Raw genomic sequence first — 53,419 nt, forward strand, 5'->3', positions numbered from 1 at the left:
TCGGCTTTCCGCCCAGTCGCCGCCGGGATTGTCCCAATCCTCGCCCGCGCCCAGCGGCGCGTCCTGCGCGGCCAGCGGCGTGGCGGTCTGCGGTTCCGGCACGGCGGCAGCGGTGCAGGCGGAAAGGCCGATGGCGGCGGCGAATGCGAGAAGGCGGCTCATGCGGGCCATGCTCCCTGGTATTGTTCATAGACGGAGCGCAGCGTGCGCGGCTTCTTGCCGGTGATGCGCTCCACATCGTCGGAAATGACGTCGAAATAGCCTTCGCGAATGGCCTGGCCGAAAGTCACCATGCCCTCGCTAGCCCACGGGATCGGCGTTTCGGGCGTAAGGTCTTCCGCCTTGCGCACCGCGCCGATGGAATCGAAGTACCGGTACATCCCCTCGTCGTCGACGTGGATGACCTTGATCGACCTGCCCGCCATTTCCGATGCCAGCGCAAGGGCTTCGGGCACGGTGAATCGTTCGGGGCCGGTTACGTTATAGATCTTGTTCTCGTGACCTTCGTTCGTGAGCACGGCCACCGCGGTAGCAACGCAATCGTCGCGGCTGACGAAGGCGATCTTCCCCTCGCCGCAATTGTCAGGCTTCTCGCCCGATGCCAGCGAGGGCGCTACCATGGCCGTCGCGATGGCTTCGGAATACTGGCTGTTGCGCAGGATCGTGTAGTCGAGGCCGCTATCCTTGAGCAGCTGCTCCGTGGCGTAGTGATCGTGCTGCTCCACCGCCGGATGGTCGGGATTACCGCCATCGGTGACAGACGTGTAGACGATATGCTTCACGCCCGCCTTCTTCGCCGCATCGATCGCGTTGCCGTGCTGGCGCGGGCGCTGGCCGACAAGAGTGGTGGAGATCAGCAGCAGCTTGTCGCCGCCCGCCATCGCTTCCTCCAGTCCATCGGGACTGTCGAAATCGGCGGCGCGCACATCGGCGCCGCGCTCTGCCAGGTCGGCCAGCTTGTCGGCGCTGCGCGACAGCGCGATGACGTCCTCGCCCATGTCCAGAAGCTGCGAAGCGGCGGCATGGCCGAACTGGCCGGACGCCCCGGAAACGATGATCTTTGCCACTCAACTCTCCCATGGCAGTCGCTTTTCGTGAAGCGCGCTGCTTGCGCCCATCATAACGATTGTTACAATCAGCGCAACTGGAGGGAGATGACATGACGACTGTTTCGATCGAGGACCGGTTGGGCCTGCAAGACCTGATCGCGGCCTACAGCTGGGCGCTCGACACCGGCGATGCGGACGCTCTGGTGGAATGCTTCACCACCGATTGCGAGATGCGCGAGGAAGTGTTCGAGGACCCGGACATCTGGCAGGGTCACGACGGCATTCGCGGCCTGATGAGCCACTATGCCAATGCCCCCGGCTTCCCCGGCCGTCAGCATCACGTCACGCAGGTGCAATATTTCCCGCAAGAAGATGGCAGCGTGAAGATGCGCGGCTTCGCCTTCGTTACAGAGTGCCACGACGAGCCGCCCTACGAACTGCGCTTCTGCGGCTACTATGACGATCACGCGGTGAAAGGCGAGGACGGAAAGTGGCGCTTCCGGACCCGCGTGGTGCGGCTGTGGGACGGCAAGGTGCTGGAACGCTTCCCCGGCCACGGCGACTGGAAACCGCGCAAGCGGCCCGACAGCCTTATTATCCGCAACTAGCCGTCAGGCGCGGCGCATCAGCAACCAGGCCAGCGCGGTGGCCGCATCGCCGACCCGGCCCGCAATGGGCTCGGGCGCTGACGGATTGGCGACGAAACCGGCAAAGGCGCCGAGCCAATCTGCGCCCGCGCCCACGATCTGGCGGCTGAGCGGGTTCCAGTCCGGGTTGCATGTGAAGCCCGAACAGCCCTGGCGGTTGCCGCGCAGTTCGAGCGTCATCTCGTAGCCATCCTCTGCTGCCACTTCGGCAAACAACAGGGCATCGGCGCTGCGTGTGACACCGGCCAGCATCGGTGGGCGAGAGGCGAGAATTTCTCGCGCCAGCCTGATCCGGTCGCCCTCCACCGTGCGGGCACCCTGCCCGGCATCTCGCAGCAGGCTGGCGAAGCGCTGCCCGGCAGGGAGCTGCGCGTCGAAAACGCCCACGAGCCGAGGTGACTGCGCCCACGCGGCGTCCCCAATCGCCGCGATTGCAGGCACCGCCAAGGCACCTGCCATGACATTGCGACGCGTTACCTTCATGGTGTCACCTCGTGCGGACCAGCGGCCAGGTACTCGGCAATCGCCTGCAAATCCTCGTCGGAAAGCTCACCGCGCGGCACGGCGGGCATGTTGCCGATGCCATTGCGTGCGGCAACCACCACGTATGCCGCCGCGAGGTTGTCGCGCTCTTCCAGGATCGGCGTATCGACGCGCCGCGCCAGCAGGCCGGTGCCCATGCCGTTCGCGGTGTGGCACATGGCGCAGTATTCGACATAGAGCGCCTCTCCGCCTGTCGCACCGGGACGCTTCGCCATCGTCACGGGCTGCGGCATTGGCGGGGGCCCGGCCTGCGCGGCGGCGGCCTCTTCGGTCTCATCGTCGATTCCAGCCGCGCTCTGCGCAAGTGCCACGCCCGCGCTTCCGAGGAGCGCCGCCGCGCCCGCGATCACTGCCAGCCGCTTCATGCCGCGCCTCCATTGCGCCAGTGGCTGCCCCAGATACCGCTCTTGCCCGGCGCGATGATGCCATTGGGGTCGAGCGCGTCCTTCACGGCCTCGTTCATCCTCTTCATCGAGCCGCCGTTGAAGTCATAGGAATCGGCGACAAGGTCCATGTAATCGAGGTGCGTGCGGTATTCGCCGTAACCCTGCTCCTTCGCGTCTGCCACCAGCGTGCGGAAGAAGGGGTCGACCTTGGCCATCATTTCCGGATCATCCTTGTTGAAGATCATCGCGTTCACGTTGACCATGTGCCGCTCTCCGAAGGCGAAGCTGCCCTGGTAGTCCATGCCGTATTCCTGGTAGCGCGCGTATGTACGGCGGAACTGGGCCAGTGCCTTGTCGCCGTCCTGCTCGATGATGGGCGAGAAACCGATGTGCCCGCCGCGCCCGCCGTACCAGTTCACGTTCTGCATCGGGAAAGTCATCGGCGTGCCGGTCCAGCCGGTGTATTCCAGCGGTTCGCCCTTGCGCCATGACGTGGGCCGAATCGACATCGGCCCCGCGTTGCCCATCGCTTCTTCCAGCACCTTGTAGGCGGCTTTGTTCACCTCTTCGCGGCCGTAAAGGCGCAGGCTTACGCCCCACCAGCCGATGTTGAACTGGCGGCGGATGGCGTCGATCACGCTATCGGACAATGCCCCCGGCTCGTCCGTCCACTGGTCGCGCGTGGTGAGCACGGCGGCAGCGCGCATCCAGTTGCCGATGCTGGGCGACTGGGTCAGCAGTCGTTCACGCCGCAGCGGGGCGATGGTGTCGACCATCACCTTCAGGTCTTCGGGCCGGTCGAATTCGACGTCCATGCCCATCAGGCTTTCGGGTTCGGGCATGAGCCACATGCCCATCTTCGTCACGATGCCGAAGTTGGACTGCACGAACATCTGGTCCCACGCGGGGCCGAAGCCGTACTTGTAGGTCTGCCATGTCGGCGCGCCGGTGAAGGCGCCCATGCCGGTGCGCACCACTTCGCCGTTGGCCAGCACGACTTCGAGGCCGCAGATATTCTCGGTATGCTGGCCGTAGGGCGTGTAGCCCACGCCGCGGTCCAGCGCGTTGCCCATCACGCTGCCCCAGCTGTTGCCGGGGGTTGAAAGCCAGTAGGGCAGGTTGTGGCGCTGGATGTAGTCGTAGAGATCGTAGAAGCCCACGCCCGGCTCCAAGAGGACGGTGCCGTTCTCGGCATCGAACTCGATTCTTTTCATGCGCGACAGGTCCATCACCACGGAGCCTGCCATCACCGGCGCGGTGCCGCCGTAGCCGAGGTTCTTGCCGCGTGCGATGGGGAAGACCGGCAGACGGTATTCGTTGGCAATCGCCACCACCGCCTGGATTTCCTCCACCGTTTCGGGCGAGACGGCACCCGCGGGATGATGCAGCGCATCGTCCACGGCGAACTTGTCTTGGTAACTGCGCCTGTCCAGCGGCTCGAAAAAGACCTTGTCCGGCCCCAGCGCGCTTTCCAGCGCCCGGCGCACCTCGTCCAGCCGCATGGCCGACATTCCCGGTGGCAGCGGTGTATCCGCCATAATTAATCCGTCCCTCTCCCACGCGACTTGCATGCGCGACTTTAACGTTCGTTACTTTTCAGCTAGCACCGCTTCGAGTCAAGCTATGGGAGAGGGTCTTGGCCAATCGTGAGCAATTGTACGGCGTTCTCGACGCCTACCTGTCGGCATTGACACAGCGCGATCCGTCGCGCGCACCGATTGCGCCGAGCGTCTTCAATACCGAGAACAACGTGCAGATCGCAGTCGGCGACGGGCTGTGGAACACGATCACCGCAAGGCACGATTACGACCTGCGCTTTGCGGAAGCCTCTCGCGGGCAGGTAGCCGTGTTCACCGCGGTGGAGGAAACCGACGCGCTGAATCCCGCGTGCATCCGGCTGGAAGTGTCGGACGGGCAAATCACCGGGATCGAGACCGTGGTTGCCCGCAACAAGGACGAGGGCTTCCCCTTCGGCCCGCAGCATTTCGAACGCAAGCCGGTGATGGAAGCGCTGATCCCCGATGGCGCGCGTTCCACCCGCAAGGAACTGGTGCGCGTTGCCGACGGCTACTTCGAGACCATCGAGCGCAACGACGGCACGATCAACACGAAGTTCTGGCCCAGCTGCAACCGCGTGGAAAACGGGGTGCAGACCACCAACAACGCCGACTTTCCCCTGCCCGTCGCGCGCCTGGGCTGCGAGGAGCAGTTCGCGCTCGGCTGGTATCGCTACGACGATGACCTGCGCGCCCGCCGCTTCCCGCTGGTGGATACAGAGCGCGGCATCGTGCTGGCCTACGGCTTCATCGACCATTCGGGCCGCATCGGCGAATACACCCTGACGGACGGCACTACGGCAAAGAGCCCGGTGCGCCGCCCGCATAGCTACTACCTCGCCGAAGCCTTCCGCATTCGCGATGGCGCGATCGAACAGGTGGAGGCCGATTTCCTCACGGTGCCTTACCGCATGCCCTCCCCGTGGGACGGGCGGGACGAAGCGCTGGCTGGCGGCGGAGGCCTGCACCGTGTCGCCTGAAACCCGCGCCATGAATGGCCGCACCCTGCTCTCGCTCGTCCTGCTGGGCGGGGTGTTCGTGATGGAAGGCTTCGATATTGCCGCCATGGCCCTCGCCGTACCGCGCCTCACCGACATGGGACTGGATCCGGCAGGTTTCGGCTGGGTCTTCACCGCCCTGCTGGTGGGGCTTGGCGCGGGCGGCGCCCTGCTGGCACCGCTGGGGGACCGGTTCGGCCGCCGGATGCTGATCGTCGGCGGTTGCGTGATCACGGGCGCGGCCACGCTGGCCACGTCAACGGCCGGCAGCATCACCGAATTCCTCGTCTGGCGCTTCGTCACTGGGCTCGCGCTGGGGGCGTGCCTGCCCAACGTCAGCGCACTCTCGGCAGAGCTGGCACCCGATCGGCTGCGCGCCACGATCATGGCGGTTGTCTCTGCGGGCATCCCGTTGGGCATCGCCATCGCCGGGCTGACCGCGCCGGAGATCATCGACCTTGGCGGCTGGCAGGGCCTGTTCGTCGCACCGGGCGCAATGGCCGTTGCCCTTGCCGTGGCGCTCTGGCTGATCCTGTCGGGTGAGCGTCCCCCGGCAGAGGACGTGAAACCGGGAGAAAAGCGCGCGAAGCTGCCGCAGCTGGTGCTGTTCAGCGCGCCGTGGCTGTTTCCCTTCATGGTCTTCGCCACGATGCTCGCGCTCAACGCGCTCAACCTCTACCTGCTCAATTCCTGGCTGCCGACCGTGCTGCCGCAAGCGGGCATGACGCTGGACGATGCAGCCCGCGTCTCGGGCGTCGTCCAACTGGCCGGGCTTGCCATCGGCATCGGCGCCAGCCTGCTGCTGGACCGGTGGCACAAGGCGTGGACACTGGTGCTGCTGTTCGGCGCGATGGCCGTGTGCTTTGCCGGAGTCTTCGTCACCGCGCCCGATCCCGTGATGTGGACGGTCCTCCTTTGTGTGGGTGTAGGCGGCGCGAGCGCGGGCGGCATGGTGCTGCCGGGTCTGTGCGCCTACCTCTTCCCCGCGCGCCTTCTATCCAGCGCAGTGGGCATGGGCGTGCTGGTGGCAAGGCTGGGAGCCTTTGCCGGGCCGCCGCTGGGCGGCTGGATGCTGGCAAACGAAATCCCGGCGCAGACCTTCCTCGGCGTTGCCGCCCTGCCCGCGCTTGCCTGCGTAGTGGTGGCCCTGCTGGTGCCCGCCGCGCTCAAGCGGCGGGAGGCCGTCGAGGCGAAGGCCGAGGCGGAGAAGGCGTTCGGCTAGGGCAGGAAGTCCAGTCCGCCGGTTCGCTCGGCGAAGCGCCAGCCGTCGCCCGTCAGCACCACGCGATCCTCGAAAGTGCCGATCAGCGGCGACTTGGGATCCTGCACCGGCAGTCCCTCTTCCGCTGCATCGCCCATGTAGAGCACGATCACGCTTTTCGCCCGCGCCTCGGTATCGCTCACCACGTCGACCAGGGCGTTCGCCATCACGTGCCGCTGCGCGCGCGGCGGGCGAGCGGTGAAGCTTGCGAGGATCGCCTCGCGCCCCACCACCGGATCGCCGCCGCTGGGGCGGCGGAACACGGCATCCTCGGTGTAAAGCGCGGCGCACCGCTCCCAGTCCTGCGCATCGTTGGCCCATACGTACTGGTGGATCAGGCGCGTCACATCGGCCTCGATCGCGCGGCGCTGTTCTTCGGTCATGGTCATTCCTTCGGCGCTATTCCTGGGGTTTCGTGCGTTCGAGGAACAGCGAATTGCCGTCCTCGTCCTCGGCATCGAGCCGTTCTATCAGGCGTTCGACGATATTCGCGAAACCTTCAAGCTCGCCCTTCTCAAGTTTACCGAACAGGTAATGCGCCACAGTTTCGGTCTGCGGCCGCATGATCTCGTAGAGCCGCTCACCCTCTTCCGACAGGCTGAGCCACTTGCGCCGCTTGTTGCTCTCGTCCCGCTCCACGATCACGCGGCCGTGCTTCTGCAACGTGGCGACGGCGCGGCTGATGCTCATAGCGTTCACGCCGGTCAGCTCGGCGACCTCGTGGCTGGCCGTGCGGCCCAGCGCACCGACGGTCATCAGCAGGCGGAATTCGTTGATGCTGATCTTGTAGCGATGGGATAGGTGGATGGAGAACGGCGCCATCAACCTGTTGGTTAGCTTCAGCAAACGGTGCAGCAGGACCACCTCGTCGGTTTCGCCCGAGTGAACGGACCCGCGCGGCCTCAGCGCCTCCCCGGTGTCCCCCGCCATCCTCACTCTCCCCGATTGACCGTTATCAATGAACTGGCCTTGCGCCAACCGTAACAAACGTTAGCGTTATCGCCAAGAATCATTGGGAGGGAACTGGTCATGGGCGCTTTTCCGCAGACCATTCATTTTATCGGTACGAATACACCCCGGCAACAGGAATACCGGCTGGAAAACCTTGAAGTTGAGGGCGAAATCCCCTCGGCGGTAGAAGGCACCTTCTTCCGCGCCGTGCCCGACAACGCGCACGAACCCATGTTCGAGAACGACATCGCCCTCAACCACGACGGCATGATCTCCGCCTTTTCGTTTAAAGGCGGCAAGGTCGACTTCGCCATCAGGTATGTCGAGACCGAGCGTTACCTTGCCGAGAAGGAAGCAGGCCGCGCCCTGTTCGGGCGATACCGCAATCCCTTCACCGACGATCCGAGCGTGAAGGGCAAGGACCGCACCGTCGCCAACACCACGCCGGTCTGGCACGGCGGCCGACTGTTCATGACGAAGGAAGACGGGCGCGGGTACGAGGTCAATCCGCATACGCTGGAGACCGAGGGACGGTGGGACTACGAAGGCAAGCTGAAAAGCGAGACCTTCACCGCCCATCCGCGCATCGACCCCGAAACCGGCGAGATGTTCTTCTTCGGCTACGAGGCGGGCGGGCTGTGCACGCTGGACGTTGCCTACTGCATTGCCGACAAGGACGGCAATCTCGTGAAGGAACAGTGGTTCGATCAGCCGTATTGCTCCACCATCCACGATTTCGTCATTACCGAGAACTACGCGATCTTCCCGATCTTCCCGACCCTGGCCGATCTCGACCGGATCAAGGAGGGCGGCGCACACTGGGCGCACCACCAGGACCTGCCGAGCTACCTCGGCATCATGCCGCGCTATGGCGATGTGTCGGAAATGAAATGGATCGAGGGCCCGATCGGCGTCTCCTGCTTCCACGAGGTGAATGCCTTCGAGGAGGGTGACACGGTGCATGTCGACCTGTGCCTGACCGACACCAACGCCTTCCAGTTCATGCGCGAGGCGGGCGGGATCGACATTCCACAGCAGGAAATCCAAGGCGCGCTCACGCGCTGGAGCGTGGACATGACCGCCGATACGCTGGCTATAGAAGAACGTCCGCTCGGCCCTCCGGGAGACCTGTGCCGGGTGGAAGACGCGGTGCAGGGCCGCCCCTACGACCGCGCGTGGTATCTCAGCATGAACCCCGATGCGAAAGGCCCGCCCATGCTCGGCGGCCCCGTCGGTGCGAATTTCAACGCGCTGCTGCGCATCAACCCGAACACCGGGCAGCTATCGATGATGGAGACGCCGCCGGGTGCCGCCATCAGCGAACCTGCACACGTGGTCGATCCCGCAGAAGGTCACGGCGGCTGGCTGCTCACCACGATCGACATTCCCAACGGCCCTCCCGGAGCGGGCGATCCGTCCGACTATTCCAGCGAACTGTGGATCGTGGAGGCGGATGCCATCGAGAAGGGCCCTGTCGCGAAGATCAGGACCGGCAAGGCGTTGCGCAGCCAGGTTCACGGGACCTGGGTAAGCCATGCCAAGCTGGACGCGAGCGTGCGCAAGGGCTGACAGGAACGGCGCGGTCTAGTTGCCGCGCCGAAAATCCTCGCCGTTATCAGTCTTCGCGCCGGCCCACGGTGACGCCGAAGATGTCGAGCCGCATCGGGTCGCCCAGGCCATTTTCGACGGTCGCCTCGAAGTCGGCCCCGATCTCCTCGGCATTGGGACCGTAGAGTGTGGGGAATATCTGCCCGTAGCCGGGCTTGCCGCCGACCGTTGCCGACATATTCGCTCTGGCGATAAAGCCGCTCCTGATCTCCGAGCCGAAGGTCCAGGTGCCCAGGTCGACCGGGCCTCCCTGCCCCACTTCGGTGCCGGTCAGAACCAGTTGCCCGTCATAGCTGCCGGCACCGAAATCGATGGTGAAAGCGGAGGTCCCGCCCACTTCGAATTGTGCGCGATCCGCACGGTTGGCACGGCCATAGACCACCCCGCCGTAACGCGCGGTGCCCGAAGTTGCCCGAATGATCTCCGGCATTGTCCGCAGGCCCCAGTGCACGAAGCGGTCCTCGCGTCGCAGGACGGTGGCGTTCGGGGTCGGACTCTCCTCGATGGCGGTCTGAGTATAGAAGCTGGCATAAGTCAGCGCGATTTCGGGATTGGCGTCGCCCAGCTTGTAAAGCGCCAACTCGTATTCGCCTTCCTCGTCGGAATAGGCATAGCGATCGAACTTGCCACTTGAGTCCGCGATCCGATCCTCTTCGGCAAGGACACGGTAGAAGTTGCCCGACACGCTGATGACGCCATTGCCATCGTAGGTGACTACACCTTCGCGCGAAATGTAGCCGATGTCTGCGAAATCTTCCGGGTCGTCGCTTCTGTAGCTGATGTGGCCTTCCACGCCCTCGCCGAAGGTGCGGCCTTCCGTCAGGGGATCGGTAAGGGTGATGTTCGAAATCCCGGCAGAGGTCGAGGCAAAGGTGCTGCGCTGTCCGGTGAACGAGCCGTTCAGCGTCGTGCCGTTGCTGTCCGTTGCTTCGAACGTGGCGCCCAGTTCGGCAGCGCCGGGTCCGAAGAAGCGGCCCGAAAGGGAACCGTCCAGGGTTGCAGTGCCGTCGTATGCCAGCGGTCCGCCGAAGGTGCCGTCGGCCTGCAGCTTGCCGGACGATTGCAGGTACAGCGCGCCTGCTGTCCCGCCAAAGGTCTGGAACTCGGTCTCGGTGACGGAGCTCATGAACTGGTAAACGCCCTGCTTGAAATCGACCTCGAAATCTCCGGTGCCCGATATCGTCAGCAGCTCTTCCCCTGGCTTGGCCAGAGCGCCGAAAATGTCGACCAGCCAGTGCGCGGAGCCGGTGGTCGGCATTTCGGCGGGATCGGTTTCGTCGCCGAACACGAAGGCAAAAAAGCGTGTGAACTGGCTGGAATTGTCCGTCGAATCGAGCTGCCAATACGCTTGCGCTACGTACTGGTTGTAATCGAGATCCGTGGCGAAGCTCGCCGAGATAAAAGGCACTGTATAGATCGACAGGAACTGCCTCCCGCTCGCGGTGTCGATCTGGTAGGCGGCCAGCCCGTCGCCGCTTTCCGGTGTCAGGTCGGCGGGGCCGAATTCCTGCTCCGTCGAACCGAAACGCAGCGTGTAGGTCTGTGCAGAAGCGTCGAAATCGATGGTGATATCCCTGCGCTCCACCGCGGTCTGGGCGACCTCGGCAGCGGCACGGGTCAGTTCCACATCGGAAAGTGTGGCGCTGGACGTGAAGGACGCATCATCATCAAGGACATTGGCTGCAAACCCTCCCGGATTGGGTCCAGTTGGAGGGGGCGTAGGAGTCGGCGTTGGTGCCGGAGTGGGCGTCGGCGTGGGAATCGGCGATGGCGATGGCGATGGGTTGCCGATTGGCGGCGGCGTGCTGGAAACCCCTCCTCCGCCTCCGCAAGCTGCCAATGCCGTGCATGCCGCCAGCATCGCCAGCCCGTTAAGTCTCGTCATTCCTAAACCCCTGTGACAATTCGGGAATATCCTTTCGGACATTTCATACCGCGTCAACCGGGATCGCCACATTCGGCGAAAGAGTTGCATGGCATGGCCGATGCGGCATAGGTTGCACCCAGAGGGGAGAGGCGCATGAGAAAACTCGTGCTGGCATTGGCCACGTGCGCGCTGGCGGCATCGCCGCTGGGCGCGCAGGACGCATCGTTCGAGGAACAGATGGCAGCGCGGTTCGAACCGCCACCCGAAGGCTGGGCCATGCCGCGCACGCAATGGGGCGATCCGGACCTGCGCGGCAAGTGGCCGGTCGATTACCTGGGCCGTACCCCGCGCGAACGCAGCCCCGCACTGGGGGAACGCGCCTTCCTGACGGACGAGGAATACGAGCGCGCCTTCGCCCGCGCGGACAGCGATCTCGACCGGTACGAGGAAGAGGACAAGGCAGGCCTGATGGCGATGGGCCACTGGGCCGAATTCGGCCACCCGCTGCGCCAGTCGAGCATGATCGTGGAGCCCGCCAACGGTCGCTACCCGCCGCTGACCGCTGAGGGGCAGGAGTGGAAAGCCAACGAGCGCACGAGCTGGAACACCGACGTGTTCGAGAACATGGACGATTTCGGCATCTTCGATCGCTGCCTGACGCGGGGAATGCCCGGTTCCATGCTGCCCGGCGCCTACAACGGCGGGATCGAGATTTTCCAGGCGCCCGGCCTTGTCGCGATCAGCCTTGAAATGATTCACGAAACGCGGCTCGTCTATCTCGACGGGCGCGAACCGCCAGCGTCCGACGTGCAGTATGACCTCGGCTACTCGGTCGGGCACTGGGAAGGCGATACACTGGTGATCGAAACCACCAATTTCCGCCCCGGCATGTCAATGGGTCCCGCGCCCAATTCCGACCAACTCCGCATCACCGAACACTTGACACTGATGAACGACAACCAGATCCGTTACGAGGCATGGGTGCGCGATCCGGTGGTGATGGAAGGCCACTACAAGATCGACCTGCCGTGGCTGCGGGAGGACGACTACGGCATGTACGAATATGCCTGCCACGAGGGCAACGTGCAGATCCGCGGTTACATCACCGCCACCAGCCCGCGCTTCGCCGAAGAGCGTGCGCAGGCATGGATCGAGCAGGGCGAGGAACCGAGCGAGGGGGTACCTGTCAGGTGAAGTGGCTCTATCACGCCAGCCGCGTGATCTTCGGCGGCTGGTGGGTCTATTCCGGCGCGATGCCGTTCATCGATCCCGGGTGGCAGCCGCTGGGGCAGGAGCAGGCTGCCATCGATTTCTCGCTGGCCATGATCGATTCGGGCCTGATGACCTGTGTGAAAGTGGCGGAGATCTTGCTTGGCTTGCTGATCCTCGCCAACCGACTGATGCCGCTCTGCGTGATCGCGATCGCGCCGATCAACTTCGTGATCGTCTACTGGAACTTCGTGCTGGACGAGGGCGTGATCGAATACGTCTTCGGCGCGCTGACCATCATCTTCAACGTGGTGCTGGCGTGACCGTGGCGGCACTATTTCGTGCCGCTTCTCGCCTGGAAAGGCTTGCCGGACTATTCGCTCGTTTCCGGAAGGAAACGTTAGCCAGCAGGCGAGCGGGGATGCCGAAACAATCCCCGTCCGCCGCTGGAATCGCCGTCCTTACTCGGCAGGCTCAGCCGCCGCTGCGGCGACGTCCTTCTTCGTCAGCGCGCCGGCCAGCTTCTCCGATACGATACCGAACACCGCACCGATGACGATGGATACCACGGTCGGCACGATCGCTTCCGTCGGTGCCATTCCGGCAAGCAGGATCGGCCCTGCAATCGACGCGAAACCGTAGACACTGGCAGGGATCGTCGCCAGAAACGGCACTGCACTGGCAAGGCAGATGACAAAGGCACCCAGACCCACGGCCACCGGTGCCGCAAGGTCGCCAAGTCCTGCCAGCGCGCCGCCCGCGAGAATCACGGCAACCATGCCGACAAGCGCACCGAAGCTCATGCCGACGATCGCCGTCGTCATGCCCTTTACGCCGCCGCCCGAATGGAAGTGGCAACCCCAGGCGATGAAACTGATCCACACGAGGCCGGGCAGGAAGCTCGCCAGTGGGACGCCGAAAAGCCAGGTGTCCAGAATGGCAAGCAGGCCCACTGAAAACGCGAGCGCGAGATATGCAGTCATGATTGTTCCCCTCTCCTTGGATACAGCCTCTTGTCGGGCTGCCCTTCGCGAAGACTATGTCAATTTGCGAAAGAGTCCATACGAGGGGGTATCGCCCTGTGGACTGGCGGGATCGGCGGACATCGGCAATCTGGCCGAAGCGGGAATCGCGGAGGCGGTCGAAAGCCGGGTTAATTGAGAGACTGGCTGGCGAGCAACAGCGCCCGCCCGCCGGGTTTTGCGTCGACGCGGTATTCCGCCTGTGCCTGCTGCGCAAATGCAGCGAACAGCCGCTCGCCGATGCCGGAGCCTTCCGTGCTGGCACAAGTGCCGATGCCGTTGTCCTCGATAGCCAGCGACCATTTGTCGCCGCTGCCATCGAATTTCACCGTGACCTTGCCATCCCGCCCGTCAGGGAAGGCGTATTTCGCGCAGTTCGTGAGCGCCTCGTTCGTGAACAGGCCGATGGCGACGGCCACCTCTCGCGGCATCGCGTAATCGGCCGTGCCGCTGTCGACCTCGACTCGCACGTTCTCCATGAATGCGCCGCGCGTCACCCGGTCGACGACGTCGACGAGGTAATCCTGCATCGTCACCATTGCCCCCTCGCCCTGCCTCAGGGCGAGGTTAGAGTAGGCCGAGGAGAACGAGTGGATACGCGCAATCGCGGTTTCCAGCGCGGCGGAAACCTCCGGCTGCTCCTCCCGCCGTTTCTGCATTTCCAGCAGGCTGGCGGCGAGGGCGAAGTTGTTCTTCGTGCGATGCTCGAGTTCCTGTTGCAGGATGACACGCCGCTCGATCTCCTGGTCGCGTTCTCCGATGGCGTTGGCGACCGCCCGGCGAAACGCCTCGGCGAGAACCAGCACGATCAGGACGGCTGCGGCGTTGATGACCACGCGCGACGCGTCTGTCTCGTTCTCGAAGCTCCATGCCCGTATCGGGGCAAGGGCAAAATACCACGCCCACAGGAAACTCGCGGCGTAGGCGGTGATGCCCGCCTGCCAGTGTCCGAACAAGGTAGCGATCAGCACCGTGGGATAGACCAGCGCGAACGGCCCCGAGGCTTCCGCCCACACGTCCAGCAACACGCGCATGCCCACCATGGCCAGCGCGCAGCCCAGACCGAACATAACCTTCATGAACAAGCCCAGGCGCTTGCTGTGAAATTGCCTGGCAACATCGAAGTTGGCGACGCGATGCATCGCGCATCTGCCTTTCCGGGGCGACGCGGAAGTGATCGCTCCAAGTCGGCAGGTATACCGCCTTTGGCACGTATTCGCGAATCAAATCAGGAGCGAATTCATAAAGTTGAGTGTTTTCAGTGCCTGCTCCTCAGGTCAGCGCGTAATACCGCAACCTGTTGCCGTCGCTACGGCGCTCTCCCACCCCAATGAAGACGTGCTTGGTCAGCCAGTCGTGCTTGCCCACGGCGCATTCGAAGGTGGGGTTGCCCCTCAGGTAATACTCCGGATGCGGCACCGGCTCACCATCGGCAAAGGCCCAGTCGCGCAGGCGCTGCATGGTGTCGGGCTGGCGGCCCCACAGGAAACCCTTGTTGTGCAGCAGGATGATCGTGCCGTCGTCCTCCTCCAGCAGGTAGCGCGCATCGAAAACGGCCACGTCGTCCGGCCGGAAGTAGGCATAGTCGCCGCCCGAACCGGGCACGGCGCGCCCTTTCAGGTGCGGCCCCTCGAACGTGCCGCCCTTCACCAGCACGGCGCTGCGCATGCCGCCGCTGGGATGCGGCGTGATGGTATAGACCTCGGGGAAGGTCAGCCGCACTTCCATGACGAATTCCATGCGCGGGTTGTCCAGTTCGCTGAACGGCGCGGCGAACGGGGTGGTGTCGTTGAAGTCGGTCATGTCTATCCCAGTTCTATCAGGCCGCCGTCGACGAACAGGTTCGCGCCGCTGATGAAGCTGGCATCGTCGCTGGCGAGGAACAGCACGGCCTTGGCCACTTCCTCGCTCTCGCCCATCCGCTTCATCGGGATGTTGGCGATCATCATGTCCTTCAGGCCCGCCACCTGCTCGTCCGTCATGCCGGGATTGCGATAGAGCAGCGGCGTGTCGATGGGGCCGGGGCTGACCACATTGACGCGGATGCCCTCTGCCACCAGTTCCTTGGCGAACACCTTCATTGCCATGAACAGCCCCGCCTTTGCGGCGGCATAGGCGCCGTTGCCCTCCAGCGCGCCGTGGGCACCGATGGAGCCAGTGACGACGACGGAGCCGCCCTTGCCCATGATCCGCACCGCCTTCTGCAAGGCGAACACGCAACCGCGAAGGTTGATCGAATGGGTATGGTCCCACGCCTCCTCGGTAATATCGCGCAGGGGCGCGAACCCGCCGACGCCGGCATTGATGTAAAGCACGTCTATCCGGCCATCGGCGTCCTCGATGGCTTTTACGACCTGCTCGGTCGCTGCCGGGTCGGAAATGTCGGATTGGTATCCGGTTGCGCCGGGGATGCTGGCGACCGCGCTATCGATGGTCGTCTGGTCCCGCCCCGTCAGATGCACCCTGCCACCTTCTGCTGCAAAGGCCTGCGCCGCAGCGAGACCCATGCCCGAGTTGCCGCCGAGGACCAGGACGATCTTGTCTTTGAATCTCATCGGCAGTTCCTCAGAATGGTGACAGCGGGTTGAGACGACCGGGATCGACGTCCTGCATCACGTCCCAGTGCTCTGCGATCTTGCCATTCTCCACGCGGAAGATGTCCATGACGGCGAAGCCCGGATCGCCCTCGTGACGGATCACGTGGTAGTGCAGCATCACGTGGTCGCCATCCACGAAAGAGCGGTGGAGGATCTGCTCCGCCTCGCCCGGCTGGCCCTTCGCCCAGTCGAGGAAGCGTTTCAGCGCATCGCGCCCCGGCTCCACGTTCTGGTGATGCTGGATGTAGTCCTCGGCGATGTATTCGTCGACGCGGCTGCTATCGAGCGGCAACAGCACGTTCTCGAACATCGCCACCACCAGCGCCAGGTTCGCCTCTTCATCGGGCGTTCGGCTCATTGTCTCTCTCCCCCGCTCATTCCGAGCTTCCTGCCTGGACGTTAACGGGCGTTACGATTGGGGGCAACGGTAATGACGGTTGCCGGCCCCTGCAAAGTTCGTTCTTGCGAAAGCTTCACGTGCATGAAATGAGGCGCGCATGATCAAGACCAGTCATGTCGGCAGCCTGCCGCGCGGAGAACAGCTCGTCCCACTCCTTCTCGCCCGCGACAAGGGCGAGCCATACGACGCGGAGGAATTCGACCGCGTAGTGCAGGATGCGGTGACCGAGGCGGTGCGCCAGCAGGTGGCGGCGGGCGTCTCCGTCGTCAGCGACGGAGAGCTCGGCAAGGTGGGCTATTCCACCTACATCATCGAGCGGCTTTCAGGCTTTGGCGGACATACGCCGCGCAAGCCCGCGAAGGACCTTGCCGAAGTGCCGGACCTCGCCAAGAAGCTGTCGCACATCATGGGCAGCCAGGAATTCACGCGGGCCAGCGCCGTCGACAAGGTGGAACTGGTGAACCTGCAACCCCTGCACGACGACATTCGCCGGTTCAAAGCCGCGCTGGAGGCAGAGGGAAATGGCACCGAAGCTTTCCTGAACTCTGCATCGCCGGGCCTCATTACGGCCTTCCAGCCAAACCAGTACTATCCCAGCCACGAAGCCTACCTTGCCGATCTGGCTACCGCGATGCGGCCCGAGTACGAGGCGATCGTGGACGCGGAATTGCAGTTGCAGCTCGATTGCCCGGACCTCGCGATGAGCCGGCACACCGGCTACCAGGACATGAGCGAGAGCGAATTCCTCGCCGCGATCCGCGCTAACGTGGATGCGCTGAACGAGGCGACGCAGAACATCGCGCCCGAGATGATGCGGATGCATGTGTGCTGGGGCAATTACGAAGGCCCGCACACACACGACATTCCGCTGGAGACGATCCTCGATGTGGTGCTGAGCGCACGCCCCGCCACGATCCTTTTCGAAGCCGCCAACCCGCGCCACGAGCACGAATGGGCCGTGTGGGCGAAAGCTGACCTGCCTGCCGAGAAGGTGCTGGCCCCCGGCCTGGTGGATACCTGCTCCAACTACGTCGAGACGCCCGAGCTGATCGCCCAGCGCATCGAGCGGTTCGCAGCCATCGTGGGCAAGGACCGGGTGATCGCCAGCACGGACTGCGGCTTCGGCACTTTCGCCGGATATGGCAAGATCGATCCGAAGGTGGCCTGGGCCAAGCTGCGCGCGCTTCGCGAAGGGGCGGATATCGCTGACGAAAGACTTGTCTGACATCCGTATTTTCACTCTTGCGTAATTTTCGTATATATGAAATAGCTTTCGCATGGCGGAAGCGACCACCAGAACTGCGGCATCCAGTGCCCCTGCGCAAAACAGCCAGGTGAAATCAGCCACGCGCACGCTCGACATCATCGAGTATGTCGTCGCGCACGATCGCCCGCTGGTGGCGCAGGAGATCGCGACAGCGCTGGCCATTCCGGTGTCCAGCCTTTCCTACCTTCTCTCAACCCTGGTGGAACGAGAGTATCTGGAGCGGCACGGCCGCCGCTATTCCGCCGGGCCGGGGCTTGCCCGGCTGCAGACGACGGGCGGGCATTACACCTTGCGAGACCGCGCTGCGCCGTTGGTGCGCACCCTGCGGATGCAACTGGACGAAACCACCAGCTTCTTCATTCGCGAGGGCTGGGAGATCGAGGCCATAGTCACCGAGAGCAGCGAGCAGGCCCTGCGCTATTCCGTTCCCAGCGGCCAGCGCCTGCCGATGCACGCCCTGGCGGCGGGAAAGGTGCTGCTGGCGGCCCTGCCGGAAGAGGACCTTGACCGGTATTTCGCGGAGACGACACGCGAGGCTTTCACACCATCTACCGTGACCGAGGAAGCGGCGCTGCGCGCCCAGATCGCCCAGTCGCGCGAGAGCGGGTTTGCCACCACCAACGAGGAATTCTCGCGCGGGATCGAGGGGATCGCGCGGGTGGTGAAGATCGATGGCAACCCGGTCGGTTCCATCGCGGTTGCCATGCCCAAGGTTCGCGTGGACGAGGCCACGGAGCAGCGCGTCCGCGACATGCTGGACAAGACCGCAGCGCTGCTGGAAGGCAGCTAGGGCCTACAGGTCATCCAGGAAATCCGCCGTGATGCGGGGACGTTCCTCCTCGCTTTCGGCTTCCACGTCCGCTCCCGTCGGTTCCTCGGCCTCTGCCGCATCCGCTTCCTCTTCGCTGCCCTCCGTTGCCTCTTTTTCGGAAAGCCGTTCGGACTGGGCCACGTAGTCCGCTTCGGTCACAGCGTTGTCACGGTCATAGATGCGCACATCGTCAAACGGGCCCAGGGGCGTATCCGGGGCGACGCGGACGAGCGGGTAGGGATCGCCGGGAATCCCCACGTAATTCAGCTCGGCCCGGTTCTCCCCTGATTGCCGGAACCGCAGCACATCGTTGCGCCCGGTGTCTCCGGGGCCGGCGAAGGTCAGTTGCAGGGCACCGTTGCGCTCGGAAACCGAGGTCGGGCGTACGGTCTGCTGACCGGCCATGGCACGGAAGATGACGCCGTTGCTGTCGATCTGTGCAGGCCGTGTCCACGCACCTTCCCAGCCGCCGTCCTCCTGCTGTTCGAGAAGGAAGACGAAGATCGTCGCATCGTCGATGCGAAAGGCCCAGTGCCCATCCAGCGATGCGTCGTGATCGTCCGCGAGTGCGGGTGCGGACAGGCAAAGCGCCGCGAGGAAAAGGAAAAAGCGTGCAACCATTTGTGCAGCATGGCGCAATCGGGGCGCTTATCGCAAGCAAAAGGGGCGACCCGCTTGCGCAGGTCGCCCCTCTCCCTCCCAAACGGGAAAGGCTTTATCAGGCGTTGGCGCCGACACCCTTGGCGCGCCAGCTGTCGGCATAGGCCGTGCGGGCGACATTCGAGTACGGAACCGGGCTGATGACAGCCTTGATCTCGGTCTGGACGTGCGGCTCGACCGTCGGCTTGGAGGTGCCGCCGTTCGGCTCGCCCCACACCAGCTTCACTTCCTTGCCCATTTCGACCTCGTCGGGATCGATCATGGCGAGCGTGAGCATCTTGCCTTCGTTCGAGGAGTAGCCGACCCAGGTCGATACGCCGATCACTTCGCCAGCAGCGTTCTTCACTTCGTCGAACGGGTGCATGGCATAAACGGCGCTCGGGAATTCGAAGTACTTGGCACGGTCGCCCTCGGCATAGAGCGAGGAGAGAACGCGCATCATGTCTTCGTTGTCGAGAGCCAGCGTGACCTTCTGCTTGTGCTTCTGGTCGGCCATCTTCTCGAGCGCTTCGCGACCGACAAAGTCATGGTCGAACTTCACGATGTGGCCATAGCCGATGTCCCACGGCGTGAGGTAGTAGCCCTCGATGCTGTCGGGAACGTAGCTGCCGCCGATGGAGCACATGCCGGCATAGGACTTGCCCGATGCCCAGGTGCGGAAGTCCTTCATCATCTCGCTGTCGCCCGTGTAGAAGGCGGGCAGCGGCGAAGGCAGCCAGCCCGATTCCAGCGTGTTCGACGAATAGGCGCGGCCACCCACCAGCGCGAGACCGTGGTCCTTGCCGGCTTCGACCAGTGCGGAGTGCACGGCTTCGTAATCGGCCCAGGGGCCGAACAGTTCGTAACCCGGCTGGCCGGCCATGCCGTGACGCAGCGCGATCACGTCCTTGCCGTTGATGTCGACGTGAGCCATGTTGAAGAACTTCAGGTCCGGCGGGGTCTGGCCCATGGCCTTTTCCAGGATCTTCATGGCGTTCGGGCCCTGAAGCTGGAAGCGGTAGTTCTTGCGCTTGCCGTCGTTACGCATCGCGGTGCGCTCGTCACGCTCGACTTCGACGTCCCACTTGCTGCCGTCGGGCTTCTTGTACTGAGCGTGGAATTCGACCCATTCGATGGCCGGCGCACGGCCCACCAGGCTGAATTCGTTCTCGTCGAGGTAGAACAGGATCACGTCGCCGATGACATAGCCGTCCGGCGTGACCGGCACGTACTGCTTCGCCTTGTTCACGGCGAAGTTCTTGAAGCTGTTGATGGCGGTGTATTCCAGCAGCGCCATGGCATCGGGGCCGCGCACGTAGAGTTCCACCATGTGATAGCTCTGGTTGAACAGTACGGCGCTTTCGGCCCAGGCGCGCTGTTCGTTGCGCCAGTTGGAATATTCCGCCGGAACGCCGGGATAGGGGTTCGGGCCAAGCTGCTGGTTGCGCAGGAATTCGACGATGTCGCCCTTGCTGTCCAGCTTCTGTTGCAGTGTCTCACTCATCTTTCGGTTCCTCTCTCTGGGGAAGGTTGCGATAGTTCAGGTATTCGAAAAATCAGTCGTCGGCAGGAATGGCCAGCCAATCGGCAATGGCAGCGTTCACCGCGTCGGGCGCCTCGAGCTGGATCATGTGTCCCGCGCCGGGCACCACAACCAGCTTCGATCCGGGGATGGCCGCGGCGATCGTCTCGTGCTGCGCAGGCGGAGCCCAGGCATCCAGTTCGCCGGTCATCACCAGCGTCGGGCACCGCACCTGCTTGAGAAGGTCGTCGAACGGCGGGCGGCCCAGCAGGGCCTTTATCTGCGCGTCGAACACGGCCTGCCCTTTGGACAGGCACATTTCGCGCATCACATTGTATTCGGGAGTGTCACGATTGGCATCGGCCACCATCGGCGGCAGCCAGGTATCGACCAGCGCCTCGAAACCGTTGTCGTAGCCAACTTTCTGAAGCTCGGCGCGCTTGGCCGGTTCGTTCTCGCCCACGGGGTGGATGCCGGTGGACACCAGCGCGAGGCGACGGACGCGGTGCGGCGCGAGGCGGAACACTTCCATCGCGATGCGCCCGCCCATGGAGTGGCCGAACACGTCGAGCTTGTCCGCGCCGCGCTCATCCGCCTGGGCCAGCGCGATCCGCGCCATCTCCGCCAGCGAGTCGGCCATGCCATAGCCATCCACCACCAGTCCGTCAGGAAAGGCGGCTTGCTGCGGCGCATAGATGCGCGAATCGCAGATGAGACCAGGCAGGAACATGAGCATTTCGGCGGCTTCCCCTCACTTTCTTCGCGTTCTTGAAAATTTCATCTATACGAATTTGCGACTTTAGGCTAGGGCCTATCTCGACAATAATTCGGGCCTGCCGGAGTCGTCGGCGGGCAGTCCGCACCAGGAGAGTGACATGGCATCTTACGAGACGATCCATCCCAATTGGGAAAAGCCGGCCGAGAACATGGTCGATGGCTATTCGCTGGAAATGACGGCGAAAGAAGTCGATGGCCTGCGCGAGGCCGCGCCGCTGATCCGTCCCGACACGCAGATCGCCGTCACCTTCCTTCCCGGTGAAGAGATCGAGCAGCGCATAGAGGCATCGTGCCTTGTACGCGAACTGGGTTTCGAGCCGATCGCCCACGTCTCCGCGCGCCGCATCAAGAGCCACGAGGAACTGGACTACTACCTCAGGGAAACCGCCGAGCGCGCCAAGGCCAAGCGCATCTTCGTCATCGCCGGCGACCCGCCGGAGCCCGAAGGCCCGTTCGAGGACAGCCTGCAGATCATCGAGACCGGCCTTCTGGAAAAGTACGGCTACGAAGTGATCGGCGTGGGCGGCCACCCCGAAGGCCACCCCAACGTCAGCAAGGACGACCTGTGGGTGTGGATGCAGAAGAAGATCGACGCGGTACGCGCCCACGGCATGACGCCGCTGGTCGTCACCCAGTTCGCTTTCGATGACGATGCCATCGTCGAATGGCTCGCCGAAATGCGCGAGCGCGGCATCGATGTGCCCGTGCGCCTGGGCGTGCCCGGCCCTGCGGGGATCAAGCGACTGCTCGGCTTTGCCAAGCGCTGCGGCGTTGGCGCATCTGCCAGCGTGATGAAGAAATACGGCGTCTCGCTCACCAACCTCGTCGGCAAGGCGGGCCCGGACAAGCTGGTGGACAGCCTCGACAAGAAGCTGACCGAGCGCCACGGCCGCGTACGCCTGCACTTCTACCCCTTCGGTGCGCTCACCGCGTCTGCCGAATGGATCAACGATTACGACGCACGGCACAAGTAATGGCGACGGCAACGCTTCGCCTCGCCTGCCCCATCCGCACCGGAATCTCGGCGCGTGTCACCGGATTCACGGCCGATCGCGACTGCATCATCGAGGAAGCGCAGCAGTTCTCCGACCGGAGAACCGGGCGCTTCTTCATGCGGCTGGTGTTCGATCCGCAGGATAACGACATTACGGCGCTGCGCGATGCGTTCTCAGCCATTGCCGAAAATTTCGAAATGGAGTGGGACCTGCGCGAGCCCGGCTGGGTGCCGAAGGTCATCCTGATGGTCAGCGCGTTCGACCACTGCCTGGGCGACCTGCTCTACCGGATGCGCATCGGCGAGATCAACATGGAGGTGCCCGCGATCATCTCCAACCACCCGCGCGAGAAGCTCACCACATCGCTGATCGGCGATATTCCCTATCACCACCTGCCGATCACCAAGGAAACCAAGCCGCAGCAGGAAGCGCAGGTTCGCAAGATCGTGGAAGAGACCGGCGCGGATCTCGTGGTGCTGGCGCGTTACATGCAGATCTTCTCGGACGACATGTCGAAGCACCTGTCGGGCCGCTGCATCAACATCCACCATTCCTTCCTGCCTGGGTTCAAGGGCGCGAAGCCTTACCACCAGGCCTATGCCCGCGGCGTGAAAATGATCGGGGCAACCAGCCATTACGTGACGGACGATCTGGACGAAGGCCCGATCATCGCGCAGGACGTGGAGAACGTGAGCCACGCCGAAAGCCCCGACGATCTTGTCGCCAAGGGCCGCGACGTGGAACGGCGCGTATTGGCGAAAGCCGTGCGCGCGCACCTGGAGGATCGGGTTTTCCTGAACGGCGACCGCACGGTCGTATTCGAATAACAAGCTGACGGGAGTTTTGCCGGAAATGGCGGACATTATCGATGGCCGCGCGATCGCGCGCCAATTGGACGAAAAGACCAAGGCCCAGGTGGACGAACTGGTCGCAGCGGGGCACTCCGCCCCCGGCCTTACGGTGATCCTGGTGGGCGAGGATCCTGCCAGCGAGGTCTATGTCCGCCGCAAGATCAAGGCGTGCGAGAAGGTCGGCATCCGCTCCACCGAGCACCGCCTGCCCGCCGATACCTCGCAGGAAGACCTGCTGGCGCTGATCGACCAGCTCAACAAGGACGAGGACGTCCACGGCATCCTGTGCCAGGTGCCCTTGCCCGATCACATCGACACGCGCCTCGTGCTGCGCTCGATCTCGCCCGAAAAGGACGTGGACGGGTTCCACCCGGTCAACGTCGGTCGCCTCAGCACCGGCACGGGCGGCATCGTGCCCTGCACCCCGCTGGGCGTGATGATGCTGCTGAAAAGCGTCATTCCCGACCTGACGGGCAAGGACGTGGTGGTGATCGGCAAGTCCAACATCGTCGGCAAGCCGGTGGCGAACCTGCTGCTGGATGCCGAGGCGACAGTCACCGTCACCCACATCTACACCGAAGGCCTGCCCGAAATCTGTCGTCAGGCGGACGTCATCGTGGCCGCCGCCGGCGCCCCCGAACTGGTGAAGGGCCACTGGGTGAAGGACGGCGCGGTCATCATCGACGTCGGCATCACCCGCAAGGAAGGCGAAGACGGCAAGACGAAGCTGGTGGGCGACGTGAAGTTCGACGAGGTCCAGCACGCCAAGGCCGTGACCCCGGTTCCCGGCGGCGTCGGCCCCATGACCATCGCCTGCCTGCTGGCCAACACGGTGCAGGCCGCGCGCAACCTGATGGGCTATGGCGATGCCGAGCGCGGGGACGACTATGCCGATGCGCCCGACCGGAGCATGCACACCACGGCCTGAGGCAGGCTTGCCAAGCGGCACTTGCTGGTCGAATGTCCGCACATGGCAGAAACGATCGACGGTCGCGCCCTTGCGCGCAGCATTGACGAACAGACCAAGGCCGAGGTGGAGGCTCTGGTGGCGGCGGGACACAACCGCCCCGGCCTCACCGTCATTCTCGTGGGCGACGATCCGGCGAGCGATGTCTACGTGCGCCACAAGGTTAAGGCGTGTGACCGGGTAGGCATGCGCTCCACCGAGCATCGCCTGCCCGCAAGCACCACGCAGGAAGAATTGCTCGCCCTGATCGACCGGGTGAACGCCAGCGAGCACGTCCACGGCATCCTCGTGCAGGTCCCCCTGCCCGGTCATATCGACGAGCGCGCGGTGATCGACGCCATCGATCCAGCCAAGGATGTCGACGGCTTTCACCCGGTAAACGTCGGCAGACTGTCCACCGGCACAGGAGGCATCTGGCCATGCACGCCGCACGGCTGTATCAAGCTGCTGCAATCGGTCGAGCCAGACGTCGAAGGGCTCGATGCGCTGGTCATCGGTCGCTCCAACATCGTCGGCAAGCCGGTGGCCATGATGCTCACCGCGCTCGGCTGCACCGTCACCATCGCCCACAGCAAGACCCGCGACCTGCCCGGAAAGGCGCGGCAGGCGGATATCATCGTGGCCGCCACCGGCATCCCGGAAATGGTGAAAGGCGACTGGGTGAAGGAAGGCGCCATCGTGATCGACGTCGGCATCACCCGCATCGAGGGCAAGGACGGCAAGGACAGGTTGGTGGGCGATGTCGCTTTCGAGGAAGTGCAGCACGCCCGCGCCGTCACCCCGGTACCGGGCGGCGTCGGGCCGATGACAATCGCCATGCTGCTGGCCAACACGGTGCAGGCGGCGCTATCTGGCTGAACATAGGCTCACGGGCCAAAGCCACCCTTTGCCGATGAGAGTTCTCGCCCTATGAGTAGTCCCTAGCATGGCCGAGCAGACAGACAGGAATTCAATGCCCCAGCCAGACACCGACATCTGCATTATCGGCGCAGGCATATCGGGCATTTCCATGGCCGCGCACATCGGCATGATGTGCCCTGACCGCAGCTACACCATCCTGGAACGGCGCGAAGAGATCGGCGGGACGTGGGACCTGTTCCGCTATCCCGGCGTGCGTTCCGATTCAGACATGCACACGCTGGGCTTCAATTTCGAACCGTGGCGGCACGAGGACGCGATTGCCGACGGGCCGAGCATTCTCGAATACCTCAATCGCATCGCCGACGAACGCGGCATCCGCGATAACATTCGTTTCGGTCAGGAAGTGCTCTCCGCCGACTGGGATTCGATGACCGCGCGCTGGACGATCACCGCGCGCGGAGTGGACGGAAAGCAGACCGTCACCACCGCCCGCTGGCTCTATTTCGCCAGCGGATACTACGATTACGACAAGCCGCACGAAGCGGACATTCCCGGTATTGGCGATTTCGGCGGGGATGTGCTGCACCCGCAATTCTGGCCCCAGGATTATGACTATTCGGGCAAGGACGTGGTGATCGTCGGCTCCGGCGCGACCGCCGTAACGATGGTACCCGCCATGACCGACAAGGCGAAAAGCGTCACCATGCTCCAGCGCACGCCCACGTGGATGGGTGCCGGGCCGCGGCAGGACGTGTGGAGCCAGCGTTTCCTGCGCTGGTTTCCGGAGAAGTTCGCCTATCGCCTCACCCGCTGGAAGAACATCGCGCTGCGCAGCTATTTCTTCAACCTGTCGCGGCGCAAGCCGGAGCGGCTGGCAGAGCTCATCCGGGGCCGCTTGAAAGACGAGCTTGGCCCTCATTACGATCCCAAGCATTTCGAGCCGCCCTACAACCCGTGGCAGCAGCGCCTGTGCCTGGTGCCCGATGGCGACCTGTTCGAAGCGATGAAGGCGGGCAAGGCGCGAGTCGTCACCGATCATATTGCCGGGTTCGATGCAGGCGGGATCAAGCTGGAATCGGGCGACTACGTGCCGGCCGACGTGGTGATCACCGCCACCGGCCTGCGGCTGGTCCTGGCCGGCAAGGTGGAGGTTTCGAAGGATGGCGAGGCGGTCGAATGGCCGGAGCACTTCTTCTACCGCGGCACCATGTTCTCCAACCTGCCGAACCTCTCCTTCGTGTTCGGCTACCTCAACGCCAGCTGGACGCTGCGGGCCGACTGCAACGCGCGTTATGCCTGCGAAGTGCTGAATGAGATGGCGCGGCGCGGGGTGGATATCGCCGTTCCCGAACTCGCCCCCGAGGACGAGCCCGAAGCCGTGGAGCCGTGGGACTATACCTCCGGTTATCTCAACCGCGCGAAGGACATGATGCCCAAGGTCGCGGCAAAGCGCCCCTGGACCCTCGCGCACAACTACCTTGAAGACCGCCGGGACTTCCAGAGCCGCCCGGTCGCCGACGGCGTGCTCCGCTTTCGCCAGGCGCCCGCTGCCGCGCAGCACGACAGCGCGCCAGAACACGAGAAGATTGCCGCCGAATGAGCCAAGCAGCCGACAAGGTCTGGACCGCCGGAATGGTGGTGATCGGGGATGAAATTCTCTCGGGCCGCACCGCCGACAAGAATATTGCGCAAGTCGCCAGCTGGCTACAGGTGCAGGGCATTCGCCTGACCGAGGCACGCGTCGTGTCAGATGACATGGGGGCCATTGCCGCAGCAGTAAACGCGCTGCGCTCCGCCTACGACTACGTCTTCACCACCGGCGGGATCGGGCCGACGCATGACGATATCACCGTCGATGCGGTGGCGCGCGCACTGGGCGTGCCGGTGGTCATCCACCCGGAAGCCCACGCCATTCTGAAGGAATACTACAAGGACCGGCCCGGCGGCCTGACCGAGGCGCGGCTGCGCATGGCGCGAGTACCGGAAGGGTCTGACCTCATCCCCAACCGCATGTCGGGCGCGCCCGGCATTCGCCACGGAAACCTGTTCCTGATGGCAGGCGTGCCGCACATCACCGCGCAGATGCTGGACGGTCTGACGGGCCAGTTGGAGGGAGGGGCGCCGCTGATAAGCGAAACCGTGGGCGGTTTCATTCCCGAGACTGAAGTCGCCGAGATCCTGCGCGAAGTGGAAAAGGCGCACGAGGGCTGCCAGATCGGCAGTTATCCTTTTTTCCGCGAGGGGCGCGTCGGCTCGAACTTCGTCGTGCGCTCGACCAGCCGCGACGTGCTGGATAGCGCGGTCGATACGCTTTGCGAAGCATTGGCCGAGGCAGGCTTCGATTTCACGCCCGGCGGTATCTGAAGCTGGGTGCAGCCTGGCGAAATCAGCGCGTCCCGCGCTTTTCCTCGTCCTCGACAATTTCCTCGCGCAGCTCTCGTGCCCCACGTTCGGAGCGCGCGTCCTGCGCAGGTGTCGTGCGCTTGGTCTGCACATAACCGTAGATAAGGCCACCTAGCAGCAGGAGCGCACCAGCCCCTGCAGCAATGCGATTATCCACCCACACAGACAGTCCGAAGATTACCGCTACGGCGACGAGAATGAAGATCAGTCTTCCGGCCATTGAATTTCCTTTCGGAAAATCAACGCGGCGTATGGGTCAAGTTTCCGAAAAAGCCCGATCGCTCCTTCGCGACAAGCCGGTATGGGCGAGCACGAAAAGGGGGGCAGGTCGCCCCGCCCCCCTTCAAACCGGTTCGTCCAGCGCTCAGAAACTGAAGCTGAAGTTCACCGTCGCGCGGTCGTCGCGATAGGTGTCCTGTGCCACGCGGGCTTCCACAGCGGCGCCGATGGTGATCGGCCCGTTGCTGAAGTTCACGCCGCCGCGCACCTCGCCGTAGGAGGCATCGTGCAGGTTGACCGGCAGGTTGAGGTTCACGTGAGCCGCCTCGGCAAAGTGCAGGTCGATATCGGTGCTGTTGCCACTGAGGCGGCGCACGTAGTCGGCCTGGATCTCGGGCTGCATGACCCAGTCGCTGGCAAACCCCATGCGGGTCTCTCCGGCCAGCTTCAGACCCGTGCGCCAGTCGACACCGGCACGGCTCACGCCGTCGATGGCCATGGCGAACTGCGCACGGCTATCCTGGAACCCGTCGACCGCGTAGCGCGAGTAACCGATGCGCGTGCGCGGGGTGAGCGTGAGGTCGCCCAACTGGTGGTTGTAGCCCAGTTCCACGTCCGCAGCGTAGGAGCTGGCCGTGCTGTCGACGGCGAACCCTGCTGCAAGGCTGCTGTCTACCCGGCTGCTGGCATCCAGCTTGGTGAAGGCAAAGGACGCCTGCCCGCCGACGTACATGCCGCCGCCAAGCTGGTGCGAACCGTAAAGGGCCATCTGGCTGGTATCGAGCGAGGCAAGCGCACCCGACATCTGCCGCTGCCCGCGCGAGTAACCGACCGCAGTGCCGACCACGCTATCCTGGCCAAGCGCCATTTCCAGGCCCATCGCCATGTTCCAGGTCCCGCTCTGGTCGACGCCGCTCGCCCCGCCCAGCTCGTTCTTGCGGTCATAACCGACCGCCATGAAGCCGCTGATGTGATCGGGCAGGACCAGCCCTTCCATGGTGCCGCCGTTGTAATTGCTGGCGAAAGACATCTGCGATGCGGCGGCAGGCGAAACCTCTCCCGAGCCGGTATAGCCCGCAGTGGTGCCCGACAGGCGGATACGCCCGGCGCTCTGCTTCTGGCCGAGCATGGACAGACGATCGCCCACCAGCGTGCGGACATAGCTGCCCTGCCGCTCGTCGGAGACCGAAAGGTTGCCCGTGGCGGCCACCGAGTTGGCACCGAAGGTCGCGGCAACATCTGCCGCGCCCATCACGTCGATGGCACCGTAAATCCCGGACAGGTCGGCGTAGTTCGACATGCGCAGGCTGTCGAAGGCGTTGCCGAACGCGAGCGCGTACTGGTCGCTGATGCCGCTCGAGGACAAGTAGTTCACGAAGGAACCGGCCTTGATCTCCGCCGTCACGTCGAATTCATTGTAGGTAAGCTCGGGGTAAAGAACGCCCACGCCCATGGTCACCACGGCGTCGAACTCGTTCTCCACGCCGCCCTGCGCGGTGAGGACTTCGAAGCTCTGGCCCCAGCGCGGGGTCTGACCCCTGGTGCCCAGCGCGAAGGCCGCGGTGCCGCCCAGCGACGCGATCCCGGCATTGTCTGCATCGCCAATGATGGCCAGCGTGTCGCCGCCACGCTTCAGCAGGTCGAAGATCGTGACCGATGCGCTGGAGAGGATGACATCGCCGGCAATGGTGAGCGTGCCCGGCTTGCCGATGTCGCCCGGCGCGATGATGCCCTGTGCCACCGTAAGGTAGGTCGGGTCGAAGAAGCCCGAGCCCGACAGGAAGCCGGCGTTGATGAAGGCCTCCCCCGTGCGCAGGGTGCCGTCGAGGTCGAGCAGGCCACCGGTCTGGGTATAGTCGCCCCAGACGAACAGATCACCGCCACCGCGCACCAGCAGGGCGGCCTGGCCCGCAATATTCAAGCGATCGATGGTCTTGCTGTCACCAAGGATGGTCGCTCCGGCCTGGTCCAGCGTCACTTCGTAATAGCGCGCCTTGATACCATGCGAGGGATCGCCCACCACGTTGTCCGGCACGAAGCCGGTCGTGCCGGGTCCGCCGGGAACGTAAATGCTATTGGGTCCGGTGCTTTCCAGCGGAACGCTGCCATCGGCAAGGTCGGTGCAGATCGTCAGGAAGCAGACCTCGCCGAACTGCGGGGTCTCACCGGAGATGCCGGGCTGCGAGAAGCCCGGCAGGGCGTTCTGCAGTTCGCCGTCCACCTCTATGGCATAGGCCGGGTCCATGTCCTGCACCCAGTGATTGGGATTGTTCCAGTTGGACGTCCCGCCCTCGGCGCTGACGTAGGCGTAGCTGTTGTTCGCGACGATCGATTCCCAGAACATGAACAGCGGCTGGTAGAAGCTGGTCGTGCCGTAGCTGGATGACGGCTGGGCTTGGAAAAAGCGCGAACCGCCCGTCAGCACGCCAAGGATTACGGGCACGTCGAACTTCTCGTCGGCGATCAGCGGGCCGCCCGAATCGCCCCCGGCCGTCGAGCCTTCATTGGGAAGCGCGGTGCCGTTGAAAACGTCGAAGTCGAAACTGGACGCAGCGACATTGTATGCGGCCTCGCCTTCGGGGCTGTCAAAATCGGTCTGGTAGAGGTTTTGCGGAAGGCCATAGTCGCCGGGGCCGAACAACCACTCGTTCCGGTCGTTCAGCGAGCCGAGTACGGAGACGACGTTCTCGGCAATCCGGCGACGGAAATCGACGGGGTTGATATCGCCAGCGGAGCCGGTTCCCGAACGGCCGTAACCATTGATGAGGACGTGGGTTTCCTCGGTCAGCGGAGAGAACAGCATCGTCTACGTCGGCACGCCGTCGGCATGCGTATCGAGCGTGGCCAGCGCGACATCGGCTTCGAGGAAGCCCAGCTCTACCGAGCGCTCATCGTACCAGAGCTGTTCCACGTTGTAGATGTTGAGATCGGGGTTCGACTGGTATGGCGTGTTGCCGAACACGCCCAGCCAGTCACGCGCAGCGGGCAGGTTATCGGCGCTGAAGCCGAAGCTGATCGGCACGCCGCCGCTGGCCGCACCGTAGTCCTCGGCGGCGATATCGTTCACGCAGTGGGCAGCGAAGATAACCGTGCGCGGGTTGATGAGCGTGCCGGTGCACAGGCCGACGGCAAACGAGTTGCGATCGGGCTGCGTCACCATCTGGCCGACGCCGGTAACGTCCTCGATGGCGTCGTAGGCCCCCTCGGGCGGGGGCAACAACAACTCGGTCCCATCCGTCACCACCACGCCCGATTCGTCCAGAACCTTGAGGCCCGCGTTTTTCCCGGCGCCCTCTGCATGGGCGGTTTGCGCCAGCACGGCGGAAGCTGCGACGACAGAAATGGAGCCTGCGAGTTTTGTGACGAATGCGCGATTCATGGCCGGTGTCCCCTTTTGTGAGAAAGTCCCGGGACGTCGTTGCCCCAAGAGACTCAGAGAAGGCCAAGTGAACGGAAGTCGCAGATTATATCAATAGTAACTTGTTTAATTAACGCGTTCATCATGTTGATAAAGCGTATGAAATAGCTCCATTCCGAGCATTTCAGGCACAAGAAGGCGAGATGCGAAAACCGTTAGATGATCGCCATCGCGGTAAAGCAACACGCCGCCCTGCTCCGCCGGGCAGTCCGCATTGCACATGGCTACCAAGGGATCGACAACGGTGACACCGGGCCTTTGGTCCAGCCTGCGCAGGATCTCGCGGGCCGGAGCCTCACGCGTAATGACAGTGGAGACAGGGACCGGTTCGAGCCCCGCCAGCCCGCCAAAGCGGGACGCGAGATAGCGGCCGGGAACATCGCGCCCCTGCTCGGGAATACTGGCCACGATGATGACCCTCCTGCCGGTGGCAGTGAGCCGCCTGGCCAGGGCGCCCAGCGTGTGCTCCACCACCTCCGCCGACCTGTCCGCCGTTACCGGCTCTCCCGTCCGGAGCGACACCAGCGGATCGTAGCTGCCGCCCTCGCCGGGCGCGTTGGCCTGCGTGACGTGGGTGATCCATCGTGCACTGAGGATGACCGTCCGGTAGGCATCGGGCCGCTCCTCCAGCAAGCGCAGGGCCGCCGCGTTCAGGGCCGCGCAATCCATGTCGTCACCGTGTTTCGCGCGACGGAAGCCCGGCAGCGGCGGGCAGCCGGTCGAGACGGCGGCGGCTCCGGCCACGCCGTTGTCGCGCAGCAGGTCATCGAGGCCGGGCAGGAGCGAAGCCGCGTGGCTGTCGCCCCACAGCAGCACCTGCGGCTCCTCACCCGCCGCGCCGAATTCGCAAGGCATCCCGGCCTCGCGCCAGCTGGCGCGGCATTGCTCTTCCAGCGCGCTGCGCGTTCTCGCCTCCTCCACAACCGCGCGTGCATCGGGAGCGCGCTGCCATGCGCCCTCGCTGCGGATCACGAGGCTGGCGATGCCCGCGATGGCAAGCGCGGCAAGGCCGCCCAGCACGAATGCGGCGTTGCGCCCGATCACGGCCTTCTCTCCGCGCCGCCGCAGGGGCTGCTCTACCCACCGCGTGCTCATCCAGGCCAGCAGGAGCGAGGCGGCGAGGGCCAGCGAGGTGCCGAGGAACGGGATCTCGACGCTGACGTAGAGGTGCCGCGCCAGCACCAGCGCGGGCCAGTGCCACAGGTAGAGCGCGTAGGAGACGAGCCCCACCCACACCATCGGGCCGCGGGAGAGCAGGCGGCTGGCCAGCGTCGCATGACGCTGCCCGGCCCAGACGATTGCCGCCGCGCCCAGCACCGGGGCCAGCGCCGCCACACCGGGAAAGGGGGTAGTCCCGTCGTAGCGATAGGTCGCGTAGGCTATGGCGAGGAGGCCCAGCGCGCCCGCCGCCTCCGCCAGCCAGCGCGGCAGGGCAATGCGGGCAACGCCAAGTGCCAGCACGGCACCCACGCCCAGTTCCCAGGCGCGCGACTGGATGAGGTAGAAGGCGCCCGTCGGCGTCGTATCCACCATGTGCACGCTCCAGGCGAAGGAGGCTGCCGTTGCCAGCACCGCCGCTGGCAGGGCGGCGCGGCGTCCTATCGTCCACACCAGCCACATGGCCAGCGGCACGGCGATGTAGAAGTGCTCCTCCACCGCCAGCGACCAGGTGTGCAACAGCGGCTGGAATTCCGCATCGATGGCGAAGTAGTCGCTGCCTTCATTGCGGAAATGCAGGTTCGACCAGAACAGCGCCGCCGGGATCGCCGAGCGCGCGAGGTCGAGGTAGGCGGGCGGCGGCAGCAGGAACCAGCCGAGCGCGAAGCATGCCGCGATCATCAGGAACAGCGGCGGCAGGATGCGCCGTACGCGCCGTTCGTAGAACCCCGCCAGCGAAAACTCGCCCGCTTCAAGCTCTCGCGCCAGGATGCCGCAGATCAGGTAGCCGGAGATGACGAAGAACACGTCCACGCCGACGAAGCCGCCGGCAAATCCCGGCACGCCGGCATGGCACAGGACCACCGCCAGAACGGCAACGGCACGCAGGCCATCGATATCGCGGCGGTATTCCATCGCCATGCGTTAGCAGACACCTTGGCAAAAAGAGAAAGGGCCGGAGAATTGCTTCCCCGGCCCTTTCGCCAAAACCATTATCGTAGGAAAGGGATTTCCCTTTTTGCGCTACCGCTTCGCTACTTGAGCGCGGGTTACGCCCCTTCGACTTCCGAAAGGTCGATCTTCAGGCCCGGGCCCATCGTGCTGGTGACGGACACCTTGCGCACGTACTTGCCCTTGGCGCCCGAGGGCTTTGCCTTGACGATCGCCTGGGTCAGCGCTTCGAAGTTCGCCTTCAGGTCTTCATCCTTGAACGACAGCTTGCCGATGCCGGAGTGGATGATGCCCTGCTTTTCAACGCGGAATTCGACCTGGCCGCCCTTGGCGTCCTTCACGGCCTGCTCCACGTTCGGGGTGACGGTGCCCAGCTTCGGGTTCGGCATCAGGCCCTTGGGACCCAGCACCTTGCCGAGGCGGCCGACGACGCCCATCATGTCCGGCGTGGCGATCACGCGGTCATAATCGAGGTTGCCGTTCTGCATGTCTTCCATCAGGTCTTCGGCGCCAACCTTGTCGGCACCGGCGGCCAGCGCCTTCTCGGCGTTGTCGCCGCGTGCGAACACGGCAACCTTCACGTCCTTGCCCGTGCCGCCCGGCAGCGAGACCATGCCGCGGACCATCTGGTCTGCGTGGCGCGGATCGACGCCCAGGTTCATGGCGACTTCGACGGTTTCGTCGAACTTGGCCTTGTGCTCGCGCAGCGTGGCGAGTGCCTCGTCGACGGTGTAGAGCTTCTCGCTGTCCAGTTCGGCCAGCGTCTTCTGCTTCTTGGTAAGCGTTGCCATGGTCTTAGCCCTCCACCACTTCGATGCCCATCGAACGGGCGGAACCGGCGATGATCTTCACGGCCTGATCCTTGTCGTTCGCATTGAGGTCGGCCATCTTCTGCTCGGCGATCTCGGCCAGCTGGCTGGTCTTGATCGTGCCGATGATGTCCTTGCCCGGCTCCTTGGAACCCGACTTGATCTTCATCGCCTTCTTGATGAGGAAGCTGGCGGGCGGGCTCTTGGTGACGAAGGTGAACGAACGGTCGGCATAGACCGTGATCTTCGTCGGGATCGGAGCGCCCTTTTCAAGATCCTGCGTGGCGGCGTTGAACGCCTTGCAGAATTCCATGATGTTCACGCCGCGCTGACCCAGCGCAGGGCCGATCGGCGGGGACGGGTTGGCGGTGCCGGCGGGCACCTGAAGGTTGATGTAACCTTCGATCTTCTTGGCCATGATGGCCTCCTTTTCTCACTGTTGCCCCGGCGGTTCAGGCCAAGGCTCATGTTAAGCGGTTCAGCGCCGATCCGAAGACCGGCTCCCGCGCGGATTTCCAAGCTGTAAGCTGGGAAGGCGTGCACATAGCGAAATCGGCCAAAGATGCAAGGGCCTTGCACCTTGTGCCGCAGGTAACGTGGAACACCCATGTGGCCCTTTTGAAAAACTTCGTTACCCCGCAATATAGCCTTTAAACAGAGAGTTAGCGCGATCCTGCCGGAATGGGATGTAACCTTTCGCCGGCGGCACGGTTTTCCGGCGAACAGGGGCATGGGGTGACGGCTTTCCGGCATGGCCCCCGCATGACCGCTCGCGACCGATGTAGGAAAGTCTGCACCCATCCCTTGCGCCCCGCGTTTCCGCGCTCCAGAACCCGGCAAAAGACAGGGAACCGCATTGACCGACACAACACCCGTGCAGACCGCCTCGGTCCCGCCGACATCTCGTCTGAAAGCGGCGATCGGCTGGCCGCTCTTCATAGCCCAGTTCATCACCGTGGCGCTCGCCTATTTCATCGGCAGCCTGCTGCCCGTGCTGCCCGCCCTGTTCGAATCGATCGTGTCGGCGGTGGAGAACCCCGCCCCGCAGCCCGGCGAGCCCGTTCTCGGCTCGGCCCTTGTCGCATCGACCGTCGTCGGCAGCGCCGTGGTGGGCATCTTCGTCGCGTGGTTGTGGTTGCGGCGCGAGGGGCGCTGGGCCGAAGCGATCCGGCTGGCAATGCCTGCGAGCTGGCGCTCCACCCTCGGCTGGGCGGCGCTGGGCCTTGGCGGTACATTGCTGATCTTCGCGCTGGGCGCGCAGCTGACGGAAGCCATCGGCCTCGGTGCCCCGGACCCCACGTTCGTGCTGGCGCTGGTGACGGAAAGCCCGGCCATGCTGGCGCTGTGGATCGTGGCGGTCGCCTGGTTCGCCGCCGGCTTCGGCGAGGAAGTGCTCTATCGCGGCTTCCTGATGGACCGACTGGAGCGCGTGGCGGGCCTGCGCGGGCGACCGTGGGCCGTGCTGGTGGTCCAGGCGGTGCTGTTCGGCCTGCCGCACGCCTATCAGGGCATGGGCGGCATGCTGGTGACAGCCATGGTCGGCCTGCTGCTGGGCTGGATTCGCAACCGCTGCGGTGGCAACCTGTGGGCCGCGATCATCGCCCACGCCGCGGTGGACACGGTCTCGATGATCCTCGCCTATGCCGACAAGCTGGGCTGGATGACAGGATAGGAGCCATGGCCTTGCAACGTCACCTTCCCGAGCCCGGGCGCAAGACCGGCACGGCATGCCGCGCAACCGGAGGACGCTGACGGGCAGGCATGGAAAGCCAGATCCACTTACCCTACCTGCGCGAGGTGCTCGTCTTCCTGCTGGCCGCCGGGCTCGCGATCCCGCTGCTCCAGCGGTTCGTCAGCCCGGTCATCGCCTATTTCCTGGTGGGGAGCCTGATCGGGCCTTACGGCCTGGGCCTGCTGGCGGATACTTTCGAACCCATTTCGTGGATCGTCATCACCGACCTCGAAGGGGTGGCGACACTGGCCGAACTGGGCGTGATCTTCCTCCTGTTCGTCATCGGCCTGGAACTCTCATTCCAGCGCCTGTGGTCCATGCGCAGGCTGGTGTTCGGACTGGGCAGCGCGCAGATCCTGGTGACAGGGACGGTCGTTGCCGGCATCGCGTTTGCATGGGGCAACAGCGCGGCGACAGCCGTCATCCTGGGGGCTTGTCTCGCGCTTTCGTCCACCGCGATTGTCACGCAGCTCCTGATCGAGGGCGGACGGCTCGGCTCGCCCGCCGGCCGCGCGACGTTCTCGATCCTGCTGATGCAGGATCTTGCGGTCGTGCCGATCCTGTTCGCAGTCAGCGTGCTCGGCACTCTGGCTGTAGACAACGTGGCGATGGGCTTCGGCCTCGCCTTGCTGGAAGCGGCGGCCACGATCGCGGTCATCTATGTCGTGGGCCGGATTGCCCTGCGGCCGATACTCAGGCTGGTCGTCAGCGCGGATAGCCGGGAAGCTTTCGTTGCCATAATCCTGTTGCTTGCCGTGGGCACGGCAGCCCTGACCGGGTTCGTCGGCCTGTCGATGGCACTGGGCGCATTCCTCGCCGGCCTGCTGGTGGCCGAGACCGAGTTCCGGCACCAGGTCAAGATCGACATAGAGCCATTCAAGGGCCTGATGCTGGGCCTTTTCTTCCTGTCGGTGGGCATGGGGATAGACTGGCGCCTGGTGATCGAGAACCCGTTCTGGATCCTCGCCTCGGCAATCGGACTGATCGCGCTGAAAACGGGCATCAACTTCGTGCTGTGCCTCGCCTGGAAACTGTCGCGCCAGCGCGCCGCGGAAGTTGCCATCGTGCTGGGCCAGGCGGGGGAATTCGGTTTCCTCGTGGTGGGACTGTCGGTCACGGTGGGGCTACTGCCGGCGGATACCGGCCAGTTCATGCTGATCGTGGTAGGCCTGACGATGCTGGCAACTCCGGCGCTCGACTGGTTGTCGCGCCACGCGGCAAAGCGGCTGGACGGGACTGGCGAGGATATGGCGGCGCAGCCGGTCGAGGAGGATCTGGCAGGCCATGTCATCATCGCCGGCTATGGCCGGGTGGGCGAGACGATTGCCGGCGTGCTGGACAGGCAGGACATCCGTTACATCGCCATCGACAAGGATCCCGCCCTCGCCCGCGCAGCGGCAGCGGAGGGGCGGCCGGTGCGAATGGGCGACGCGTCGCGGGTCGAGACATTGCGCGATGCCGGCCTCGACAGCGCCAGCGCCATTGTCGTGACCATCGCCGACGAGGATGCCACCGAGGCGCTGGTGGCGGAAATACGACGCCTTTCACCGCAGACCGCGGTCTTTGCCCGTGCACGCGACAGGCAGCACGCGGGCAGGCTGCTGAAGAACGGCGCGAGTGTGGCCGTGCCCGAAACCATCGAGGGAAGCCTGCGCCTAGCTCATACCATCCTGCTGGAATTCGGCACCGACGAGGATGCCGCGAGCAGGCAGATCGAACTGGAGCGGTTCGGCGAGGACGCGTGACCCGCAGCCGGGTCGGAAAGCCGGGCAGCGGGTGGTGCCAGGGCAGACAGGAGAAAGGGTAATGTACGCAAGACTGCTGGCAGCGATCGACAGGGAAGACGAGCAAGGCACACGGCTTATCGCCAGCCGCTGCGCTGCGCTGGCGAACACGATGGGGGCAAGCGTTTCGCTGATCCACGTTCGCCTGCAACCGCCGGCCTCCTACGGCAGGCACCTGCCGTGGCAGTGGGAAGCGGACGAGGCAAAGGAGGTTCGGGGCTGGCTGCAGGAACTGGCGCGCACGCACGCGTTCGAGGACCGGCTTTCCGGAACCTTCGCACCGTCCGGCTCCGTCTCCCGCGAAGTGGCGGCAAGAGCGAGGGAACTGGGGAGCGACGTGATCATGGTGGCCGCGCACAGGGCCACCCTCGGGCGCATCCTGCTCGGCTCCACCGCGCACGCCATCATGCGTGACGCGCCGTGCGACGTACTGCTGGTGAGAGACAGCGAGGCGCTGCAGGCCGCAGCCTGACCGCCCTTACTTGACCAGTTCGACCTGCTCGAAATCCAGTTCCACAGGCGTCGCGCGGCCGAAGATGGACACGCTGACCTTGACCTTGGCCTTGTCGAAATCGAGCTCTTCCACCACGCCGTTGAAGCTGGCGAAGGGGCCCTCCAGCACCTTGACCTGATCGCCGATCTCGTAATCGACGTGCACGTCCTTCTTGGGTGCGGACTTGGCTTCTTCCACGCCGCCGAAATAGCGCGCGGCTTCCTTTTCGGAGATCGGCTGCGGCTTGTTGTTGTTGCCGAGGAAGCCGGTCACCTTCGGGGTGTTCTTGACGAGGTGGTACACGTCGTCGGTCATGTTCAGCTTGGCCAGCACGTAGCCGGGCATGAACTTGCGCTCCACTTGCACCTTCTTGCCGCGCTTGATCTCGGTCACGGTTTCGGTGGGGACTTCCACTTCCTCCACGCCTTCGGACAGGCCGAGGCGTTCTGCTTCGGAAAGGATCGCGTCGCGCACCTTGTTCTCGAAACCGGAATAGGCGTGGATGATATACCAGCGGGCAGCCATGGATCTCTCTTTTCTAACCTGAACTTTTAGCGGGGCGTCTATCAGAGCAGCGCGAGGAGCTGCTGCACGACCCAGCCGAACACCGAATCGACGCCGAGGAAGAACAGCGACAGGATCACCACCAGAATGAACACGAAGATCGCGGTGCGCACCGTCTCTTCACGGCTGGGCCACACCACCTTGGACGTTTCCGAGCGCACCTGGCGGATGAATTCGCCCGGCGTCGGCTTCTTGGCAGGAGTGGCGGCTTTCTTCGGTTCTTCGGCCATGGTCGGTCCGTCGCTTGTTCGATTGAAACTGTCTTGTCGTGGCTTCCGGGTAGGGCTCCTCGCCGCCCCGATCTGCTGTTCGGGAGGGGCCTGGCGAAGTTTCCAATGTCGGAAGACGGCTGGCTATTTAGGCGTGGGCATCAGGCTTGGCAAGGCTTTGCAGACCTCTTCCCGAACCGCGGATCGGTTACAAATGTAACGTGGGGGCTATGCAGCGGGCCATGCCGCCGATAGCACTATGCGCTTCATCGAAGGGACGCATGAGGGTTTAGGGACATAGATGGCAGCTCCGACTGAAGTTTCGCTGGGGGATCGACTGGTCGCGCCGGTCACCAACATTTCCGACCTGTTGTGGGGCGGCACCTGGGAAGGCGCCGAAGTCATTCCCTTCCCGCCGCTGGCGCTGATCCTGCTGGGGGCAGGCGTCTGGTTCATGGTGGGGCTGCGGTTCTATCCGCTGGTGAAGCTGGGCAGCGCCATCAAGGGCCTGTTTGCGGGCCGCAAGGGCGAAGGTGCCGGCGAGATCTCGCCCTTCGCCGCGCTTTCCACCGCGCTTTCCGGGCAGGTGGGCACCGGCAACCTCGCAGGCGTCGCCACGGCCATCGCGCTGGGCGGCCCCGGCGCGATCTTCTGGATGTGGATCACCGCGCTGTTCGGCATGGCACTGGCCTTTGCGGAAGGTTCGCTAGCCATCCGTTACCGCGAGAAGACATCGGACGGTGTCTATCGCGGTGGCCCGATGAGCTACATCATGATGGGCCTTGGCCCCAAGTGGACCTGGCTCGCCATCGTCTTCTGTATCGGCACGCTGTTCTCCGCTCTCGTCACCGGCAACTCGATCCAGGCGAACGCCGTGGCCGACGGCCTGCAGGAACTGTTCGGGCTGGAGGAGTGGCTGGGCGGCCTGATCGTCGCCATCCTCGTGTTCATCGTCATCATCGGCGGCATCAAGTCGATCGGCAAGGTTGCCGAAAGCATCGTGCCGTTCATGGCGCTGGCCTACATCGTGATGGCGGTGATCGCGCTGATCATCAATTTCGACGATCTGGGCGAAACGTTCGCACTGATCTTCGACGGGGCGTTCAACCCGCAGAGCGCGGTGGGCGGCTTCACCGGCGCGGCGATCATCATGGCGATCCGCGCAGGCGTTGCGCGCGGCCTGTTCTCGAACGAGGCCGGGCAGGGTTCCACCCCCATCGCCCACGCCGTTGCGCAGACGAACGATCCCGAACAGCAGGGCCGCATGGCAATGCTGGGCACCTTCATCGACACCATCGTGATCTGCACCATGACGGCGCTCGTCATCCTCACCGTGCGCGGCGATTTCACCGCAGGCGGAGAGGCCGTGCTGCACGCCTGGCAGTCCGACCGCGTTGGCTTCGAGATGACCAGCGGTGCCTTTGCCGCGGCCTTCCCGGCGCTGATCGGCTCCATCCCCATCGGCACGCTGGTGGCATCGGTGGTGCTGATCCTGTTTGTGTTCACCACGCTGCTGACGTGGTCCTACTACGGCGAGCGGGCGATCACCTTCATCTACGACCGCGTGAAGGGCTCCAACCGGGCGGGCGAGAAGAAGCTGCACATGGCCTGGCGCGTATTGTGGTGCGTGGTGATCTTTATCGGGGCCGCGCAGCCCAGCGAGCTGGTCTGGCGCCTGGGCGACATTTCCAACGCGACGATGCTGCTGCCCAACATCTTCGCCCTGCTGCTGCTGAGCGGCGTGGTGTTCAAGCTGGCGAAGGGCCAGCGCGATGCCGGGCCGGACCATCACGCGGATACGCCCGAAGAGCCCGAGGAATACTGAGGGTAAGGAGAAAGAAGAAGGGCCGGGGAGCAGATCGCTTCCCGGCCCTTTGCACTTGGTATCGGTGTCGGCGTCAGTGACGCCCGAACAGGCGTTCGAAGAAGCCGGGTTCTTCCATCGGCTGGATCTTGCCGTGCGACATTGCACGAAAGCTCGCGTCGCTGTGGAAGCGCGGGCTGCTCCAGCTATCGGGTTTGCTACTGCGAAAGATTCTGGCCATGCCGGTATCCTTTCCGTCGAAACATGGCGAGATAACTCCCCACGCCGCGCGGCGGTTCCCGTGTGCGGGACGCTGTCAGGGATGGCAGGACTATGGGCCAGCCAGGCGATTCTCGCGAAACGGTGTTGGTGGGTAACTTGGTTTGTTAGCGAAGCCGCCTCCGCGGCTTCGTCCTCGCTAGACGCGCTTCGCTACGCTACGCGCCCGCTGCGGGCGGCCGTTCGGCCTTGCGGTCCGCTAAGCGCGGACTGTGCCCCAACGGGCAATGACAAAGGCGCAAATCTCGGGCGCGACCAGCGACCGACAGCGCGCGAACGCGCAGCCCGCAGGTGCCCCGAAACGAAGGCGTCAGCCGAATGGAGGGAATAGCACCGAGGATGTTTTCGCGGAGGCGAAAACGAAAAACAAAATGGCAGGGGTGACAGGATTCGAACCCGTGGCCCTCGGTTTTGGAGACCGATGCTCTACCAACTGAGCTACACCCCTGCAGATGCGATGCAGGCCCCTATAGCCAAGCGCTGACGAACGCAAGCGACCTGATGGCTTCGCTTTGATATAGGGGCAGGGATGCATTCACCAGTGCCCAAGCTGATTCCCGCCGAAGTGTTGCTGCTGGCCTACCGCAGCGGGGTCTTTCCCATGGCCGATTCGCGCGAGGACGACGAGGTGTTCTGGGTGGAGCCGCGCCGCCGCGCGATCCTTCCCCTGGATGGCTTCCACTGCTCCCGCAGCCTTGCAAAAATCCTGAAGCAGGACCGTTTCCGCGTCACCGTGGATGCCGATTTCGGCGCGGTGATGGATGCCTGCGCGCAGCCCCGGCCTGACCCGGAGGCAGGAGGAGAAAGCGGCACCTGGATCAGCCACACGATCACCGCCAGCTACCTGAACCTGCACCGGCACGGGCACGCGCACTCGGTGGAGTGCTGGCAGGACGGCGAACTGGTGGGCGGGCTTTACGGTGTCGCTTTCGAGCGGGTGTTCTGCGGCGAATCGATGTTCAGCCGCGCGGACAATGCCAGCAAGGTGGCGCTGGCGTGGCTGGTGGCGCTGCTGAAGCGGGCAGGCTTCGTGCTGCTCGATTGCCAGTTCATGACCGGGCACCTTGCCTCGATGGGCGCGGTGGAGATCAGCCGGGACCAGTACCAGGAGATGTTGGCGCGCGCCTGTGACAGGCAAGCGCTCTCCAGCCTGCCGCAAGCGCACGCGGCGCTGCTTCAGGCGGCGTCGGCTTCCGGCGAAGCGTCCTCTTCCTCTCCGGGGAAGCTCATCGCGCAGTCCTTCACCCAGACATCGTAGATCGGGTGTTCCACCACGTTCAGGCTTGGCGAGTTCTTGAACAGCCAGCCGGAGAAGATGCGGCCGAATTCCGGCTCCGCATCGGGATCGCGCACGTCGTTCACGAAAACCTGCACGAAAGCGCCGGTTTCCGCCGGGCTTTCCCACGGCGCGGTGCGTTCGCAAGCGGACAGGCGCACGACCACGTCGTCCACCCGGCGCGATTCGCCGGGGCTGAGTTCGATATCGCGGGACAGGTTGTTGCGCTTGTTGATGATGCCGAGCGTCGCGACGCGCTCTTCCATCGGGGTGCCGATCGCCTCGATGTTGCTGAGGTCGGGTAGCGGTTCGCTCGCCAGTTCCTCGGGCACTTCGGTTTCCTCGGCCTCCGGTTCCGGCGCGCTATCGCCGCAGCCCGCCAGCACCAGCGCCGCCATGGCGAGCGGAGCCGAAGCGAATTGGGCAAGCCTCACGCGTCGGGCGTCCACGCTTCGTAGTCACCGGTGGCGCGGGCACGCTTGCCGCCGCGTTCCAGCGCCCCTGCGGGCAGGTAGCGGTTGGCCGAACCCGTGGCATTGGGCGTGTAGTCAACTTCCCAGATCTTGGGAGCGGGAAGGTGGCTTTCGGGCAGTTCATCGTACGAACCGTGCAGCCAGCCATGCCATTCGCTGGGCACGCGGCTGGCATCGTTGCTGCCTTCGTAGATGACCCAGCGGCGTTCGCGCTGGCCTTCCTTCACGTTCCTGGAACGGTAGTACTTGTTGCCCTGGGCATCGGTGCCCACGTGCTCGCCATTGCGCGAGGACCACAGCGAGGTGCCGATGGTGGCACCGTCCCACCAGGTGAAGATCTTGCCAAGGAAGCTCATGGGAGAGGCCATTAGCGGCTGGATCGCCCTTCGCCAATAGGGTTGCGAGAGTCTCTTGCTACCACTCCACCAGATCGCCCGGCCCGATGCCCAGTTCTTCGGCGCGACCCTGGTTCAGTTCGAGCACCGCGACTGCCAGGCCATCGGAGGTAACGCTCACCTCGTTATAGGGCTCGCCGTCCTCGATGTTGAGGATGCGGCCATCGGACCCGATGAAGATGATATCCAGCGGCAACACGGTGTTGCGCATCCAGAAGCCCAGTTCCTGCGGCGTATCGTAGGGGAAGATCATCCCCTCGTCGGCGCCCATCTCGGTGCGGAACATCAGCCCGCGCGCCTGTTCCTGCCGGCTGGCGGCGAGTTCGGCCTGGAAGGTGTGCGCGCCGCTGTCGGTGGTGACGGTGACGGGGATCACTTCCAGCCCGGATTCGGGGTGCGTTGCAGCGGCGGCACTGGTCGGCTCTGGCACCTGCTCGGCCGCTTGCGGCGAGCACGCCGCCAGTGCACCTGCCACCACCGCGCCAAGAGCGGCCAGCCATTTGTGCCTGATAATCATGCGTCCCAACTTCCGGTCTCCTCGCGGGCTTCCTCCGCCCATTGCTCTGCCGCGTCGGCGCTCTCGGCGTCCAGCACGGCTCTTACATGATCGAACGTGTGGCCTGCCCGCAGCATCGCCGCAATCTGTTTCTCGCGTTTCTCCCTGTCGGGAGGTTCCACGGCAAAGGGACCGAAGCCGCGCTTCCTGGCAAGGTGGACTGCGGCAGTGCGAGCCGTGTGCTCGGCGGGCGCGACGTCGTCTGCCACCGATTCGCCTATTCCGGCCTGCCCCAGCGCCTGCTTCACGCGCCGCTGGCCATAACCACGCCGCAAAAGGTCGTTCGCCTTGGCCCGTGCATAGACCGCATCGTCGACGTAGCCTTTCTCGACATACCGGGCGACCATCGCGGAAACGTCCGGCCCCTCCTCGTTGCCGTCTTCGGCCCAGCCGCGCTCGCGCAGCTTGCGGTAAAGGTAGCGTTCCAGCTTGGCCGCGCTGGTGGCGAAACGGGCGACATAGGCGAGCGCCATTTCCTCGAAACTGGTCGGATCGAGGGGCTTTTTCCGCTTCTTCGGTTTATTTCGCTCTTGTGAATTGCCGTCCATTGGCCTTATTCGTGCCACACTTCCTGTCAAATGGGAAAGTTTACCGCGGTGTCGATGGGATGGTCGGCGCCGCGAATGCTATTCGGGAGGCGCCACAAGCGCGCGCGACAAGGGGTAACCCACAGCACTTATGACCGAACTCACACCTACGCCCAACGACTGCCCGCTACCGCGCCGTCGATCGGATTTCGCCACCTTCAACGAAGCCATCGACTACGCAGCGCGCAGCGAAAAGGGCATGAATTTCCATGACATGCGCGGCACGCTCGCGGTTGTCTATCCCTATTCGCAGATGCGCGAGGATGCGCTGGCCGATGCCTATCGGCTGGTGGCCATGGGCATCGGCAAGGATGACCGCGTGGCACTGGTCGCCGAGACCGGCCCCGAATTCGCCGCGTTGTTCTGCGCGTGCGTCTACGCCGGGGCATGGCCCGTGCCGCTGCCCCTGCCCACCACCTTCGGCGGCAAGGAAAGCTATATCGATCAGCTTTCGGTCCAGCTGCAAAGCTCGGACCCGAAAATCCTGCTCTACCCGCCCGAAATCGCCGAGATGGCATCCGCTGCGGCGGAACGGCAGGGCTGCCAGGGCATGGACTGGGCCACGTTCAAGGAAGCCGAGGCGGTGCAGGTCGACCTGCCCGAGGCGAAGCCGGAAGACATCTGCTACCTGCAGTATTCCAGCGGCTCCACCCGCTTCCCCACCGGCGTTGCCGTGACGCACGAGGCGCTGCTGCACAACCTGTTCGGCCACGCCGATTCGATGGATATCGGCTACAACGACCGGGTGGTGAGCTGGCTGCCGTGGTATCACGACATGGGCCTTGTCGGCTGCTTCCTGTCGCTGATCGCCAACCAGGTGAGCGTCGACTACCTCAAGACCGAGCATTTCGCCCGCCGCCCGCTGGCCTGGCTCGATCTCATCAGCCGCAACCAAGGCGCGACGCTCAGCTACTCGCCCACTTTCGGTTACGATATCTGCGCCCGGCGCGTTTCCAGCCAGACGAACGTCGCCGACCGGTTCGACCTGTCGCGCTGGCGCACCGCAGGCAACGGGGCGGACATGATCCGGCCCGACGTGATGCAGAACTTCGTCAACGCCTTTGCCGATGCGGGTTTCAAGGCCAGAGCCTTCACCCCCAGCTATGGCCTGGCCGAGGCGACACTGGCCGTCACCGTGATGCCGCCGGGCGAAGGTATTCGCGTGGAACTGGTGGAAGAGGAACGCCTGTCCGGCACCCGCCGCGACCTGTCGCGCCCCGCCCGCTACCGCGCCATCGTCAACTGCGGCAAACCGCTGAAGGACATGGAAGTCGAGATCCGCGGCGAAAACGGCGAGATCAAGGGCGATCACCAGATCGGCAAGGTCTGGTGCCGCGGCCCCAGCGTCATGCACTCCTACTTCCGCAACGGGGAAGCGACCGAGGAATGCCTTGTTCCCGCCGAAGACGGCAAGGGATCGTGGCTGGATACGGGCGACATGGGCTACATGGGCGATGGCTACCTGTTCATCGTCGGCCGAGCCAAGGACATGATCATCATCAACGGCAAGAACCACTGGCCGCAGGATATCGAATGGGCGGTGGAGCAGCTTGCAGGCTTCAACCACGGCGATATCGCGGCCTTCTCGATCGAGACCGAGAACGGCGAGGAAGCCCCGGCCGTTCTGGTACACTGCCGCGTGTCCGACCCGGAAGAGCGGGTGAAGCTGCGCGACCAGATCGCCGACAAGGTGCGTTCGGTCACGGGCATGAACTGCGTGGTGGAACTGGTGCCCCCGCGCACCCTGCCGCGCACCAGCTCGGGCAAATTGAGCCGCGCCAAGGCGAAGAAGCTGTACCTGTCGGGCGAGATCGAACCGATCAAGCTGGCTGCTTGAGGCCGGGCGGCGTAAGTCCGGCTCAACCCAGCAGCAGCACGCCCAGCACGAACAGCAGCGCCAGCAAGCCCACGCCCCAGACGTAGGTGCGCACCTTGGGAACGCCGGTCCAGTACAGGGGCAGGTAGATCACCCGCGCGGCCAGCCATACCCAGGCGGCGATGGCGGTGAGGTCGCTCGCCTTGCCCGCCACCACCACGCCGCCAAGGGCGATGATGGCGAGCGGCAGGGTTTCGAGGAAGTTCCCACGCGCGCGGTCCAGCCGCCCGGCGATGTCGTTCAGCGGCTCTGTGTCCTCGTCACGCGCGCCCATGTTCCAATCGACGCCGTATTGCTTCGTCTTGTAATGGGTGGCGGCGAAAACGTGGACCAGCAGCAGGACGCCCGAAAGCGCCAGTACGGTCAGTTCTGCAGTCATCAATTGTTTCCTCCGGCTGCCCACTCAAGCGTTACCGGGCCAAAGCCGTTCCCGGTGGTCTCTGCCTGCACGGCGATATTGTGGTGGGAGAAGGCGTTGCGCACGGCGGCCACCGCGTCGGCGGGCCCGGTGATGGCGATAGGCACGCCGACGCGGCTCTGCGCCCAGGCCGCAAGTTGCACGGCCTGCGTGCCCTGGGTGCTGAGCGCGTAGGTATCGGGCTGGTCCTCCTCGCCCTCGACAAGGTCGAAGGTGGCTTGCGACAGCGGGCGCAACGGCGGGGTCAGGCGAATGTCCCACTCCGGCTCCAGCGCGTCGATCCGCCGCTCCAGTTCCGCGTAGGCGGACAGCGTTGCGCCATCCAGCGGACGCGCGGTGACGAGCGCACGGCGGCGGTCGCGGTCCACGGTAACTTCGTCCTTTGGAACGCCTGCCAGCAAGGCCAGGCGATCGGCAATGTCGTCCGCCTGTTCTCGCGCGGCGCGTTCCTGCGCGCGAGCCTGCGTCAACTGTGCCTCCTCCGCCGCTTGCGCGCCCGTGCCCACGCGCAACTGGGTTAGCGTTACATCGACCGGACGACCAAGCCGCCGCGAAATCAGTTGCTCGGCGCGCCCTTCGGCATCGCCGACGATCTCGGGCGTGAAGACGGTCGCGGAAATCTGCAGGGGCTCGGCATCGAAGCTGGGGTCCATCTGCGAGACCGTGGCGCGCCCGACGAACACTTCCTCGACCGCGTTGCGCGCCTGTCGCGTCGCCGTGCTTTCCCACACGATCTGTCGCAGCGAGAGGAACAATGGAATTGCCAGCACTACGAAGGCCCCGAAGATCAGCAGCGCCTGCATCCGCGTCTGCTTTTCCGAGAGGCTGGTGCTGAAGCCGTATCCGCGGGCCATCGCCGTCGCCGTCAGCGCAATGGCGGTGAGGTTGGTTATGAAGAGGAACAGCGCGCCCCAGAACACCGTGCCGTTCAGCGTCGCAAGACCGAAGCCGACCACGGCAAGAGGCGGCATCAAGGCGGTCGCGATGGCCACCCCGACAATGGTGCCTTCCCGCCCGCGGATCATCGCATAGGCGCCCGCGACGGCGGAGAAGATCGCCACACCAAGGTCTAGCAGGCTGGGCCGGGTGCGCGCGGCGATTTCCGAAGTAATCGTCTGCAGGGGCGAGAAGAACACCACCAGCGCGGTGAACAGGATCGCGAATATCGTGCCCACCGCCAGCGACTTGCCGGCTTGCCGCAGCCACTTGTAGTCACCCACGGCCAACGCGAAGCCCACGCCCATGATCGGGTCCATCAGCGGGGAGAGCAGCATCGCTCCGATCACGACGGCGGCGCTGCCCTGCAGCAGGCCGAGGATGGCGATGCCCGCCGACATCGACACCATCAGCAGGTAGCGGGCGGAAAGCTGGCATTCGGCGCGGCGCTTCTCGATCACCGCGACCTGGTCGACAGTGCCGGTTACCTCGTGGCCCCACCAGTCACGGAAGCTGCTGAGAACTTCGCGAAATCCGGAAGCGGGGTTGGCGGAAGCGGTCCCGGCACTCAGCGGGCGCGAGGCCCTGTTGCCGGTGTTGGGTTCTGATTGCATTGCGCACCATTATCGCGGAAACTCGCCTTCGGCAAAACTTGAAACACGTGTCTTGTATGCCTAATACAGTTACGTAGCCGCCGACACGGGCAAAGAGGGAATTGAAGGCGAATGGCCACCGAGAACAAGACGACCACTGCAACGGCAACCGATTTCGAGCTGACGCCGCCCGATCCCGTGCCGGACGTGAAGCCGGAGAAAGCCGCAGGCCTGGTGCCGGTGAGCGAGGAAAAGAAATCCGCGTTGCAGCAGAAGGTCGACGGCTTCGTGAACGAGCTGGTGGCGCTGGATGCGAACTCGCCCGATTTCGGCAAGAAGGTGGACCAGATCACCAACATGGGCCGCAAGGAAATCATGGCGGCCAGCTCCATGTCGAACCGCTTCCTCGATCGCCCGGTGCGCGCGATGGATGCGGACAGCGGCGTTGGCACCGACCTTGCCGAACTGCGGCGCACGGTGGAAGATCTCGATCCGGGCCGCAAAGGCAAGATGACCGGGCGCAAGCTGTTTGGCATCATTCCCTTCGGCAACAAGCTGAAGAACTATTTCGACAGCTACACCAGCGCGCAGGGGCACATCCAAGCAATCCTCGCCCGCCTTTCCAGCGGCAAGGACGAGCTGCTGATGGACAACGCCGCGATCGACGTGGAGCGGCAGAAGCTGTGGGAAGCCATGGGCAACCTCGAGCAGATGATCCACATCGCCAAGACGCTGGATACGGAACTGGAGGAAAAGGCCGCCGAGCTGGACGCGACCGACCCGGAAAAGGCCAAGGCCATCCGCGAGACCGCGCTGTTCTATGTCCGCCAGCGCACGCAGGACCTGCTGACGCAGATGGCGGTATCGGTGCAGGGCTACCTCGCGCTCGACCTCGTCAAGAAGAACAACGTGGAACTGGTGAAAGGCGTGGACCGCGCCAGCACCACCACCGTGGGCGCGCTGCGCACCGCCGTCACCGTGGCGCAGGCGATGACCAACCAGAAACTGGTGCTGGGCCAGATCACCGCGCTGAACGAGACGACGGCGGGTATCATCGATTCTACCGGCCAGATGCTGCGCGACAACACTGCCAAGATTCACGAGCAGGCTGCCAGCAGCACCATCCCCATGGAAACGCTGCAACGCGCTTTCCAGAACATCTACGACACGATGGACGAGGTCGACAGCTTCAAGCTGCGCGCACTGGATTCCATGAAGCAGACGGTGCAGACCCTTTCGACCGAGGTAGAGAAATCCAAGGGCTACATCGCCCGCGCCGAGGGACAGGCGCAGGCTGCCGCCCAAGTCAATGACAGCGGCCTGCTGAGCCTTGAAGGGTAATTGAGAGGGTTAATGGCCGATTCCACGCGCGATTCCGATGCGATCATCTCCTCGGCGAAGAAAAGCCTGCAGGTGAACCGCTACGAAGGCGGCTTCCACCGCACCAAGGGCCGCTCCATAGGGCGGGCATCGCGGCAGGTGAAGATGAAGAACGCGCTCAAGCGGGCGGGCTATTTCGGCGCGGCCGTTCTGGCGATCTTCATCGCCGCCAGCGTTGCGGGCATGATCCTTCAGGGCATCGGATTTGCAGGCGTCATGGTGGCCTTCTTCGCCATCGTGGCCGCCGGGTTCATCTTCGCCAACTATCCCAAGGTGAAAGTGCCCAACCGCGCGGACTTGTCCCGCACGCAGGATGCCAAGCGGCTGGTAGAGCGCACCGAGATATGGCTGGAAAGCCAGCGCCCCGCCCTGCCCGCCCCCGCCGTCACGCTGGTGGACGATCTGGGCGTGCAGCTGGATGCGCTAGGCAAGCAGCTTGCCCACGTCGATCCGGCTCACCCGGCAGCGCAGGAAACGCGCAAGCTGGTGGGCGAGTACCTGCCCGAGACGATCGACAGCTACCGCAAGATACCCGACCACCTGCGGCGCGAGGAACGCGCCGGGTCCACGCCGGACAGGCAACTGGTCGATAGCCTTGGCAAGATCAGCAAGGAAATCGACCACGTGACCCGGCAACTGGCCGAGGGATCGCTGGACGACCTGGCGATCAAGAACCGCTATCTCGATTACAAGTACGGCGGTGAGGACACATCGCTCCCACCCCCGAACAAGGACAATTGATGGACGTTGAAATCCCCCACAGCCTCGGCCGCGAGGAAGTGCGCCGCCGCTTGCGCGAGAACAGCCACCGGATCGGCGACAACATTCCCGGCGGCATGGCCGAGGTGCAGACCAACTGGCCGACCGAGGACCGCATGACCATGTCGATCAATGCCATGGGTCAGATGCTGTCGGGCCACGTGGACGTGGAGGACGACAAGGTGATCTTCCACATGATCCTGCCGCCCGCGCTCGGCTTCCTCCAGCCGATGATCGATGCCGCGATCCGTGATCAGGGTCACAAGATGCTGGAAGCGCCGAAAGGCTAGAGCTTCCTATCCTTTTCGAGGAATTCCTCTGGGATACGCAGTGCGCGCGCTGCCTCGCGGGTCTCCTTCAGGAAGATCAGCAGCGCCCACATCAGCAGGCCGATGGCGATGATGAAGGTGGCGGCTGCCACCGAATTCAGGCCCACGTGCGCGAATTCGGCGACGAACAGCAGCACCACCGTGATGCCGATGGCAAGGCCAGCCATGACCAGCCGCAGCAGCGCGCTGCCGATCAATGCGATGCGCAGGTCCAGCGAGCGGATCTCCCGCACCAGCACATCATGCGCCATGCCCTCGGTCTCGCCGTGTTCGCGCTGCAGCTGACGGCTGCGATCAACCACGCGGCCCAGCCGTTGCGTCAGCGTGCCGATGATGTTGCCGATCGCCACCAGCACGAACACCGGAGCCAGCGCCAGCTGGATGGTCTGGGCGATCATGGTGCCCATTATCGGCATGGTATCTATCACTGGTTCGCAGCGCCAGGCAGCTTGCCGACAGCCTGCGCGCCTTCCATCGTCGTCACCAGCACCTCGTCGCCGTCGACCACGATGGCCACGTTCTCCAGTCCGATTGCGGAGATGCGCAGGGTGTCGCTGTCGGCCAGAACGCCGCGGCAATTAACCAGCTCCACCGGCCCGCGAGTGCGGTTGCCATCGCCATCTCCGTCGCGCGCATCGCGCAGGGCGTGCCAGTTGCCGATGTCGGACCAGCCCATCGCAACAGGCACCATGGCCGCGCGGTCCGTCTCTTCCATCACCGCGTAGTCGACCGATTCGGATTCGATTGCGGCAAAGGCCTGCGCATCGGGATGAAAGCGGGCGCCATCGGTCTTGCCACCGTCCACCGCGCGCCTCACCGCTTCGGCCAGTGCCGGTCTGTGGCGGGTGAGTTCCGCCATGAAGGCGCCTGCGCGAAACATGAAGATGCCGCCGTTCCAGCTATATTCTCCGGATGCGAGGAATTGCATGGCACGCGCCAGGTCCGGCTTCTCGACGAATTCCGCGACGGCAAAGCCACCGTCCAGCGCAGCGCCCCGGCGGATATAGCCGAAACCGGTCTCGGGCGCGGTGGGCGTGATGCCGAAAGCGACCATGAAATCCTGCCGCGCCAGCGCGGCTGCGGCCTGCACCGCTTCGTGGAAGGCGGGCACCTTGCCGATGTAATGGTCGCTGGGGCATACCAGCATCAGCGCATCCTCGGGTAGCCGCGCTGCGGCCAGTGCAATCGCGGCTGCCGTATTCTTCGCTTCCGGCTCCACGATGATCGATGCACCCCCCGCCAGTTGCGCCTCGACATGCGGCAGGTGCGCTTCGCCGGTCACGATGGCCGGCTTCGCGAACAGCGCCGGATCGGCGACGCGTGACAGCGTTGCCTCGAACAGGGTCTGCTCTCCCACCAGAGGGATAAAGGGCTTGGGCTTGCTCTTGCGACTGCGTGGCCACAGGCGCGTTCCGCTGCCTCCGCACAGGATTACCGGATGGATAAGCGTCATGTGCCAGCCCTCTAAAATTCATCGGTCCGGCGCAAGGACAAACCGCCTAGCGCGCCCGGAAATCGACACGGTAGCCATAGCGCGCCTCTACCGGCGTGCCGTCGCGCGCGGTGGCAGGGTTAAAACGGATACGCTCAACGACAAGCGGACAGACCCGCGCCGTAGTGGCGGCATCCACTTGCGTGCTGGCGACCGAACAATTGCGCGCCCGCCCATCGGTGGTGACGGTGAAATGCACCGTCACCGACTTGCCGAAACGCGCCGCGCGCCCGCCTTCGGGCACGGGGAAATCGCGTGCTTCGTTCAATTCGCCCGAACGGACCGAGGGGCCGACCGCGACCGCACCGCCCTGTCCCGATCCGCTGCGGCCACTGCCGGTGCCGTCGCCCCTGCCGCCCGCGCCGGTGCCATCGCCACTATCCGTCGCACCGGAGGCATTGGCGGCCCCGGTCGAGCTTGCGCGCGGAGCCGGGCTGGGCCGCGGGAGCGGCTGCGGCGGGGCGACCACTTCGCGGGCGACGGCCTCCCTGCCCGCTTCCGCTGCCGCACCTTCATCGGGCTGCGGGGGCGAAATGCTCGGCTCGGCCTCGGGCGGCTCCTCCTCGTAGGTGGAGACCGTTACCGTTACCATCGACGTCGCCTGCTCGATCACGCTGGCGGTGAATTCGGGCGCCAGCGCGCGGGCAAGGCCGTAGAGCGCCGCCAAGTGCAGCAGCACGATCAGGACGATCAGTTTCCAGTTCAGCCTTCTTGCGCGCGCGCCGTATCCGCCGGTGGCCATGGTCCCTCCGTTAGAGCCTCAGACTAGCGATACGCGCCGCCTTGGCCAGAGTTTCCGCACCCGCTCCCGCGCCCATTCACCAGCCCTCTCCACAGACCGTTGCCGAGCGGCGACGAGGCGAGGAACGGGGAGCCTTAATAGCCCGTTGTATGGATGTAAGCCGATAAAAAAGAAAGGAAATTTCATGTTCGAGAAGCTCCGCATCAAGGAACACATGGAAGTCACCAATTTCGAAGGCCAGCACCTTGGAACCGTGGACGATGTCCAGGATGACAAGATCAAGCTGACCCGTTCGGACAGCAAGGACGATATGCACCATTACATGCCGCTCGATTCAGTCGACCGTGTCGATGACAATCGCGTCTATCTGAAGCAGGACGCGACCATCCCAGTCGGCCTCGCCTCTTGAGGCATAACCGACGATCAAACCCGAAAGTCAGGGAAATGAGCCCCGCGAGCCACAAGGCGAGCGGGGCTTTTTCGTGGTAGCGAGGGATCGGACTGTCAGCTGTCCCAACCGAAGTGATCCGCCAGTTCCCTGGGCGTGAAGCGATATGAAGAGGCTTCGGGATCGGATAGCATCCCCGCGTTCCACGCGTTGAACTGGCCTTTCAGGTCGGCAAATATCTCCGCCTCGCGATACTTCAGGTTGCCGCGTTCCAGAGGGTCGGCCACCACGTCGAACAGGTATTCCTCCCCGCCGATGGACAGGTACTTGTATCGTCCGCGCCGTGCAGCTTTCTGGTCCTTCGCCCAGAAACGCCAGAACAGCGTGCGCTCCGGCAGGGTGCCGCCGGCCAGCACCGGGCGCAGGTCCACCCCGTCGCTGGGATAGTCGGGATGCGGGGCGGTGCCCGCGGCGGCAAGGAACGTGGGCAGGAAATCCATCGACAGCGCAGGCACGTCGGTCTCCGTACCCGGCAGGGTGAGGCCCGGCCATTTGACGATGAACGGCACCCGCATCCCGCCTTCCAGCAGCTCGGTCTTGATGCCGGTGAAG

The 53,419-nt window shown here is 64.4% G+C and carries 60 protein-coding genes and 1 tRNA gene (2 of these 61 only partly in view); 25 read left to right on the plus strand and 36 right to left on the minus strand.

The features are described from left to right. Both ABFX23_RS03760 and ABFX23_RS03765 read right to left on the minus strand, forming a co-directional pair. Positions 1–162, minus strand: partial view of a PQQ-dependent dehydrogenase, methanol/ethanol family gene (locus ABFX23_RS03760; protein ID WP_346031787.1) — the beginning only. The gene continues 2,061 nt to the left of window position 1, outside the view; 162 of the gene's 2,223 nt are visible here — the first part of the coding sequence; the start codon lies at positions 160–162; its stop codon lies beyond the left edge, outside the window. Further along, complete coding sequence (locus tag ABFX23_RS03765; RefSeq protein WP_346031788.1) at positions 159–1,067, minus strand: SDR family oxidoreductase; 909 nt, start codon at positions 1,065–1,067, stop codon at positions 159–161. Before ABFX23_RS03765 ends, ABFX23_RS03760 begins: the two co-directional genes overlap by 4 nt. Positions 1,068–1,159: 92 nt before the next feature. Between ABFX23_RS03765 and ABFX23_RS03770 the strand changes: the two genes are divergently transcribed. After that, on the plus strand, positions 1,160–1,657 hold the full coding sequence (locus tag ABFX23_RS03770; protein WP_346031789.1) for a nuclear transport factor 2 family protein: 498 nt from the start codon (positions 1,160–1,162) through the stop codon (positions 1,655–1,657). Positions 1,658–1,660: 3 nt separating this feature from the next. Here ABFX23_RS03770 and ABFX23_RS03775 read toward each other — a convergent pair whose 3' ends face one another. The 3 genes from ABFX23_RS03775 to ABFX23_RS03785 are packed head-to-tail and all read right to left on the minus strand — an operon-like array spanning position 1,661 to position 4,163. Continuing rightward, on the minus strand, positions 1,661–2,179 hold the full coding sequence (locus ABFX23_RS03775) for a hypothetical protein (protein WP_346031790.1): 519 nt from the start codon (positions 2,177–2,179) through the stop codon (positions 1,661–1,663). Next, positions 2,176–2,604, minus strand: coding sequence for a c-type cytochrome (locus tag ABFX23_RS03780; RefSeq protein ID WP_346031791.1), 429 nt, complete (start codon positions 2,602–2,604; stop codon positions 2,176–2,178). The genes ABFX23_RS03775 and ABFX23_RS03780 overlap by 4 nt, the downstream gene beginning before the upstream one ends. Next, the gene (locus ABFX23_RS03785; protein ID WP_346031792.1) at positions 2,601–4,163 is read right to left on the minus strand and encodes an FAD-binding oxidoreductase; all 1,563 of its coding nucleotides are present in this window, start codon (positions 4,161–4,163) and stop codon (positions 2,601–2,603) included. Before ABFX23_RS03785 ends, ABFX23_RS03780 begins: the two co-directional genes overlap by 4 nt. Positions 4,164–4,261: 98 nt before the next feature. Here ABFX23_RS03785 and ABFX23_RS03790 point away from each other — a divergent pair, with 98 nt between their 5' ends. Continuing rightward, positions 4,262–5,161, plus strand: coding sequence for a DUF8021 domain-containing protein (locus tag ABFX23_RS03790; RefSeq protein ID WP_346031793.1), 900 nt, complete (start codon positions 4,262–4,264; stop codon positions 5,159–5,161). Further along, positions 5,151–6,401: an MFS transporter gene (locus tag ABFX23_RS03795; RefSeq protein ID WP_346031794.1), complete on the plus strand. Its 1,251-nt coding sequence runs from the start codon at positions 5,151–5,153 to the stop codon at positions 6,399–6,401. The genes ABFX23_RS03790 and ABFX23_RS03795 overlap by 11 nt, the downstream gene beginning before the upstream one ends. Here ABFX23_RS03795 and ABFX23_RS03800 read toward each other — a convergent pair. Beyond that, the gene (locus tag ABFX23_RS03800) at positions 6,398–6,823 is read right to left on the minus strand and encodes a nuclear transport factor 2 family protein (RefSeq protein ID WP_346031795.1); all 426 of its coding nucleotides are present in this window, start codon (positions 6,821–6,823) and stop codon (positions 6,398–6,400) included. The two genes, ABFX23_RS03795 and ABFX23_RS03800, sit on opposite strands and share 4 nt — an antisense overlap. Positions 6,824–6,839: 16 nt before the next feature. Next, positions 6,840–7,370 (minus strand): MarR family winged helix-turn-helix transcriptional regulator, encoded by a 531-nt coding sequence (locus ABFX23_RS03805; protein ID WP_346031796.1) that lies wholly within the window; start codon positions 7,368–7,370, stop codon positions 6,840–6,842. 99 nt (positions 7,371–7,469) lie between these two features. Here ABFX23_RS03805 and nov2 point away from each other — a divergent pair, with 99 nt between their 5' ends. Then, on the plus strand, positions 7,470–8,960 hold the full coding sequence (nov2, locus tag ABFX23_RS03810; protein ID WP_346031797.1) for a lignostilbene-alpha,beta-dioxygenase NOV2: 1,491 nt from the start codon (positions 7,470–7,472) through the stop codon (positions 8,958–8,960). A 46-nt stretch (positions 8,961–9,006) separates the two neighbouring features. Here nov2 and ABFX23_RS03815 read toward each other — a convergent pair whose 3' ends face one another. Beyond that, complete coding sequence (locus tag ABFX23_RS03815; RefSeq protein ID WP_346031798.1) at positions 9,007–10,626, minus strand: HupA family protein; 1,620 nt, start codon at positions 10,624–10,626, stop codon at positions 9,007–9,009. Between the two features lie 70 nt (positions 10,627–10,696). Between ABFX23_RS03815 and ABFX23_RS03820 the strand changes: the two genes are divergently transcribed. From ABFX23_RS03820 to ABFX23_RS03830, 3 genes are all read left to right on the plus strand, one after another. Next, entirely contained in the window at positions 10,697–10,900 is a 204-nt protein-coding gene (locus ABFX23_RS03820; RefSeq protein ID WP_346031799.1) for a hypothetical protein, read from the plus strand. A 119-nt stretch (positions 10,901–11,019) separates the two neighbouring features. After that, on the plus strand, positions 11,020–12,060 hold the full coding sequence (locus ABFX23_RS03825) for a hypothetical protein (RefSeq protein WP_346031800.1): 1,041 nt from the start codon (positions 11,020–11,022) through the stop codon (positions 12,058–12,060). After that, positions 12,057–12,398, plus strand: coding sequence for a hypothetical protein (locus ABFX23_RS03830; RefSeq protein ID WP_346031801.1), 342 nt, complete (start codon positions 12,057–12,059; stop codon positions 12,396–12,398). Before ABFX23_RS03825 ends, ABFX23_RS03830 begins: the two co-directional genes overlap by 4 nt. 138 nt (positions 12,399–12,536) lie before the next feature. Here the strand turns inward: ABFX23_RS03830 and ABFX23_RS03835 are convergent, their stop codons facing one another. The 5 genes from ABFX23_RS03835 to ABFX23_RS03855 form a co-directional block, all read right to left on the minus strand. Further along, positions 12,537–13,058 (minus strand): DUF1097 domain-containing protein, encoded by a 522-nt coding sequence (locus ABFX23_RS03835; protein ID WP_346031802.1) that lies wholly within the window; start codon positions 13,056–13,058, stop codon positions 12,537–12,539. A 170-nt stretch (positions 13,059–13,228) separates the two neighbouring features. After that, positions 13,229–14,176, minus strand: coding sequence for a sensor histidine kinase (locus ABFX23_RS03840; protein WP_346031803.1), 948 nt, complete (start codon positions 14,174–14,176; stop codon positions 13,229–13,231). A gap of 193 nt (positions 14,177–14,369) precedes the next feature. Further along, the gene (locus ABFX23_RS03845; protein ID WP_346031804.1) at positions 14,370–14,900 is read right to left on the minus strand and encodes a DUF3237 domain-containing protein; all 531 of its coding nucleotides are present in this window, start codon (positions 14,898–14,900) and stop codon (positions 14,370–14,372) included. 2 nt (positions 14,901–14,902) lie between these two features. Continuing rightward, complete coding sequence (locus ABFX23_RS03850) at positions 14,903–15,652, minus strand: SDR family NAD(P)-dependent oxidoreductase (protein WP_346031805.1); 750 nt, start codon at positions 15,650–15,652, stop codon at positions 14,903–14,905. Between the two features lie 10 nt (positions 15,653–15,662). Continuing rightward, on the minus strand, positions 15,663–16,052 hold the full coding sequence (locus ABFX23_RS03855; protein ID WP_346031806.1) for a nuclear transport factor 2 family protein: 390 nt from the start codon (positions 16,050–16,052) through the stop codon (positions 15,663–15,665). A gap of 139 nt (positions 16,053–16,191) precedes the next feature. Between ABFX23_RS03855 and ABFX23_RS03860 the strand changes: the two genes are divergently transcribed. Further along, positions 16,192–17,319: a cobalamin-independent methionine synthase II family protein gene (locus ABFX23_RS03860; protein ID WP_346031807.1), complete on the plus strand. Its 1,128-nt coding sequence runs from the start codon at positions 16,192–16,194 to the stop codon at positions 17,317–17,319. Between the two features lie 52 nt (positions 17,320–17,371). Beyond that, positions 17,372–18,151: an IclR family transcriptional regulator gene (locus tag ABFX23_RS03865; protein ID WP_346031808.1), complete on the plus strand. Its 780-nt coding sequence runs from the start codon at positions 17,372–17,374 to the stop codon at positions 18,149–18,151. A gap of 3 nt (positions 18,152–18,154) precedes the next feature. Here the strand turns inward: ABFX23_RS03865 and ABFX23_RS03870 are convergent, their stop codons facing one another. The 3 genes from ABFX23_RS03870 to ABFX23_RS03880 all read right to left on the minus strand — a co-directional run bounded on the left by ABFX23_RS03870 (position 18,155) and on the right by ABFX23_RS03880 (position 21,069). After that, positions 18,155–18,793: a hypothetical protein gene (locus ABFX23_RS03870; RefSeq protein WP_346031809.1), complete on the minus strand. Its 639-nt coding sequence runs from the start codon at positions 18,791–18,793 to the stop codon at positions 18,155–18,157. A gap of 97 nt (positions 18,794–18,890) precedes the next feature. Next, a complete protein-coding gene (gene desA / locus ABFX23_RS03875) occupies positions 18,891–20,315 on the minus strand; it encodes a syringate O-demethylase (protein WP_346031810.1) in 1,425 nt (474 codons plus the stop codon). A 52-nt stretch (positions 20,316–20,367) separates the two neighbouring features. Then, positions 20,368–21,069, minus strand: a complete 702-nt coding sequence (locus tag ABFX23_RS03880) for an alpha/beta fold hydrolase (RefSeq protein WP_346031811.1) — start codon at positions 21,067–21,069, stop codon at positions 20,368–20,370. Between the two features lie 139 nt (positions 21,070–21,208). On the opposite strand from ABFX23_RS03880, the gene ABFX23_RS03885 reads away from it, so the two are divergent. The 6 genes from ABFX23_RS03885 (at position 21,209) to ABFX23_RS03910 (ending at position 27,148) form a co-directional block, all read left to right on the plus strand. After that, positions 21,209–22,084 (plus strand): methylenetetrahydrofolate reductase, encoded by an 876-nt coding sequence (locus tag ABFX23_RS03885; protein ID WP_346031812.1) that lies wholly within the window; start codon positions 21,209–21,211, stop codon positions 22,082–22,084. Next, on the plus strand, positions 22,084–22,932 hold the full coding sequence (gene purU / locus ABFX23_RS03890; protein WP_346031813.1) for a formyltetrahydrofolate deformylase: 849 nt from the start codon (positions 22,084–22,086) through the stop codon (positions 22,930–22,932). Before ABFX23_RS03885 ends, purU begins: the two co-directional genes overlap by 1 nt. A gap of 25 nt (positions 22,933–22,957) precedes the next feature. After that, a complete protein-coding gene (gene folD, locus ABFX23_RS03895; RefSeq protein WP_346031814.1) occupies positions 22,958–23,884 on the plus strand; it encodes a bifunctional methylenetetrahydrofolate dehydrogenase/methenyltetrahydrofolate cyclohydrolase FolD in 927 nt (308 codons plus the stop codon). 42 nt (positions 23,885–23,926) lie between these two features. After that, positions 23,927–24,781, plus strand: coding sequence for a bifunctional methylenetetrahydrofolate dehydrogenase/methenyltetrahydrofolate cyclohydrolase FolD (gene folD, locus ABFX23_RS03900; RefSeq protein WP_346031815.1), 855 nt, complete (start codon positions 23,927–23,929; stop codon positions 24,779–24,781). A gap of 67 nt (positions 24,782–24,848) precedes the next feature. Then, positions 24,849–26,384: a flavin-containing monooxygenase gene (locus ABFX23_RS03905; RefSeq protein WP_346031816.1), complete on the plus strand. Its 1,536-nt coding sequence runs from the start codon at positions 24,849–24,851 to the stop codon at positions 26,382–26,384. After that, a complete protein-coding gene (locus ABFX23_RS03910) occupies positions 26,381–27,148 on the plus strand; it encodes a competence/damage-inducible protein A (RefSeq protein WP_346031817.1) in 768 nt (255 codons plus the stop codon). The genes ABFX23_RS03905 and ABFX23_RS03910 overlap by 4 nt, the downstream gene beginning before the upstream one ends. Before the next feature lie 22 nt (positions 27,149–27,170). Here ABFX23_RS03910 and ABFX23_RS03915 read toward each other — a convergent pair whose 3' ends face one another. From ABFX23_RS03915 to rplK, 6 genes are all read right to left on the minus strand, one after another. Next, positions 27,171–27,407 (minus strand): hypothetical protein, encoded by a 237-nt coding sequence (locus tag ABFX23_RS03915; RefSeq protein WP_346031818.1) that lies wholly within the window; start codon positions 27,405–27,407, stop codon positions 27,171–27,173. Between the two features lie 144 nt (positions 27,408–27,551). After that, on the minus strand, positions 27,552–30,209 hold the full coding sequence (locus ABFX23_RS03920) for an autotransporter family protein (RefSeq protein ID WP_346031819.1): 2,658 nt from the start codon (positions 30,207–30,209) through the stop codon (positions 27,552–27,554). Between the two features lie 3 nt (positions 30,210–30,212). Further along, a complete protein-coding gene (locus tag ABFX23_RS03925) occupies positions 30,213–30,785 on the minus strand; it encodes a trypsin-like serine peptidase (protein WP_346031820.1) in 573 nt (190 codons plus the stop codon). Between the two features lie 105 nt (positions 30,786–30,890). Next, on the minus strand, positions 30,891–32,903 hold the full coding sequence (locus ABFX23_RS03930) for an acyltransferase family protein (RefSeq protein ID WP_346031821.1): 2,013 nt from the start codon (positions 32,901–32,903) through the stop codon (positions 30,891–30,893). 128 nt (positions 32,904–33,031) lie between these two features. After that, positions 33,032–33,724 (minus strand): 50S ribosomal protein L1, encoded by a 693-nt coding sequence (gene rplA, locus ABFX23_RS03935; protein ID WP_346031822.1) that lies wholly within the window; start codon positions 33,722–33,724, stop codon positions 33,032–33,034. A gap of 4 nt (positions 33,725–33,728) precedes the next feature. Continuing rightward, positions 33,729–34,160, minus strand: a complete 432-nt coding sequence (rplK, locus tag ABFX23_RS03940; RefSeq protein WP_120077555.1) for a 50S ribosomal protein L11 — start codon at positions 34,158–34,160, stop codon at positions 33,729–33,731. 438 nt (positions 34,161–34,598) lie between these two features. Here rplK and ABFX23_RS03945 point away from each other — a divergent pair, with 438 nt between their 5' ends. From ABFX23_RS03945 to ABFX23_RS03955, 3 genes are all read left to right on the plus strand, one after another. After that, positions 34,599–35,414: a CPBP family intramembrane glutamic endopeptidase gene (locus tag ABFX23_RS03945; protein WP_346031823.1), complete on the plus strand. Its 816-nt coding sequence runs from the start codon at positions 34,599–34,601 to the stop codon at positions 35,412–35,414. Between the two features lie 89 nt (positions 35,415–35,503). Further along, positions 35,504–37,219: a cation:proton antiporter domain-containing protein gene (locus tag ABFX23_RS03950; RefSeq protein WP_346031824.1), complete on the plus strand. Its 1,716-nt coding sequence runs from the start codon at positions 35,504–35,506 to the stop codon at positions 37,217–37,219. 61 nt (positions 37,220–37,280) lie between these two features. Beyond that, positions 37,281–37,730 carry a universal stress protein gene (locus ABFX23_RS03955; protein WP_346031825.1) on the plus strand — a complete coding sequence of 150 codons (450 nt, stop codon included), beginning with the start codon at positions 37,281–37,283 and terminating at the stop codon, positions 37,728–37,730. Between the two features lie 6 nt (positions 37,731–37,736). On the opposite strand, the gene nusG is transcribed toward ABFX23_RS03955, so the two are convergent. Together nusG and secE are read right to left on the minus strand one after the other, a co-directional pair. Continuing rightward, on the minus strand, positions 37,737–38,276 hold the full coding sequence (nusG, locus tag ABFX23_RS03960) for a transcription termination/antitermination protein NusG (RefSeq protein WP_120077548.1): 540 nt from the start codon (positions 38,274–38,276) through the stop codon (positions 37,737–37,739). Positions 38,277–38,317: 41 nt separating this feature from the next. Further along, positions 38,318–38,545, minus strand: coding sequence for a preprotein translocase subunit SecE (gene secE / locus ABFX23_RS03965; protein ID WP_346031826.1), 228 nt, complete (start codon positions 38,543–38,545; stop codon positions 38,318–38,320). A gap of 280 nt (positions 38,546–38,825) precedes the next feature. Here secE and ABFX23_RS03970 point away from each other — a divergent pair, with 280 nt between their 5' ends. Then, positions 38,826–40,349 (plus strand): alanine/glycine:cation symporter family protein, encoded by a 1,524-nt coding sequence (locus ABFX23_RS03970; RefSeq protein ID WP_346031827.1) that lies wholly within the window; start codon positions 38,826–38,828, stop codon positions 40,347–40,349. 73 nt (positions 40,350–40,422) lie between these two features. On the opposite strand, the gene ABFX23_RS03975 is transcribed toward ABFX23_RS03970, so the two are convergent. Beyond that, positions 40,423–40,569 (minus strand): hypothetical protein, encoded by a 147-nt coding sequence (locus tag ABFX23_RS03975; protein WP_162925279.1) that lies wholly within the window; start codon positions 40,567–40,569, stop codon positions 40,423–40,425. A 410-nt stretch (positions 40,570–40,979) separates the two neighbouring features. After that, positions 40,980–41,055 (minus strand) — tRNA-Trp (locus ABFX23_RS03980). 81 nt (positions 41,056–41,136) lie between these two features. Here ABFX23_RS03980 and aat point away from each other — a divergent pair. Next, positions 41,137–41,865, plus strand: coding sequence for a leucyl/phenylalanyl-tRNA--protein transferase (gene aat, locus ABFX23_RS03985; RefSeq protein ID WP_346031828.1), 729 nt, complete (start codon positions 41,137–41,139; stop codon positions 41,863–41,865). Here the strand turns inward: aat and ABFX23_RS03990 are convergent. Genes ABFX23_RS03990 through ABFX23_RS04005 form a run of 4 tightly spaced genes read right to left on the minus strand, consistent with a single transcriptional unit; the run spans position 41,784 to position 43,855 of the window. Further along, positions 41,784–42,317 (minus strand): DUF2155 domain-containing protein, encoded by a 534-nt coding sequence (locus ABFX23_RS03990; RefSeq protein WP_346031829.1) that lies wholly within the window; start codon positions 42,315–42,317, stop codon positions 41,784–41,786. The two genes, aat and ABFX23_RS03990, sit on opposite strands and share 82 nt — an antisense overlap. Next, positions 42,314–42,712 carry an NADH:ubiquinone oxidoreductase subunit NDUFA12 gene (locus ABFX23_RS03995; protein ID WP_346031830.1) on the minus strand — a complete coding sequence of 133 codons (399 nt, stop codon included), beginning with the start codon at positions 42,710–42,712 and terminating at the stop codon, positions 42,314–42,316. The genes ABFX23_RS03990 and ABFX23_RS03995 overlap by 4 nt, the downstream gene beginning before the upstream one ends. A 58-nt stretch (positions 42,713–42,770) precedes the next feature. Then, positions 42,771–43,268 carry a DUF192 domain-containing protein gene (locus ABFX23_RS04000; RefSeq protein WP_346031831.1) on the minus strand — a complete coding sequence of 166 codons (498 nt, stop codon included), beginning with the start codon at positions 43,266–43,268 and terminating at the stop codon, positions 42,771–42,773. Then, complete coding sequence (locus ABFX23_RS04005; protein ID WP_346031832.1) at positions 43,265–43,855, minus strand: regulatory protein RecX; 591 nt, start codon at positions 43,853–43,855, stop codon at positions 43,265–43,267. Before ABFX23_RS04005 ends, ABFX23_RS04000 begins: the two co-directional genes overlap by 4 nt. Positions 43,856–43,985: 130 nt before the next feature. Between ABFX23_RS04005 and ABFX23_RS04010 the strand changes: the two genes are divergently transcribed. Further along, positions 43,986–45,731, plus strand: coding sequence for a fatty acyl-AMP ligase (locus tag ABFX23_RS04010; RefSeq protein ID WP_346031833.1), 1,746 nt, complete (start codon positions 43,986–43,988; stop codon positions 45,729–45,731). 22 nt (positions 45,732–45,753) lie between these two features. On the opposite strand, the gene ABFX23_RS04015 is transcribed toward ABFX23_RS04010, so the two are convergent. Continuing rightward, on the minus strand, positions 45,754–46,149 hold the full coding sequence (locus ABFX23_RS04015; protein ID WP_346031834.1) for an MAPEG family protein: 396 nt from the start codon (positions 46,147–46,149) through the stop codon (positions 45,754–45,756). Beyond that, positions 46,149–47,738: a TIGR00341 family protein gene (locus ABFX23_RS04020; RefSeq protein WP_346031835.1), complete on the minus strand. Its 1,590-nt coding sequence runs from the start codon at positions 47,736–47,738 to the stop codon at positions 46,149–46,151. Before ABFX23_RS04020 ends, ABFX23_RS04015 begins: the two co-directional genes overlap by 1 nt. Positions 47,739–47,849: 111 nt before the next feature. On the opposite strand from ABFX23_RS04020, the gene ABFX23_RS04025 reads away from it, so the two are divergent. Genes ABFX23_RS04025 through ABFX23_RS04035 form a run of 3 tightly spaced genes read left to right on the plus strand, consistent with a single transcriptional unit; the run spans position 47,850 to position 50,146 of the window. After that, positions 47,850–49,058, plus strand: a complete 1,209-nt coding sequence (locus tag ABFX23_RS04025) for a toxic anion resistance protein (RefSeq protein WP_346031837.1) — start codon at positions 47,850–47,852, stop codon at positions 49,056–49,058. Positions 49,059–49,070: 12 nt separating this feature from the next. Next, complete coding sequence (locus tag ABFX23_RS04030) at positions 49,071–49,838, plus strand: hypothetical protein (RefSeq protein WP_346031838.1); 768 nt, start codon at positions 49,071–49,073, stop codon at positions 49,836–49,838. Then, positions 49,838–50,146 carry a polyhydroxyalkanoic acid system family protein gene (locus ABFX23_RS04035; protein WP_346031839.1) on the plus strand — a complete coding sequence of 103 codons (309 nt, stop codon included), beginning with the start codon at positions 49,838–49,840 and terminating at the stop codon, positions 50,144–50,146. The genes ABFX23_RS04030 and ABFX23_RS04035 overlap by 1 nt, the downstream gene beginning before the upstream one ends. Here the strand turns inward: ABFX23_RS04035 and ABFX23_RS04040 are convergent. The 3 genes from ABFX23_RS04040 to ABFX23_RS04050 are packed head-to-tail and all read right to left on the minus strand — an operon-like array spanning position 50,143 to position 52,419. Then, a complete protein-coding gene (locus ABFX23_RS04040; RefSeq protein WP_346031840.1) occupies positions 50,143–50,613 on the minus strand; it encodes a DUF2721 domain-containing protein in 471 nt (156 codons plus the stop codon). The two genes, ABFX23_RS04035 and ABFX23_RS04040, sit on opposite strands and share 4 nt — an antisense overlap. Beyond that, positions 50,610–51,638: a mannose-1-phosphate guanylyltransferase gene (locus tag ABFX23_RS04045; RefSeq protein WP_346031841.1), complete on the minus strand. Its 1,029-nt coding sequence runs from the start codon at positions 51,636–51,638 to the stop codon at positions 50,610–50,612. The genes ABFX23_RS04040 and ABFX23_RS04045 overlap by 4 nt, the downstream gene beginning before the upstream one ends. A gap of 46 nt (positions 51,639–51,684) precedes the next feature. Further along, a complete protein-coding gene (locus tag ABFX23_RS04050; RefSeq protein ID WP_346031842.1) occupies positions 51,685–52,419 on the minus strand; it encodes an energy transducer TonB in 735 nt (244 codons plus the stop codon). A gap of 184 nt (positions 52,420–52,603) precedes the next feature. On the opposite strand from ABFX23_RS04050, the gene ABFX23_RS04055 reads away from it, so the two are divergent. Next, positions 52,604–52,828 carry a DUF2171 domain-containing protein gene (locus ABFX23_RS04055; protein ID WP_346031843.1) on the plus strand — a complete coding sequence of 75 codons (225 nt, stop codon included), beginning with the start codon at positions 52,604–52,606 and terminating at the stop codon, positions 52,826–52,828. A 95-nt stretch (positions 52,829–52,923) separates the two neighbouring features. Here ABFX23_RS04055 and ABFX23_RS04060 read toward each other — a convergent pair whose 3' ends face one another. Continuing rightward, positions 52,924–53,419, minus strand: partial view of a sulfatase family protein gene (locus ABFX23_RS04060; RefSeq protein ID WP_346031844.1) — the final stretch only. 926 nt of this gene lie beyond the right edge of the window; the window shows 496 of its 1,422 coding nt (coding positions 927–1,422); the start codon falls outside the window, past its right edge; its stop codon occupies positions 52,924–52,926.

This window comes from Erythrobacter westpacificensis (genome assembly GCF_039542285.1).
Taxonomy (GTDB): Bacteria; Pseudomonadota; Alphaproteobacteria; order Sphingomonadales; family Sphingomonadaceae; genus Alteraurantiacibacter; species Alteraurantiacibacter westpacificensis.

What these genes read in the sequence shown, in the direction of transcription:
- desA (WP_346031810.1), bottom strand. Translation starts at nt 20,315, where the DNA reads ATGAGTGAGACACTGCAACAGAAGCTGGACAGCAAGGGCGACATCGTC.
- nusG (WP_120077548.1), bottom strand. Translation starts at nt 38,276, where the DNA reads ATGGCTGCCCGCTGGTATATCATCCACGCCTATTCCGGTTTCGAGAAC.
- ABFX23_RS03995 (WP_346031830.1), bottom strand. Translation starts at nt 42,712, where the DNA reads ATGAGCTTCCTTGGCAAGATCTTCACCTGGTGGGACGGTGCCACCATC.
- ABFX23_RS03975 (WP_162925279.1), bottom strand. Translation starts at nt 40,569, where the DNA reads ATGGCCAGAATCTTTCGCAGTAGCAAACCCGATAGCTGGAGCAGCCCG.
- ABFX23_RS04000 (WP_346031831.1), bottom strand. Translation starts at nt 43,268, where the DNA reads ATGATTATCAGGCACAAATGGCTGGCCGCTCTTGGCGCGGTGGTGGCA.
- ABFX23_RS03785 (WP_346031792.1), bottom strand. Translation starts at nt 4,163, where the DNA reads ATGGCGGATACACCGCTGCCACCGGGAATGTCGGCCATGCGGCTGGAC.
- ABFX23_RS04025 (WP_346031837.1), top strand. Translation starts at nt 47,850, where the DNA reads ATGGCCACCGAGAACAAGACGACCACTGCAACGGCAACCGATTTCGAG.
- ABFX23_RS03770 (WP_346031789.1), top strand. Translation starts at nt 1,160, where the DNA reads ATGACGACTGTTTCGATCGAGGACCGGTTGGGCCTGCAAGACCTGATC.
- ABFX23_RS03880 (WP_346031811.1), bottom strand. Translation starts at nt 21,069, where the DNA reads ATGCTCATGTTCCTGCCTGGTCTCATCTGCGATTCGCGCATCTATGCG.
- nov2 (WP_346031797.1), top strand. Translation starts at nt 7,470, where the DNA reads ATGGGCGCTTTTCCGCAGACCATTCATTTTATCGGTACGAATACACCC.
- folD (WP_346031814.1), top strand. Translation starts at nt 22,958, where the DNA reads ATGGCGGACATTATCGATGGCCGCGCGATCGCGCGCCAATTGGACGAA.
- ABFX23_RS03925 (WP_346031820.1), bottom strand. Translation starts at nt 30,785, where the DNA reads ATGAATCGCGCATTCGTCACAAAACTCGCAGGCTCCATTTCTGTCGTC.
- ABFX23_RS03955 (WP_346031825.1), top strand. Translation starts at nt 37,281, where the DNA reads ATGTACGCAAGACTGCTGGCAGCGATCGACAGGGAAGACGAGCAAGGC.
- rplA (WP_346031822.1), bottom strand. Translation starts at nt 33,724, where the DNA reads ATGGCAACGCTTACCAAGAAGCAGAAGACGCTGGCCGAACTGGACAGC.
- ABFX23_RS03805 (WP_346031796.1), bottom strand. Translation starts at nt 7,370, where the DNA reads ATGGCGGGGGACACCGGGGAGGCGCTGAGGCCGCGCGGGTCCGTTCAC.
- ABFX23_RS04055 (WP_346031843.1), top strand. Translation starts at nt 52,604, where the DNA reads ATGTTCGAGAAGCTCCGCATCAAGGAACACATGGAAGTCACCAATTTC.
- ABFX23_RS03850 (WP_346031805.1), bottom strand. Translation starts at nt 15,652, where the DNA reads ATGAGATTCAAAGACAAGATCGTCCTGGTCCTCGGCGGCAACTCGGGC.
- secE (WP_346031826.1), bottom strand. Translation starts at nt 38,545, where the DNA reads ATGGCCGAAGAACCGAAGAAAGCCGCCACTCCTGCCAAGAAGCCGACG.
- ABFX23_RS03905 (WP_346031816.1), top strand. Translation starts at nt 24,849, where the DNA reads ATGGCCGAGCAGACAGACAGGAATTCAATGCCCCAGCCAGACACCGAC.
- ABFX23_RS03910 (WP_346031817.1), top strand. Translation starts at nt 26,381, where the DNA reads ATGAGCCAAGCAGCCGACAAGGTCTGGACCGCCGGAATGGTGGTGATC.
- rplK (WP_120077555.1), bottom strand. Translation starts at nt 34,160, where the DNA reads ATGGCCAAGAAGATCGAAGGTTACATCAACCTTCAGGTGCCCGCCGGC.
- ABFX23_RS03920 (WP_346031819.1), bottom strand. Translation starts at nt 30,209, where the DNA reads ATGCTGTTCTCTCCGCTGACCGAGGAAACCCACGTCCTCATCAATGGT.
- ABFX23_RS04030 (WP_346031838.1), top strand. Translation starts at nt 49,071, where the DNA reads ATGGCCGATTCCACGCGCGATTCCGATGCGATCATCTCCTCGGCGAAG.
- ABFX23_RS04010 (WP_346031833.1), top strand. Translation starts at nt 43,986, where the DNA reads ATGACCGAACTCACACCTACGCCCAACGACTGCCCGCTACCGCGCCGT.
- ABFX23_RS03845 (WP_346031804.1), bottom strand. Translation starts at nt 14,900, where the DNA reads ATGACCGACTTCAACGACACCACCCCGTTCGCCGCGCCGTTCAGCGAA.
- ABFX23_RS03915 (WP_346031818.1), bottom strand. Translation starts at nt 27,407, where the DNA reads ATGGCCGGAAGACTGATCTTCATTCTCGTCGCCGTAGCGGTAATCTTC.
- purU (WP_346031813.1), top strand. Translation starts at nt 22,084, where the DNA reads ATGGCGACGGCAACGCTTCGCCTCGCCTGCCCCATCCGCACCGGAATC.
- ABFX23_RS03860 (WP_346031807.1), top strand. Translation starts at nt 16,192, where the DNA reads ATGATCAAGACCAGTCATGTCGGCAGCCTGCCGCGCGGAGAACAGCTC.
- folD (WP_346031815.1), top strand. Translation starts at nt 23,927, where the DNA reads ATGGCAGAAACGATCGACGGTCGCGCCCTTGCGCGCAGCATTGACGAA.
- ABFX23_RS03840 (WP_346031803.1), bottom strand. Translation starts at nt 14,176, where the DNA reads ATGAAGGTTATGTTCGGTCTGGGCTGCGCGCTGGCCATGGTGGGCATG.
- ABFX23_RS04005 (WP_346031832.1), bottom strand. Translation starts at nt 43,855, where the DNA reads ATGGACGGCAATTCACAAGAGCGAAATAAACCGAAGAAGCGGAAAAAG.
- ABFX23_RS04020 (WP_346031835.1), bottom strand. Translation starts at nt 47,738, where the DNA reads ATGCAATCAGAACCCAACACCGGCAACAGGGCCTCGCGCCCGCTGAGT.
- ABFX23_RS03855 (WP_346031806.1), bottom strand. Translation starts at nt 16,052, where the DNA reads ATGAGCCGAACGCCCGATGAAGAGGCGAACCTGGCGCTGGTGGTGGCG.
- ABFX23_RS03780 (WP_346031791.1), bottom strand. Translation starts at nt 2,604, where the DNA reads ATGAAGCGGCTGGCAGTGATCGCGGGCGCGGCGGCGCTCCTCGGAAGC.
- ABFX23_RS03885 (WP_346031812.1), top strand. Translation starts at nt 21,209, where the DNA reads ATGGCATCTTACGAGACGATCCATCCCAATTGGGAAAAGCCGGCCGAG.
- ABFX23_RS03970 (WP_346031827.1), top strand. Translation starts at nt 38,826, where the DNA reads ATGGCAGCTCCGACTGAAGTTTCGCTGGGGGATCGACTGGTCGCGCCG.
- ABFX23_RS03775 (WP_346031790.1), bottom strand. Translation starts at nt 2,179, where the DNA reads ATGAAGGTAACGCGTCGCAATGTCATGGCAGGTGCCTTGGCGGTGCCT.
- ABFX23_RS03800 (WP_346031795.1), bottom strand. Translation starts at nt 6,823, where the DNA reads ATGACCGAAGAACAGCGCCGCGCGATCGAGGCCGATGTGACGCGCCTG.
- ABFX23_RS03825 (WP_346031800.1), top strand. Translation starts at nt 11,020, where the DNA reads ATGAGAAAACTCGTGCTGGCATTGGCCACGTGCGCGCTGGCGGCATCG.
- ABFX23_RS04015 (WP_346031834.1), bottom strand. Translation starts at nt 46,149, where the DNA reads ATGACTGCAGAACTGACCGTACTGGCGCTTTCGGGCGTCCTGCTGCTG.
- ABFX23_RS03950 (WP_346031824.1), top strand. Translation starts at nt 35,504, where the DNA reads ATGGAAAGCCAGATCCACTTACCCTACCTGCGCGAGGTGCTCGTCTTC.
- ABFX23_RS04045 (WP_346031841.1), bottom strand. Translation starts at nt 51,638, where the DNA reads ATGACGCTTATCCATCCGGTAATCCTGTGCGGAGGCAGCGGAACGCGC.
- ABFX23_RS03870 (WP_346031809.1), bottom strand. Translation starts at nt 18,793, where the DNA reads ATGGTTGCACGCTTTTTCCTTTTCCTCGCGGCGCTTTGCCTGTCCGCA.
- ABFX23_RS03835 (WP_346031802.1), bottom strand. Translation starts at nt 13,058, where the DNA reads ATGACTGCATATCTCGCGCTCGCGTTTTCAGTGGGCCTGCTTGCCATT.
- ABFX23_RS03865 (WP_346031808.1), top strand. Translation starts at nt 17,372, where the DNA reads ATGGCGGAAGCGACCACCAGAACTGCGGCATCCAGTGCCCCTGCGCAA.
- ABFX23_RS04035 (WP_346031839.1), top strand. Translation starts at nt 49,838, where the DNA reads ATGGACGTTGAAATCCCCCACAGCCTCGGCCGCGAGGAAGTGCGCCGC.
- aat (WP_346031828.1), top strand. Translation starts at nt 41,137, where the DNA reads ATGCATTCACCAGTGCCCAAGCTGATTCCCGCCGAAGTGTTGCTGCTG.
- ABFX23_RS04050 (WP_346031842.1), bottom strand. Translation starts at nt 52,419, where the DNA reads ATGGCCACCGGCGGATACGGCGCGCGCGCAAGAAGGCTGAACTGGAAA.
- ABFX23_RS03930 (WP_346031821.1), bottom strand. Translation starts at nt 32,903, where the DNA reads ATGGCGATGGAATACCGCCGCGATATCGATGGCCTGCGTGCCGTTGCC.